The organism is Pelovirga sp., from assembly GCF_059864205.1.
The window spans coordinates 1-57,671 of record NZ_JCBCBS010000137.1 but is presented as its reverse complement, the minus strand read 5'-3'; the positions used below and the strand labels follow the sequence as shown (position 1 = coordinate 57,671).

General features: G+C 53.7%; 51 protein-coding genes and 2 tRNA genes (1 of these 53 running past the window's edge). 10 read left to right on the top strand and 43 right to left on the bottom strand.

All coding sequences use genetic code 11. The features are described 5' to 3' along the window. From AC6F7T_RS08720 to trpE, 28 genes are all read right to left on the bottom strand, one after another. Nucleotides 1–1,127: the 5' portion of an aspartate kinase gene (locus AC6F7T_RS08720; protein ID WP_500717909.1), read on the bottom strand. The gene continues 103 nt to the left of window position 1, outside the view; the window shows 1,127 of its 1,230 coding nt (coding positions 1–1,127); its start codon is at nucleotides 1,125–1,127; its stop codon lies off the left edge, out of view. A gap of 257 nt (nucleotides 1,128–1,384) precedes the next feature. Then, the gene (tsaE, locus tag AC6F7T_RS08715) at nucleotides 1,385–1,891 is read right to left on the bottom strand and encodes a tRNA (adenosine(37)-N6)-threonylcarbamoyltransferase complex ATPase subunit type 1 TsaE (RefSeq protein WP_500717908.1); all 507 of its coding nucleotides are present in this window, start codon (nucleotides 1,889–1,891) and stop codon (nucleotides 1,385–1,387) included. Then, the gene (locus AC6F7T_RS08710; protein WP_500717905.1) at nucleotides 1,891–2,340 is read right to left on the bottom strand and encodes a CBS domain-containing protein; all 450 of its coding nucleotides are present in this window, start codon (nucleotides 2,338–2,340) and stop codon (nucleotides 1,891–1,893) included. The genes tsaE and AC6F7T_RS08710 overlap by 1 nt, the downstream gene beginning before the upstream one ends. Nucleotides 2,341–2,355: 15 nt before the next feature. Then, nucleotides 2,356–3,909: an NAD(P)H-hydrate dehydratase gene (locus AC6F7T_RS08705; RefSeq protein ID WP_500717902.1), complete on the bottom strand. Its 1,554-nt coding sequence runs from the start codon at nucleotides 3,907–3,909 to the stop codon at nucleotides 2,356–2,358. Continuing rightward, nucleotides 3,909–4,286 (bottom strand): holo-ACP synthase, encoded by a 378-nt coding sequence (gene acpS / locus AC6F7T_RS08700; protein WP_500717901.1) that lies wholly within the window; start codon nucleotides 4,284–4,286, stop codon nucleotides 3,909–3,911. The genes AC6F7T_RS08705 and acpS overlap by 1 nt, the downstream gene beginning before the upstream one ends. Before the next feature lie 2 nt (nucleotides 4,287–4,288). After that, nucleotides 4,289–5,008, bottom strand: coding sequence for a pyridoxine 5'-phosphate synthase (locus AC6F7T_RS08695; RefSeq protein ID WP_500717898.1), 720 nt, complete (start codon nucleotides 5,006–5,008; stop codon nucleotides 4,289–4,291). A gap of 190 nt (nucleotides 5,009–5,198) precedes the next feature. Further along, nucleotides 5,199–6,557, bottom strand: coding sequence for a phosphoglucosamine mutase (gene glmM, locus AC6F7T_RS08690; protein WP_500717896.1), 1,359 nt, complete (start codon nucleotides 6,555–6,557; stop codon nucleotides 5,199–5,201). 35 nt (nucleotides 6,558–6,592) lie between these two features. Beyond that, entirely contained in the window at nucleotides 6,593–7,273 is a 681-nt protein-coding gene (locus tag AC6F7T_RS08685; RefSeq protein WP_500717893.1) for a CdaR family protein, read from the bottom strand. Nucleotides 7,274–7,277: 4 nt separating this feature from the next. After that, nucleotides 7,278–8,057: a diadenylate cyclase CdaA gene (gene cdaA / locus AC6F7T_RS08680; RefSeq protein ID WP_500717890.1), complete on the bottom strand. Its 780-nt coding sequence runs from the start codon at nucleotides 8,055–8,057 to the stop codon at nucleotides 7,278–7,280. A gap of 55 nt (nucleotides 8,058–8,112) precedes the next feature. After that, a complete protein-coding gene (folP, locus tag AC6F7T_RS08675; protein WP_500717887.1) occupies nucleotides 8,113–8,985 on the bottom strand; it encodes a dihydropteroate synthase in 873 nt (290 codons plus the stop codon). Further along, entirely contained in the window at nucleotides 8,985–11,021 is a 2,037-nt protein-coding gene (ftsH, locus tag AC6F7T_RS08670; RefSeq protein WP_500717886.1) for an ATP-dependent zinc metalloprotease FtsH, read from the bottom strand. The genes folP and ftsH overlap by 1 nt, the downstream gene beginning before the upstream one ends. 136 nt (nucleotides 11,022–11,157) lie before the next feature. Beyond that, nucleotides 11,158–12,510: a tRNA lysidine(34) synthetase TilS gene (tilS, locus tag AC6F7T_RS08665; RefSeq protein ID WP_500717885.1), complete on the bottom strand. Its 1,353-nt coding sequence runs from the start codon at nucleotides 12,508–12,510 to the stop codon at nucleotides 11,158–11,160. Nucleotides 12,511–12,572: 62 nt separating this feature from the next. Beyond that, a tRNA-Met gene (locus AC6F7T_RS08660) sits at nucleotides 12,573–12,649 on the bottom strand. 37 nt (nucleotides 12,650–12,686) lie between these two features. Next, nucleotides 12,687–12,763 (bottom strand) — tRNA-Met (locus AC6F7T_RS08655). 73 nt (nucleotides 12,764–12,836) lie between these two features. Continuing rightward, entirely contained in the window at nucleotides 12,837–13,628 is a 792-nt protein-coding gene (locus AC6F7T_RS08650; RefSeq protein ID WP_500717883.1) for an SPOR domain-containing protein, read from the bottom strand. Nucleotides 13,629–13,656: 28 nt separating this feature from the next. Further along, nucleotides 13,657–15,321 (bottom strand): arginine--tRNA ligase, encoded by a 1,665-nt coding sequence (argS, locus tag AC6F7T_RS08645; RefSeq protein ID WP_500717881.1) that lies wholly within the window; start codon nucleotides 15,319–15,321, stop codon nucleotides 13,657–13,659. Continuing rightward, entirely contained in the window at nucleotides 15,318–15,650 is a 333-nt protein-coding gene (locus AC6F7T_RS08640) for a septum formation initiator family protein (RefSeq protein WP_500717878.1), read from the bottom strand. Before AC6F7T_RS08640 ends, argS begins: the two co-directional genes overlap by 4 nt. 95 nt (nucleotides 15,651–15,745) lie before the next feature. Further along, complete coding sequence (locus tag AC6F7T_RS08635) at nucleotides 15,746–17,812, bottom strand: LPS assembly protein LptD (protein WP_500717877.1); 2,067 nt, start codon at nucleotides 17,810–17,812, stop codon at nucleotides 15,746–15,748. Nucleotides 17,813–17,836: 24 nt separating this feature from the next. After that, nucleotides 17,837–19,117: a glutamate ligase domain-containing protein gene (locus AC6F7T_RS08630; protein ID WP_500717876.1), complete on the bottom strand. Its 1,281-nt coding sequence runs from the start codon at nucleotides 19,115–19,117 to the stop codon at nucleotides 17,837–17,839. A gap of 8 nt (nucleotides 19,118–19,125) precedes the next feature. Further along, nucleotides 19,126–19,974 (bottom strand): acetyl-CoA carboxylase, carboxyltransferase subunit beta, encoded by an 849-nt coding sequence (accD, locus tag AC6F7T_RS08625; RefSeq protein WP_500717873.1) that lies wholly within the window; start codon nucleotides 19,972–19,974, stop codon nucleotides 19,126–19,128. Between the two features lie 104 nt (nucleotides 19,975–20,078). Then, a complete protein-coding gene (trpA, locus tag AC6F7T_RS08620; RefSeq protein WP_500717871.1) occupies nucleotides 20,079–20,876 on the bottom strand; it encodes a tryptophan synthase subunit alpha in 798 nt (265 codons plus the stop codon). Nucleotides 20,877–20,980: 104 nt separating this feature from the next. Beyond that, a complete protein-coding gene (locus AC6F7T_RS08615; RefSeq protein ID WP_500717869.1) occupies nucleotides 20,981–22,282 on the bottom strand; it encodes a DEAD/DEAH box helicase in 1,302 nt (433 codons plus the stop codon). Continuing rightward, nucleotides 22,282–23,478, bottom strand: coding sequence for a tryptophan synthase subunit beta (trpB, locus tag AC6F7T_RS08610; RefSeq protein ID WP_500717867.1), 1,197 nt, complete (start codon nucleotides 23,476–23,478; stop codon nucleotides 22,282–22,284). The genes AC6F7T_RS08615 and trpB overlap by 1 nt, the downstream gene beginning before the upstream one ends. Further along, the gene (locus AC6F7T_RS08605) at nucleotides 23,475–24,089 is read right to left on the bottom strand and encodes a phosphoribosylanthranilate isomerase (protein ID WP_500717989.1); all 615 of its coding nucleotides are present in this window, start codon (nucleotides 24,087–24,089) and stop codon (nucleotides 23,475–23,477) included. The genes trpB and AC6F7T_RS08605 overlap by 4 nt, the downstream gene beginning before the upstream one ends. Before the next feature lie 9 nt (nucleotides 24,090–24,098). Beyond that, nucleotides 24,099–24,890 (bottom strand): indole-3-glycerol phosphate synthase TrpC, encoded by a 792-nt coding sequence (trpC, locus tag AC6F7T_RS08600; protein ID WP_500717865.1) that lies wholly within the window; start codon nucleotides 24,888–24,890, stop codon nucleotides 24,099–24,101. Then, nucleotides 24,887–25,936 (bottom strand): anthranilate phosphoribosyltransferase, encoded by a 1,050-nt coding sequence (gene trpD, locus AC6F7T_RS08595; RefSeq protein WP_500717863.1) that lies wholly within the window; start codon nucleotides 25,934–25,936, stop codon nucleotides 24,887–24,889. Before trpD ends, trpC begins: the two co-directional genes overlap by 4 nt. Beyond that, a complete protein-coding gene (locus tag AC6F7T_RS08590) occupies nucleotides 25,933–26,517 on the bottom strand; it encodes a glutamine amidotransferase-related protein (protein ID WP_500717861.1) in 585 nt (194 codons plus the stop codon). The genes trpD and AC6F7T_RS08590 overlap by 4 nt, the downstream gene beginning before the upstream one ends. A gap of 28 nt (nucleotides 26,518–26,545) precedes the next feature. Continuing rightward, nucleotides 26,546–28,027 (bottom strand): anthranilate synthase component I, encoded by a 1,482-nt coding sequence (trpE, locus tag AC6F7T_RS08585; RefSeq protein ID WP_500717860.1) that lies wholly within the window; start codon nucleotides 28,025–28,027, stop codon nucleotides 26,546–26,548. 567 nt (nucleotides 28,028–28,594) lie between these two features. Between trpE and AC6F7T_RS08580 the strand changes: the two genes are divergently transcribed. The 7 genes from AC6F7T_RS08580 to AC6F7T_RS08550 all read left to right on the top strand — a co-directional run bounded on the left by AC6F7T_RS08580 (nucleotide 28,595) and on the right by AC6F7T_RS08550 (nucleotide 36,537). Further along, entirely contained in the window at nucleotides 28,595–29,350 is a 756-nt protein-coding gene (locus AC6F7T_RS08580) for an IclR family transcriptional regulator domain-containing protein (RefSeq protein ID WP_500717858.1), read from the top strand. 187 nt (nucleotides 29,351–29,537) lie between these two features. Next, nucleotides 29,538–29,792, top strand: coding sequence for a sodium/substrate symporter small subunit (locus AC6F7T_RS08575; RefSeq protein ID WP_500717855.1), 255 nt, complete (start codon nucleotides 29,538–29,540; stop codon nucleotides 29,790–29,792). Nucleotides 29,793–29,807: 15 nt separating this feature from the next. Continuing rightward, nucleotides 29,808–31,619 (top strand): VC_2705 family sodium/solute symporter, encoded by a 1,812-nt coding sequence (locus AC6F7T_RS08570; protein WP_500717853.1) that lies wholly within the window; start codon nucleotides 29,808–29,810, stop codon nucleotides 31,617–31,619. A 186-nt stretch (nucleotides 31,620–31,805) separates the two neighbouring features. Continuing rightward, nucleotides 31,806–32,198, top strand: coding sequence for a hypothetical protein (locus AC6F7T_RS08565; protein WP_500717851.1), 393 nt, complete (start codon nucleotides 31,806–31,808; stop codon nucleotides 32,196–32,198). A 125-nt stretch (nucleotides 32,199–32,323) separates the two neighbouring features. After that, complete coding sequence (locus AC6F7T_RS08560) at nucleotides 32,324–34,237, top strand: DUF294 nucleotidyltransferase-like domain-containing protein (protein WP_500717848.1); 1,914 nt, start codon at nucleotides 32,324–32,326, stop codon at nucleotides 34,235–34,237. 179 nt (nucleotides 34,238–34,416) lie between these two features. Next, nucleotides 34,417–34,677, top strand: coding sequence for a sodium/substrate symporter small subunit (locus AC6F7T_RS08555; RefSeq protein WP_500717847.1), 261 nt, complete (start codon nucleotides 34,417–34,419; stop codon nucleotides 34,675–34,677). Between the two features lie 30 nt (nucleotides 34,678–34,707). Beyond that, a complete protein-coding gene (locus tag AC6F7T_RS08550; protein WP_500717844.1) occupies nucleotides 34,708–36,537 on the top strand; it encodes a VC_2705 family sodium/solute symporter in 1,830 nt (609 codons plus the stop codon). 388 nt (nucleotides 36,538–36,925) lie between these two features. Here AC6F7T_RS08550 and tpx read toward each other — a convergent pair whose 3' ends face one another. The 5 genes from tpx to asnS form a co-directional block, all read right to left on the bottom strand. Next, nucleotides 36,926–37,450: a thiol peroxidase gene (tpx, locus tag AC6F7T_RS08545; protein ID WP_500717843.1), complete on the bottom strand. Its 525-nt coding sequence runs from the start codon at nucleotides 37,448–37,450 to the stop codon at nucleotides 36,926–36,928. A 98-nt stretch (nucleotides 37,451–37,548) separates the two neighbouring features. Beyond that, on the bottom strand, nucleotides 37,549–38,061 hold the full coding sequence (locus AC6F7T_RS08540; protein WP_500717842.1) for a universal stress protein: 513 nt from the start codon (nucleotides 38,059–38,061) through the stop codon (nucleotides 37,549–37,551). Between the two features lie 78 nt (nucleotides 38,062–38,139). Beyond that, nucleotides 38,140–40,722, bottom strand: a complete 2,583-nt coding sequence (locus AC6F7T_RS08535; RefSeq protein WP_500717840.1) for a TRAP transporter fused permease subunit — start codon at nucleotides 40,720–40,722, stop codon at nucleotides 38,140–38,142. A 168-nt stretch (nucleotides 40,723–40,890) separates the two neighbouring features. Then, nucleotides 40,891–41,859, bottom strand: a complete 969-nt coding sequence (locus tag AC6F7T_RS08530) for a TAXI family TRAP transporter solute-binding subunit (protein ID WP_500717839.1) — start codon at nucleotides 41,857–41,859, stop codon at nucleotides 40,891–40,893. A 287-nt stretch (nucleotides 41,860–42,146) separates the two neighbouring features. After that, complete coding sequence (gene asnS, locus AC6F7T_RS08525) at nucleotides 42,147–43,541, bottom strand: asparagine--tRNA ligase (protein ID WP_500717838.1); 1,395 nt, start codon at nucleotides 43,539–43,541, stop codon at nucleotides 42,147–42,149. 340 nt (nucleotides 43,542–43,881) lie between these two features. Between asnS and AC6F7T_RS08520 the strand changes: the two genes are divergently transcribed. Beyond that, nucleotides 43,882–44,007, top strand: a complete 126-nt coding sequence (locus AC6F7T_RS08520) for a hypothetical protein (protein ID WP_500717837.1) — start codon at nucleotides 43,882–43,884, stop codon at nucleotides 44,005–44,007. A gap of 186 nt (nucleotides 44,008–44,193) precedes the next feature. Here AC6F7T_RS08520 and AC6F7T_RS08515 read toward each other — a convergent pair whose 3' ends face one another. The 4 genes from AC6F7T_RS08515 to AC6F7T_RS08500 form a co-directional block, all read right to left on the bottom strand. Next, entirely contained in the window at nucleotides 44,194–46,878 is a 2,685-nt protein-coding gene (locus tag AC6F7T_RS08515; RefSeq protein WP_500717834.1) for an ATP-binding protein, read from the bottom strand. Continuing rightward, entirely contained in the window at nucleotides 46,832–47,053 is a 222-nt protein-coding gene (locus AC6F7T_RS08510) for a hypothetical protein (protein ID WP_500717833.1), read from the bottom strand. The genes AC6F7T_RS08515 and AC6F7T_RS08510 overlap by 47 nt, the downstream gene beginning before the upstream one ends. A gap of 159 nt (nucleotides 47,054–47,212) precedes the next feature. Next, the gene (locus tag AC6F7T_RS08505; protein ID WP_500717831.1) at nucleotides 47,213–48,793 is read right to left on the bottom strand and encodes a peptide chain release factor 3; all 1,581 of its coding nucleotides are present in this window, start codon (nucleotides 48,791–48,793) and stop codon (nucleotides 47,213–47,215) included. 216 nt (nucleotides 48,794–49,009) lie between these two features. Then, complete coding sequence (locus AC6F7T_RS08500; protein ID WP_500717829.1) at nucleotides 49,010–49,897, bottom strand: LpxL/LpxP family acyltransferase; 888 nt, start codon at nucleotides 49,895–49,897, stop codon at nucleotides 49,010–49,012. Between the two features lie 213 nt (nucleotides 49,898–50,110). On the opposite strand from AC6F7T_RS08500, the gene upp reads away from it, so the two are divergent. Beyond that, complete coding sequence (upp, locus tag AC6F7T_RS08495) at nucleotides 50,111–50,737, top strand: uracil phosphoribosyltransferase (protein WP_500717827.1); 627 nt, start codon at nucleotides 50,111–50,113, stop codon at nucleotides 50,735–50,737. 187 nt (nucleotides 50,738–50,924) lie between these two features. Next, nucleotides 50,925–52,244, top strand: a complete 1,320-nt coding sequence (locus tag AC6F7T_RS08490; protein WP_500717825.1) for a solute carrier family 23 protein — start codon at nucleotides 50,925–50,927, stop codon at nucleotides 52,242–52,244. A 90-nt stretch (nucleotides 52,245–52,334) separates the two neighbouring features. Here AC6F7T_RS08490 and AC6F7T_RS08485 read toward each other — a convergent pair whose 3' ends face one another. The 6 genes from AC6F7T_RS08485 to AC6F7T_RS08460 form a co-directional block, all read right to left on the bottom strand. Beyond that, the gene (locus AC6F7T_RS08485) at nucleotides 52,335–53,342 is read right to left on the bottom strand and encodes a lipid A-modifier LpxR family protein (protein WP_500717988.1); all 1,008 of its coding nucleotides are present in this window, start codon (nucleotides 53,340–53,342) and stop codon (nucleotides 52,335–52,337) included. 453 nt (nucleotides 53,343–53,795) lie between these two features. Then, nucleotides 53,796–54,089: a CRISPR-associated endonuclease Cas2 gene (gene cas2, locus AC6F7T_RS08480; RefSeq protein ID WP_500717824.1), complete on the bottom strand. Its 294-nt coding sequence runs from the start codon at nucleotides 54,087–54,089 to the stop codon at nucleotides 53,796–53,798. Nucleotides 54,090–54,093: 4 nt separating this feature from the next. Then, the gene (cas1c, locus tag AC6F7T_RS08475; protein WP_500717823.1) at nucleotides 54,094–55,125 is read right to left on the bottom strand and encodes a type I-C CRISPR-associated endonuclease Cas1c; all 1,032 of its coding nucleotides are present in this window, start codon (nucleotides 55,123–55,125) and stop codon (nucleotides 54,094–54,096) included. Next, a complete protein-coding gene (gene cas4, locus AC6F7T_RS08470; protein WP_500717821.1) occupies nucleotides 55,122–55,748 on the bottom strand; it encodes a CRISPR-associated protein Cas4 in 627 nt (208 codons plus the stop codon). Before cas4 ends, cas1c begins: the two co-directional genes overlap by 4 nt. A gap of 15 nt (nucleotides 55,749–55,763) precedes the next feature. Continuing rightward, nucleotides 55,764–56,786 carry a nucleotidyl transferase AbiEii/AbiGii toxin family protein gene (locus AC6F7T_RS08465; protein WP_500717820.1) on the bottom strand — a complete coding sequence of 341 codons (1,023 nt, stop codon included), beginning with the start codon at nucleotides 56,784–56,786 and terminating at the stop codon, nucleotides 55,764–55,766. Further along, the gene (locus AC6F7T_RS08460; protein WP_500717818.1) at nucleotides 56,779–57,375 is read right to left on the bottom strand and encodes a DUF6088 family protein; all 597 of its coding nucleotides are present in this window, start codon (nucleotides 57,373–57,375) and stop codon (nucleotides 56,779–56,781) included. The genes AC6F7T_RS08465 and AC6F7T_RS08460 overlap by 8 nt, the downstream gene beginning before the upstream one ends. Nucleotides 57,376–57,671: the final 296 nt, after the last annotated feature.

Below are 57,671 nucleotides of genomic sequence, written 5' to 3'. Positions count from 1 at the left end.
CTGGTGGAAATCATTTCAATATTGATCCCCTCACGCGCCAGGGTATCAAACATGGTTGTAGCGACCCCGGTGTGAGAACGCATTCCGACGCCCACAATGGACACCTTGGCAATATTGGTGTCATGACTGACACCGCGGGCATTGATCTGTTTAGCCACAACTTCAATAATCTGCAGCGCTTTTTTGCAGTCGGTCTTGGGTACGGTGAAGGTGATATCCGTGGCCCCCTGGTGGGAAATATTCTGGATGATCATATCCACGGTAATATTATTCTGACTTAATGGACTAAAAATCTGCGAAGCAACCCCAGGTTGATCAGGAACACCGAAAATGCTGATTTTTGCTTCGTCTTTGTTAAAAGTAACTCCTGAAACCAATACGGCTTCCATTTCTTGATCCTCCTTCATGACAAGTGTTCCCTGCGAATCATCAAAACTGGAACGCACATGTACGACAACGTTATATTTCTTAGCAAACTCAACACTACGAATCTGCAAAATTTTGGCTCCTAACGATGCCATTTCCAGCATCTCTTCATAGGAGATCTTATCGATTTTTTGCGCTTCCGGCACAATACGTGGGTCAGTGGTGTAAACACCGTCGACATCGGTGTAAATTTCACAGACGTCGGCTTTCAGGGCCGCAGCTACAGCAACGGCTGAGGTATCCGATCCACCACGTCCCAGGGTGGTTATATTGCCATCACAATCGATACCCTGAAAACCTGCGACGACAACAATGGTCCCCGCTTTCAAATCGGCGCGGATATTTTTGTCACCGATTTCCTCGATACGAGCCCGGGAATAAGCCTTGTCGGTCAACATCGGAATCTGCGAACCAAGGTAACTTTTGGCCTTGTAACCCATCGACTTCAAACACATGGACAACAAGGCGATGGTCACCTGCTCACCGGTTGACACCAGCACATCATATTCGCGCTCATCGGGGATCTCAGAGATTTCATTCGCCAGGGCCACCAGGCGGTTGGTTTCTCCAGCCATCGCCGAGACAATGACAATCACTTCATTACCTTCATCGAAGGTTCTGGCAACCCGGCGAGCGACATTCTGGATACGCTCGACGGTGCCTACTGAAGTTCCACCGTACTTCTGAACGATCAGAGCCATAACAGTTGTTTTCCTCCTTATCAGGAAAAACCGACAATGATTGTCGGTAGATAAATTTTGTAACTATTCACCCCTGTCCTTGCGCAGGGTCAGGGTTTTTGTGGCAAGGGTGTTTTTGTCGCCATGGACGGCGACATCAAGCGGTCAGGGATGACGAAAAGCGTCCCTTGACATAGGAACCGAAGATCCGGTGCTGAATAGATACTAAATTTTTTCACAAGCATCCTTCATAACAAGAAACCCATGCCCGGTCAAAGCTATTTTTCCATTTGGCACGGGTCATATCCAGCAGTTTGCAGCTGCTCCACCACCTGATCGAGCCACTTGCGCGACTGCGCATCCCGGGCCGAAAAAATCAGGCGCCGGTGGCCCGCTTCCAGGGCACCGATATTGATCCAGATTCCAGCAATATCGGGGTCTTCGAGCTTTTCCGGCCATTCCACCAGGGCAACACCGCTACCAAAGGCATACTCATCAAAACCGATATCAACCAGATCCTCAGGGCCGGACAAACGGTAGAGATCGAAATGATAGAGATCGAGCCGAGCCGGATAGTGGTTCATCAGGGTAAAAGTCGGACTGGTAATGGGTGCTTCTGCGCCAACCCCCAATCCCCACGCGATCCCCCGCGCTATAACGGTTTTACCGGCACCAAGGTTACCCTGCAGCAGAATCAGCAGGGGGGCATCAAGACAACGACCAATCAGCGTACCGATCTTAAGGGTCTGCTCTTCACTGGTTGAGACCAACGACCAGCAGGACATCAATCTTCCATGACCCGAATCAGGTCAAGACGCGCGACCACGCCGATCATCTGCTCGCCGTCGATGACCGGCAACAGATGGATCTTGTGCTTGCTCATCAGCCCCGCCAGTTCATTGATCGGCGTATCCGGAGCACAGGTCACGGGATTTTTCTGATAAAGATCACCGACCTTGGTAGCGGTCACCCGATCAACCTCTTCCTTGAACTTTTTTTCACTGCCCAGGGCAAAAACCCCGTCAAACAGGGTCATTACCGTGGGGATATGCAGGGGGCGCTGATATTCGATCAGATCCGTCTCACTGATGACTCCAACCAGTTTGCCGTTATCATCAAGGACCGGCATGTTACTGTAGCGGGTTTCAATAAATTTTTTCGCCAGATCTTTCAAGCTGGTATCAACGCTGACCGACACTACGTCAGAGGTCATAATGTCCCGTGCTGTTAACATAGGGTTACTCCTTGGTTAGGGATATGCGAGCTGGTGGCACACCTGGGGCAACTGATGAATCAAATCGCTGGCCGTCATGCCGACAGTACCGCGCTTCGCAGCTATCAGCTCCGCGGCACGACCATGCCACCAGGCTGCAAGACCGGCTGCCGCAAAAGCATCACACCCCTGCGCCAGTAACCCTCCGATCAGGCCGGTAAGAACATCACCGCTGCCACCGCTGGACAGGCCGCTGTTGCCACTGGTGTTGATATAAACCCGACCATCAGGTGCGGCAATAACCGTGCGCGCCCCTTTAAGCAACAAGACAACCTGGTAGCGACGGGCGAAGTCACGTGCCACACTGAAACGATCGGCTTCAATAGCGGCCACACTCACTCCGGCAAGGCGTGCCATTTCTCCAGGGTGAGGGGTCAAGATCAGCGGCTTGCCCTGACGCGCAACCAGACATTCAAGCTGACCGACGAGTAGATTCAAACCGTCGGCATCAATCACCATGGGCACATTCACCGTCATAACTATCTGCCGTACCAGCTGTCTCAATTCGTCGCTCTGACCAAGCCCCGGCCCCAGCGCCAGTGCCCGGCAGGAAGTGATCAGTTGAGCGATCTGGTCGCCGGCGGCAAGCGCCAACAAGCCATCCTGCTCAGTCAGAGCCACGGTCATGGCTTCAGTGAGCTTGACTTCCAGGATTGAATGGAGCGACGCCGGTACCGCTACCGTCACCAAACCACAACCGCTGCGCACGGCAGCGTCGCCTGCCAGAGCCGCCGCACCTGTCTTGCCGGGGGACCCGGCCACTACCAGCAGGTGACCAAAGGTTCCCTTGTGGGCGAATGATGGGCGACCCGGCAACAGAGAGCGTGCCGCTGCGGCATCGATCATCCACGTTTGCGGCAACAGATCGGCCGGGCGCTGGGTCACCGGGATACCGATCTCAACAACTTCCAGTTCGCCTACATACAAGGCACCGGGGGTACTGGCATGGCCGATTTTGGGATGATCAAAACTGACAGTGAGATCGGCGCGTACGGCACAACCACAGATGCGGCCAGTGGAGGCATCGACGCCGGAAGGCAGATCAACAGCGACCAGCGCTACCGCTGCCGCATTCATCAGGGCGATGGCCGCTGCCGCCACACCGCGGACGTCGGATTCCAGACCGGTACCGAACAGAGCATCGACGATCAACTGTGGTTGCAGTTCAGCAAAAGACTGGCGCAACAGCTCGTCATCGTTGACAAAAATAACCTTGCCGGAGCAATTGCGCAGAATCTCCAGCATGATGGCGGCATCACCGGAGATTCTCTGCGGCTCTGCCAATACCAGCGTGGTGACCTGCCAGCCATGATCGCCAAGAATTCGCGCAATAACATAGCCATCGCCACCATTATTGCCTTTGCCGGCGACAACCATCACCGGGCCGGGAAAACAGTGGGAGAATCGCTCTTCGAGCACCCGGGCGCAGGCGCGTCCGGCATTTTCCATCAACACGACCCCGGGAATTCCCAGGGTGTCGATGGCAAAACGATCTGCCGCAACCATTTCCGCTGCGCTGTAGAGCTGCATCAGTCCTCCAGAATAACCGTTGCTACCGCATAATCACCATCGTGGGAATAGCTCAGCAAGGCTCTTTGTGCGCCGCGCTCTGCCATCATCTCGACTGCGCGCCCGCTGAGCGCCAGAGAGGGGCAGCCCAACTTATCGCGGCAGACACACACCTGGTGCCACGACAGGCCATCACGCATACCCGTACCCAGCGCCTTGAAAAACGCCTCTTTGGCGGCAAAGCGCGCTGCCAGAGCCTGAGCCGGGTCCCGTCGGGCAAGCGCATATTCCCGTTCACCGTCGCAAAAAATGCGCCCCAGCACCGGCGAGTCATTCTCTACAAAAGTGCGAAAACGCGCAATGCGTGCCAGATCGACCCCCAGACCGACAATGGTCACAGCTATGGCCGCTTGATCAAAACAAGCATCTCGCGTACAGCTCGCTCCATCCCCACCAGAGAGGCGCGCGCAACGATACTGTGACCGATATTAAACTCCTCAAAACCAGGCAAGGCGGCCACGGCAGACACATTACGATAATTAAGACCGTGACCGGCACTAACGCGCATGCCGAGCTTGCGGGCGGCAGCCCCTGCCAACTCGATACGCCGCAACTGCTCCAGTCGTTCTTTCTCTGTACGCATTTCACAGTAAGTACCGGTATGAATCTCAACCATATCAGCACCAACACGATGACTGGCCTTGATCTGCTCCATCTCCGCTTCAATAAACAAACTGACGCTGATGCCGGCTTGCTGCAGCAGAGCAATCTTCTGCTTGAGGCCGGTTTTCAGCAGATTCACATCCAGACCGCCTTCAGTCGTCAGCTCATGGCGCCCCTCCGGCACCAGGGTAACGATATCCGGCTGGGTTTTAAGGGCAATAGCGACCATCTCCTCCGTCGCAGCCATTTCCAGATTAAGTCGCGTTTTAATCGTTTTGCGCAGCACTTCGACATCGCGATCCTGGATATGGCGGCGATCTTCGCGCAGATGAACGGTAATTCCGTGAGCTCCCGCCAGTTCCGCCAGAACCGCAGCTGCTACCGGATCAGGCTCATCTATCCCACGCGCTTGACGGATGGTCGCAATATGGTCGACATTGACACTTAACGTTGGCACATCTCGTCTCCTTGCTTTTGCTTGGTGTAAAAATTTTGTAACTATTGATAACTATCCTTGTGCAGGGCCTTTGGGTCCTGTGGCAGGGGTGTTTGTCGCCATGGATGGCGACAACAAGCGGTCATGGATGACGAAAAGCGCCCCTTGACATAGGATCCGAAGATCCGGTGCTGAACAGATACAAAATTTCTCAGGTTCCCAGATGCTCACGCACAACTGCTGCCAGTTGCTCGGCCAGTTGATTGATCCGGTTCTGATCTTCGCCTTCAACCATAATCCGCAATAACGGCTCGGTACCGGAATAACGCACGAGCAAACGCCCCTTGCCGGCAATTTCTTGTTCAATTGCATCCATCGCTTCCTTGATTGGCACAACCTTGCCCAGCACCGCTTTCTTTTTGACCTTGACGTTAACCAGAACCTGCGGCAGGGAGGTCATCACTGCGGCCAATTCGGAAAGGGGTTTACCGCTGCGCTGCATGATCGCCAGTACCTGCAGGGCCGAAAGAATGCCATCACCTGTGGTATTGTGGTCGAGGAAGATCATGTGTCCCGACTGTTCACCGCCAAGGTTATAGCCGCCACGGATCATCTCTTCGACAACATAGCGATCACCTACCGCAGTGCGCACCACCTTACCGCCAGCCTGCTTCATAGCAATTTCAAGTCCCATGTTGCTCATAACCGTTGCCACCACCGTCTTTTTCTTCAAGCTACCAGTCTTCATCAACTCGGTGCCGCACAGGGCGAGAATATGGTCGCCGTCGACCTCATCACCCTGTTCATCGACAAAAATCACCCGGTCTGCATCACCATCCAGGGCAATCCCCAGATCGGCACGATATTCCCTCACCTTGGCAGCCATCACCTCCGGATGCATCGAACCACAGCCTTCGTTGATATTGAGGCCATTGGGACTGACTCCAAGCGGAATGACCTCAGCGCCCAGTTCCGTCAGTACCGCCGGGCCCACCCGGTAACCTGCGCCATGGGCGCAATCGAGAACAATCCGCAACCCCTGCAGATCCAGATCACGGGGAAAGGTGTTTTTGAGGAAAACCACATAGCGACCGATGGCATCCTCTATGCGGTAGGCCTTACCAACGTCCTCGGCAATGGGCCGCAGGGCATCGATGCGATGATTGAGGATCAGATCCTCAATCTGGATCTCCATGTCATCCGGCAATTTGAACCCGTTGCCCGAAAAAAACTTGATGCCGTTATCCTGGTAGAGATTATGCGAGGCACTGATCACCACTCCGGCATCAGCACGCATGGAAGACGTGATAAAAGCGATTCCCGGCGTCGGTAACGGCCCGACGACCAGGACATCGACGCCCATCGAGCAGATACCTGCAACTATGGCATTTTCCAGCATATAACCGGAGAGCCGGGTGTCCTTGCCGATAATGATCCGGTGACGGCGGCCGGCATCCTGCTTGAACACATAGGCCACAGCGCGCCCCAACTGCATTGCCATTTCGGCGGTCATCGGATCGATATTGGCAACACCGCGAACACCATCAGTGCCAAAAAGTTTCTTTTCCATCGTTTTACTGCCTCCCCTGCCTGACGGCATCTTCCTTATTCTACCGGGTTCTGTTGGTCTTCAGGCGCAGCCTCAACAGCGCTAATCTCTACCTGAATTTCTGTCGTCCGTTCATCCTTGAACCAGCTGAAATTTCCCCGGTGCTGCAACGGGACAATCAGCGAAAAGCTGCTGTTCACACCGTCAAGATCGACCTCGTCAGTGCTGACATCGTTGACATTCTTAAGCTCAGTTTCTGCCCCTTCAATAGTAATCAGATCAGGTATTGCACGAATGCTGCCGACCACAAAGCCGCTCATCGGCTCCCCACTCAGGGCGATAGTAACGGGGACTGTTTTTTGTTGAATCCGCTCCAGACGCACATCGACAAACGACGGAGACAGCCTGGTCACCCGCAAACCACTGGGCAGATTGAGGCGCTCTTCGAGGCGGCGGAAGGAGGTCAGACCAGGGCGCAAGCCGGTCAAATCAACGGTAATGCTGATGTCATTGGGGCTGACCTTCATCAACAGGGTACGCGGACCACTGATGCGGACATCAACCATGCTGGGGATCTCGTTGGCGACCATCAGCTCTCTGGGCAGGTTCTGAAATTCCAGCGGCACCCGGTAGTTCACCTCCAGGCGCCGCTCACCCATGATGAAGAACCACAGCATCAGGGCAAAAACCAGTGACATCAGCTTCAGTGCCCAGTTTTCCGTGATCAATTTAAACATCGCCCTAGCCCTTTTTACTCGGTTTTGTTTTGCGTGGTTCAAGCAGGCGACCGAGAACCTTTTTCAAGCTGGTCGCATCCAGGTTGCGGGTCATGCCGCCATTAACCGCTACCGAAATCTTTCCCGTTTCTTCCGACACCACGATGGCGATGGCATCAGCCAGTTCAGTCAGACCGATCGCGGCACGGTGACGGGTACCCAACTCCGTCGACAGGTTGCTGCCTTGGGTCAGCGGCAGAAAACATCCTGCCATGCTTAAGCGCCCCTGCTGCACAATCAGGGCGCCGTCATGCAGCGGTGAACTGGGCATGAAGATCGAGCGAACCAAATCACAGGAGACCTCGGCATCAAGAATGGTTCCTGATTCGAGAATATCCTTAATCCCGGTTTCACGCTCGACAACGATCAGCGCCCCGATTTTACGATTCGCCAGCGCCACAGAGGCCTTGACCAGCTCTTCTATCAGATGGGATTCTTCGCGGTAGGTAGCCCCTCCTAAAAAGGGATTACGCCCGACATGCATCAAGGCACGGCGGATGTCATTCTGGAAAATAACGACGATGACCAGAATAATAGATGACAGGAAGTTGCTTAAAAACCAGTTGAGGGTATGCAGATCACCAACGCGAGACCCCACATAGACAGCGAGAATAACCGCCAGTCCGAGGAGCATCTGAACAGCCCGGGTGCCTTTAATCAGCAAAATGATCCGGTAGATGATAAAAGCCACGATGCAGATGTCGAGGATATCGAGCAATCGGATATTGTGCAAGACATCAAACATGTTGCCCCCGTTAGCGGAATCGAAAAATTAACAGCGCAGATATATAAAAGGCCAGCTATGACTCCAGGGGAAATTGCTGTTCCCTGATTGCCCAGGCAACCAGGGCCGTCTCGCGCGCCGGCAGCACATCATGAACACGAAACAGCTGCACCCCTTGCGCTACTCCCAGGGCAACGGTCGCCAGGGTACCATACAGACGCTGGCGTGGATCCTCCTGCTGAATAATCCTGCCGATAAAGCTTTTGCGCGATGTGCCGAGAAGGATCGGGCAACCCAATTGATGCAAGGCGCTCAGATGCTTCAGCAATGCCAGATTACCCGCAGCACTTTTAGCAAAACCGATACCCGGATCTACGGCCAGGCGCTCTGCACCAATTCCGGCCGCATTTGCCTTAGTGACTGCCGCCCGCAAAAAGTCGACAACCTCAGCCAGCAGATCCTCATAATCGGTATTTTTCTGCATCTGCTCCGGGCACCCCCGGGTATGCATGAGAAAAAGTCCGGCAGCGCCGCCGGAAACCACTGCAGCCATGGCATCATCAAAGCTCAAGCCGCTGATATCATTAACAAAGTTTGCGCCGGAGGCAAGAGCTGCACGAGCGACCGATGCTTTACTGGTATCAATTGACAAGGGGATACAGGTATGACGCCGCAACCCTTCAATAACCGGAATCACCCTCTCGAGCTCAACATCAAGAGACACCGCCGGCGCCCCCGGGCGGGTGCTCTCACCACCGATATCGAGGATGCCCGCCCCCTGCTCCACCATTTCCAGCCCTCGCTCAACTGCTGCGCCCGCATCAAAACAGTCACCACCATCGGAGAACGAATCCGGGGTCACATTGAGAACACCCATGATACAGGGCTGTGCCAGATCAAGGACACAGTTACGACCAACCAGAACAGTGGCACCAGGAAAATCACTCACTATTTTGTCGCTATGTCGTCATCCCCAGCGCTACTGGTATTTTCCTCTTGTGGCGCCTTGGGCGACTGCTCACTTTCTGGTTGCAGCTGAGGCTGTTCTGACGCTGATGTGACGTTCTCTGGTGGCAGCCCACCCTCTTCGGCATCATCGCCCACAGGTTGTCCCGGTGTCGTGGTCTCCTCGGATTTCTCGAACACAAAACTGTCAGCTGCCTGCTCCCGCACCTGCTTTTGCAGATAGTCGGGAAGCCCCTCTGGAAACACGGTAGCGTGAATCTCCTCGGTATCCAGGGTTTCTTTTTCCAACAGGAGCTCTGCCAGAGCCACCAACCGGTGTTTATGCTCGCTCAGCAGCTTACGGGCGATTTCATAGTTTTCATGGATAATACGACGGATCTCGTTATCGATATCTAGTGCAGTCGATTCGCTGTAGTTCTTTCCCGTGCCCATATCGCGGCCAAGAAAGACCTCGGCGTCTTTTTCACCGAAAACAACCGGACCGATCTTTTCACTCATCCCCCATTCACATACCATCTTGCGCGCGATCATGGTCACCCGCTCCAGATCGTTACTGGCACCGCTGGTCACTGAATCAAAGGTGATCTCTTCGGCAATACGTCCACCCAGCATCGAGCGGATACGGATATTAAGTCCCTTATTGGTCTCGTTGTATTTTTCTTCGGCCGGGAGGTACATGGTCACGCCCATCGCCCGCCCACGGGGAATAATCGACACCTTGTGAACCGGATCGGAGCCCGCTGTCAACAACGACACCAGGGCGTGACCAGCTTCATGGTAAGAGGTGACCTTTTTCTCCTCCTCAGTAATAACCATCGAGCGCCGCTCCGCTCCCATCATTACCTTGTCCTTGGCCGCCTCAAAATCGACCATATCAACCTCGGATTTGCCTGTGCGAGCGGCGAGCAGGGCCGCCTCATTGACCAGATTGGCCAGATCGGCGCCTGAAAATCCGGGGGTCCCCTTGGCCACCAAACCGAGATTGACGTCTTCCGACATGGGAACCTTGCGCGAGTGGACGTGGAGGATCTTCTGCCGCCCTTTGACATCGGGACGCGGCACCACGACCTGACGATCAAAGCGACCGGGACGCAGCAAAGCCGGGTCGAGGACATCGGGACGATTGGTCGCAGCAACCAGGATAACCCCCTCGTTAGACTCGAAGCCGTCCATTTCAACCAGGAGCTGATTCAAGGTTTGTTCACGCTCGTCATGGCCGCCCCCCAAACCGGCACCACGATGCCGCCCCACCGCATCAATTTCATCAATAAAAATGATACAGGGAGCATTCTTCTTCCCCTGCACAAACAGATCACGAACCCGGCTGGCACCAACCCCGACAAACATTTCCACAAAGTCAGAACCGGAAATGGTAAAGAACGGCACCCCCGCTTCACCGGCGACCGAACGTGCCAGCAGGGTTTTGCCGGTACCCGGCGAACCGACCAGCAACACCCCCTTGGGGATTTTACCGCCAAGCTTGGTGAACTTCTTGGGGTCGCGTAGAAATTCGACAATTTCTTCCAGTTCCTGTTTGGCTTCGTCAACACCGGCGACATCCTTGAAAGTCACTTTTCCGGCGGTATCAGTGAGGAGCTTGGCCTTGCTCTTACCGAAGCTCATGGCCTTGCCACCACCCGATTGCATCTGTCGCATGAAAAAGATCCACACCGCAATCAACAGCAGAATCGGCCCCCAGGAAATCAGCAGGGTAAACCAGAACCCCTGGTCATCAACCGGCTTGGCTTCGATAATAACCCCTCGCGCCTTCAACTGCGGCAGCAGCTCTTCGTCACGCGGGATATGGGTCTGAAATTTACTGCCATCATCCAGGGTACCGGTCAGCTGGCCGCCCTGAAAGAGCACACTGATCACCCGATTGGCTTCAACCGCACTCAGAAACTCCGTATAATTCATCGGTCTCTGGGTTTCCTGCTTTTGCGTCATCATATTAAACAGCATGATCATCAACAATGAAATGACCAGCCACAAAGCTAGATTCTTCTGAAATTGGCTCACGTATTGACCCCCTGTCGGGTAATTAAAAGCAACTTGGATGCTCAGCTGCAGCATCAACGAAATGGCTGAAACTAGCAGGAAAATCTACCATAAAGAGAAGGCACCCACAAGGCTTAATGTCCGCTTTTTCACCAGATCACAGCAACTCAATACGTACTGGCGTCGCCGTATCGGGTGTGACAGTGCCGAAGCCTGAGCGCTGCAGTCCGGCAACCCACAACAGGGTTTCACCGGCAACGAGAAGGGGCGTACGCAGGCGCTCTTCTTTATCAATCTGCAGATCAGAAAATAAGCGCTTCAAGCGCTTGTGCCCGAGCATTCCCAACGGTATAAAACGATCACCCGGACGCCAGGTACGCACCGACAATGAGGACTCAACCGCAGTTAGATCAAAATAAACCCGGTGGCGGGTTTCTACCTCTGCTCGCAGCACCGGTGTTATGACCAGCCTGCGGCCATCGGGCAGCAGGGTCTCTCCGGGAACCTTAACCGGCAGAACATACTGGGGTGGCGGCTCCGGCGCAGTACGACACAACCACAAGTGTTCGTAGCGGCGGGCCACCCAACAACCGGACAGATCGAGTTGAGCCTGACTGCGAGCACCGCGTAGCAAGGCATCCATAGCGCGCAGATGAACCGCCTCAATCCCCTGAAGATGGCCGCGAACCTGTCTCATCGCCTCACGCAACAAGCGCAGCCGCAGGGCGGGATGAAAGGAGAGCAACGGTGGTCGCAGCAGCCTTAAACCATCGCTAGCGGAGGCAACGATTGACGGAAAACAAGCCATCACCTGCTCGTGCCAATATCCCTCTTCCTCGGCGATCTGGCGGCTCAATACCACCAGCCGCTCTCCACATTGCGGATTGATTTCCTCCAGCAACGGGAGAATCCGGGTACGCAGCCGGTTGCGGACAAATGCCGGATCCTGATTGCTGGCATCTTCGCGCCAGGAAAGTCGGTTCCTGTGCGCGTAATCCAGCAACTGCCGACGACTGTAAAAAAGCAATGGCCGCCACCAGATCCCATCACGCACGGCCATGCCGGCCAGACCGCTGATCCCGGTACCACGGATCAGCCGCTGCAACAGGGTTTCAACCTGATCGTCACGATGATGACCAAGGGCGATCAACTGGGCGCCAGTATCTGCCGCAACCCGTTCCAGCAGTCGTCGCCGCGCCACACGGCCGGCCATCTCCAGACTGATTTTTTCTTGCGCCGCCAATTCAGGGACGTCGCAGCACTCACCCTGGTAGCGAATAGCGAGCCGGCAACACAATTCTTCAACAAAACGTGCATCGCCATCAGCTTCAGGGCGGATGCGATGGTTCAGGTGGGCAACATGCAGAACCAGGCTGCGACTGGAGGAAATCCGCTGCAGTAAATGCAACAAAGCCACCGAATCAACACCACCGGACACGGCGACAACCACGGAATTGACATCTTCCGGTAAGGATTCAAGAACCCTTTGTTCAAGACCGTCCACTAGCATCAGCAACCCCGGATCAGCATTTAATAAAAAAGCCCTTCCGGATGGGAAGGGCTTTTTTAATGTGGTGGCGGTGCAGAGATTCGAACTCCGGACACTGCGGATATGAGCCGCATGCTCTAACCAACTGAGCTACACCGCCAAACGTTTATGAATCCCCATCAGGAGATTAATTGATTTGGTTGCGGGAGAGGGATTTGAACCCCCGACCTTCGGGTTATGAGCCCGACGAGCTACCAGACTGCTCCATCCCGCGACACGAGCACTGGAAAATAATCTCCGGGCCGACAAATGTCAAGCGAAAAAACTCCGTTAAAACAGATGCCGGTTCAGGGGCTGTGCCGGGTTACCAGCCCTTCAATCTTCTCTTTTTCAAGAATGATCTGGCGCGCAATCCCGGCAGTATCAGCATCGGCGTAAGGCCCGATGCGCACCCGATACCAGATCCCACGATCACCCAGGTTAGCCTCAGCGAGAAAAGCTGGATATCCCTTGTCAAGCATGCGCTGACGCAGGGAAGCGGCATCTGCCGCCGAGCCGAAAGAACCAACCTGCACCACGTGGCTGCCCTGTAACCTGGTGGCGGGCAAGGTCTGGTCAGTAGATGGTGCCGACCCGACAGTGGGTGTTTGTTGTTGCGTCGACTGTGGGGCTGGAGCTGATGCCTGAGCCAACGTTTGCGGCCCGCCGCCACTGACAACAATCGGCTGATCGGTCAGCTCCAGTGGTGGCAAAGAAGCCGATGGACGCGATTCCGCTGGAGGCGGCTGGTTGATGCCGCTACCCAAGGGGGAGGTATCTCGAACCAGATCATCGTAAAAACTCAGACGTGCACTTTCAACAACCGCATCAATCAGCGCATCCTTCTCCCCTTTCTGCGCATCTGTCTGAAGCGGTGCAGGAGCCGGTATTGGTGCGGCTGCAGGAATTTGAACGATTCTGACGGCTTCCTGCTGTTCCTTGACTTGCCGGGCAACATCACGTTCGACTCCGCGCCGACCGGTGGTAACACCGAGTACAAAGCTGAGTAACGAGACCAGCAACAGCAACGCCAGAAGGATGATTGCCTGGCGTTTTTCCAGGCGTCTTTGGGTGCGGGTTTTTATTTCTGTCTGCATCATGTACCCCCTTAGTGCGGGACGACCTTCCTTACATTTGTTCCGGTGCCGAAACCCCGAGCAGCCCTAAAGCATTAGCCAGGACAATGCGTACGGCGTTGACCAGATACAAGCGGGCAGATGTGACCTGTGCATCCTCATCCAGCACCCGATGGCGATTATAGTAGCTGTGCAGCAGTGCTGCCAGATCCTGTAGATAAAAAACCAGGCGATGGGGTTCATAATGCAACGCCGCCCCTTCAATCGCTTCAGGAAAACGCGACAACTGCCTGATCAGAGCAATTTCTTCGGCGAGGGTCAAGTACGAAAAGTCAAACTGCGCAAGCGTTGGCTGCTCCATGCCGACCGCGGCAGCGTTACGATTGATGCTGCAGATGCGGGCATGAGCATACTGCACATAATACACCGGGTTATCGCTGCTGTTCTGCTTGGCCAACTCGAGATCGAAATCGAGCTGACTGTCACAACGACGCATCAAAAAGAAAAACCGGCAGGCATCCCGTCCGACCTCATCAATCACTTCGCGCAGGGTAATAAAATTGCCGGAACGCTTGCCCATAACAAAAGGCTGGCCGTCGCGCAACAGATTCACCATCTGGATCAGCAGCACTTCGAGCGCTGCGGCAGGCAGGCCAAAGCCCTTGAGCATTGCTTTCATCCGCGGGATATAGCCATGATGATCAGCGCCCCAGACATCAATGACGCGGTCAAAGCCACGATCAAATTTTTCCAGGTGATAAGCGACATCAGAAGCAAAATAAGTGTAGCTGCCATCCGACTTGATCAACACCCGGTTTTTGTCATCACCAAATTCGGTAGTGCGTAGCCACAGGGCATCATCCTCTTCATAAGTCAGCCCTTTTTCCTTAAGGCGACCAAGTTCCTGCTCGACCATATCACGATCGTAGAGACTCTGCTCGCTGTACCAGTTATCAAAGTGGATACCAAAGGCTTTCAGATCAGTATCAATCCATTTTAAAATCTGGTCGACACCAAAACGGGTACAACGGCTGATGGCTTCTTCTTCATTCAGGTCAGCGAGTTCACCCTGTTCCTGACGCAGGCCTTCGGCCAGTTCGGTAACATAGGCGGCCTGATAACCATCCTCAGGAAAATCAATCACCTTTCCCTGCAATTCGCGCAAGCGCAGCAGAATCGAACGACCGAGGGTCTGCACCTGATTACCGGCATCGTTGATGTAGTATTCGCGCTGCACGTCAAAACCGGCCGCGGCAAGAATTGCCGCCAGGGCATCACCAACCACGGCTCCACGACCATGACCAATATGCAGCGGTCCGGTTGGATTGGCACTGACGAACTCAACCTGCACCTTGACACCAGCACCGACCTGCGAACGTCCGAACTGCTCCTGCTCAGCATAGATGTGATGCAGGACTTTTGCCCAGTAACCGACAGCAAGGCGAAAGTTAATAAACCCCGGACCGGCAATCTCGACCGCATCAAACAATGCATCAGCGCGCAATGACTCTGCCAGAACCTCGGCAATCCGGCGTGGCGCCTTGCCTTCAGAGCGTGCCAGCATCATCGCCAGATTGGTCGCATAGTCACCATGTTCCGGATTTTTCGGTACCTCAAGTTGAATTTCAGCAGGAAATTCTCCAGAGGTGAGGGCCCCCTGCTGATAACAATTTTCCAGCGCCTGCTTGAGCGCTGAACGAATATCATTCTTAATCACTTACCGCCTCTTTCTTTGAGTGTTTCGGTCGGCACAAAATAGATCAGCTCTCCCTCGCGCACCATCCCCAGGCGCGCACGGGCAAGCTGCTCCCAGTAGTCCCGATCATTATTAAGCCGCTCAATCTCCTGCCGCAAATCTTGCTGCTGCGCCTGCATCTCCTCAAGGCGCTGCTGTAATTCCTGTTGTTGGCGCTGTGCCTGAACGATCCGCAGAACACCTCTATTACCAAACACCGCATAGGCTGCCATCAACAAGATGAGCACCAGCAAGACAAGTGTCAGTAGATTATTCCTGCCGGGTAACCCCGATTCACGTTCCGATCCCAAGCGTTTCCCCGTTCATATCATCCATGTTGCCGACCGACGCACAAGTTCTCAAATCAACCAGCCAAGGTCCATAGCAACAACCCCTTATTAACCGATTAACCGCCGCCCGGACCACCACTGAAGCCGCCAACCGAACCGAGGCCAAGCATGGTGAAGGTCAACATAAAGGATTGTTCACCATCAGTGCGGTCACGCAGGGTCAACAGTAGACTCCAGCATTGCCGACGGTATTCGATGCCGATTCGCTCTTCGAGGCGATCGTTGGTGAAAAAATCGTAACGTTGCTGATAGGTCAGATAAATCGGCTGCAAAAACCCCAAGCCAAGATTGATTTCACCATAGTCAAGGTCGGTGCGGCGGTCAATATTATAACTCAGGCGCAGATAGTTCTCGGAGCGATCGGCGACCTGACCCTCGACCAGCAACTCTTTAAGCTCGTTGGTGCGCGAATCAACGATCACATCTGCTCCCAGGCGCATGTGCTCCGAGGGCAACAGGGTTAGCTGGGCGCGAGCCTCACCGAAACCTTTTTCCGCCTGATCCTTGTTCAGATGTTGCAACACAGACAGGCGCAGGTAGACCCAGTCACGATACTGGCGCCGCCCATTCTCATCGTCCAGGCGTGCCCGCAACCGCTGCACCAGGGCATACTCAATGCGATTTTTGGCAGCAATCCGATCAAAGGAGTCAAATCGGGGGATATGCTGTTGATCTTTTTCCGGAATATAGTCGTAAACAATTTCCGGGTTAATCGCATGCCGCAGCCGACCGGAAAAACCGAAGGGCAGATCGTAAGTACGCTGCAACGGCGGTGTTACCACCCGGGTGGTAACCTCGACCATGCCATGCTGTTCACTGCTTGATTCCAGATTCAGATCCCAGTAGTAGCGCTGCCGATAGGCGACTGTGGGATTAATGCTGAGCAGATTAAACAGCCGGCTATTCAAGCTTACAGCCGGCCGCAGCATCAGGCGCTGCCCCGTAACCCCTTCACGCCGCCAGAAGTGAGTGTATTCAGAACCCCACTCATAAGCCAGCGGCGTGGTACCAATGATACTGCGGGCTATATTGAAATTGATGCGTGGCAACAGCTGCAGGGTGCGACGCTGATCGGTCTCCAGATTTTTGCTGTACTGCATCAGGCCGACCAGATTCGCGCGCCGCCAGTTGCGGCTCAGGGAAAAAGTTGACTGCGCCTGATCGCGGTTATAATCCCCGGCAACCTCGCCAAAATCCTTGAAATATTCGTCGTTGTCAACATAGAGAGCATCAACCACCATGCGCACCTGGCCGGGCAGGTTACCGGTATGGATCCATTCAAGGGCATAGCGCTCTTCATCGATCCGCTCATCATCAACCTCACGCACATCAATATGATAGGCGCGCATCTCACCGGCATTGTCACGACCAAAGATATAGCGGTATTCCACCCCCTTACCGATCCCCATTTTCGACAGGTAATCAAGATACAGGGTGGCATCCTGATTAACCCCGAGCACCTGGTAGTAGGCAGCGCCATAGCCGAATCCACGTTTCTTGGAATAACCGATAGAGGGGATCAGCAGCCCCGATTCACGCTCGGTTTTGGCCGGATAAATCATGTAGGGGAAATACAGAGTGGGGATGTCCTTCAGATAAAAAACCATATGGCGAGCGCGTGCATACCCGCCCAAGGTAACATCAATATTGCCGGCACCAAACTTCCAGTCCGGCACCTCACCATCACAGGTGGTAAAAGTGCCGGAGGTAATCCGATAATCGTCTTCCCCCAGCTGTTCGATGCTGCTGCCGCGAACATGGAGATTTTCATCAAGCAGATAAAAGTATCCCTGATCAACACGGCCGGTCCCAGCCTCCAGGTTATAACAGGCAGCAGATCCGGACAGGGATTCCGTCGGTGAAAGAAAGCGCACATTGCCGCTGGCTTCGACCTCACCGCTGCCTCGATGCCAGCGCAGCTGCTCACTTAGCACTTCCAGATCACCCTGGATCAGCCGGACATCACCGCTGGCCTGATAAAGCTCAGCCTCATGATCGTAACTCAGTTCATCTGCCTCAAGATAGACCGGTTCACCCATAACCATCACGCGACTGCGCGCCTCAACAGTTGTGGCGCAAGAAAGGGAGAGCAGCAGCAACAGAAGCAGATGGCGAATCAACATAAGATATTCCAATGAAGCTACGGATCAATGAATGATCGGTGTTATATCCGTCTGAACAACCAGCTTTTCACGAATAGCGGCCACCAGAAACAAGGAACCGGCTACCAGAATCAGCTCAGTGCCGGACCGTGACTGTTGGGCCGCCTGCAGGGCGGCAGTCGGCGTGGTAAAGCCCTGGACGGCAACACCCTGGTCAGCGGCGTGCCCACATAAAAGCTCAGTATCCGCCGCATCTTCAACCGGAGGCCGGGTAGCGTAGAGACATTGACAAAAGGGGAGCAACAGATCGAGCATTGGCAGTACCTGTTTGTCGGCTTTACAACCAAAAATCAGATGAAACCGACGCAGATTTTGTTGCTTGAGATAGTCAGCCAGAATGGCTGCACCTGCAAGATTATGGGCACCATCGAGCAGTACCCGCTGCGGCAGCCATTCCAGTCGCCCCGGCCAGCACACCCGTTCGAGGCCCGAGCGAACGGCTGTCGGCTCCAGTTCGACCCCGACATCAGACAGATAACCGGCCGCAGCGGCGGCGAGAGCAAGGTTCTGGTGCTGGTGCAGTCCAGGCAGGGTCGGTCGAACGGCCTTCAATTCAAAAGAGCCGGCACGCACATCAAAGTCTTCCGGCCGCGACTGCCAGCAGTAATCCCGATCGGGGAGCAACAGCGCACTGCCCAGCTGTTGCGTACGTTGTGCTAATACCGCCGCCGCCTCAGATGACTGACGGGCACTGATCAACGGCACCCCCGGCTTGATAATGCCGGCTTTTTCCCCTGTCACCTGCGCCAGCGTTGTCCCGAGATGGCGGATATGATCAAGGGCGATGGGGGTGATCAGGCATAATTCCGGGTCAACAATATTGGTAGCATCCAGGCGCCCGCCCATTCCACACTCCATAATCGCCCAGGCGACCCCCCGACGCTGGAAAGTGAGCAGTGCCATGACTGTGGTCACCTCAAAGAAGGTTGCCTGCAGCTGTTCAGCGTGGGGACGCAATTCTTCAATCAGTGCAACCGCCTGGTCAAGCTCAAGCTGCCGGGTATCAACCCGGATACGTTCGGTGAATTGATGCAGATGGGGCGAGGTATAGAGCCCGGCAGGAATACCGGCAGCGTGAAAAATGGCCGCCAGGGCGGCGGCGGTCGAGCCTTTACCATTGGTTCCGGCAATATGCAGGATACGCACATGCCGGTGCGGATTACCGACCCGTTCGAGCAGTTCGGCAATCGTTTCGAGCCCCAGCTTGATGCCGAAAAAACGCAGCGAATACAGATAGTCCAGGCTGTCGCGCTGACTTGCAAGCATCCTGTTGATCAGCTTCTGGTGAAAATACGCAGAATCTGTGACAGAACCTTCTTCATTTGCTGACGGGCAACGATCATATCGACCATGCCGTGCTCAAGCAGATACTCCGAACGCTGAAAACCCTCCGGCAGGGTTTGACGGATCGTTTGTTCGATGACCCGTGGTCCGGCAAAGCCAATCAGGGCCCGGGGTTCAGCAATATTCAAATCGCCAAGCATGGCAAAGCTGGCTGTCACGCCGCCGGTGGTAGGGTCGGTCAGCACCGAGATAAAGGGAATGCCTGCGGCTTTCAGGCGCGCCAGAGCCGCGCTGGTTTTGGCCATCTGCATCAGCGACAAAATGCTCTCCTGCATCCGTGCGCCACCCGACGAAGAGAAAATCAACACCGGAGCCTGGGTAGCCAAACCTTTTTCAATCGCACGGGTGATCTTTTCACCAACTACCGAGCCCATACTCCCCCCCATGAAGGAGAAATCGAACACGGCAACCACCACCGGCAAACCATCGAGTTGGCCTTCGCCGCAGATGACGGCATCACCGTCTCCAGCTTTTTTGACGGCGGCTTTGATCCGCTCTTTATATTTTTTGGAATCCTTGAAATCGAGAAAGTCAACCGAACGCATTTTGGCGTCCATTTCAACGAAGGTACCGGCATCGATAATCAAATCGATACGTTCCCTGGCGCCGATACGAAAATGGTAGTCGCACTTCGGACAGACGTTGAAATTGCGTTCAATTTCCTTGCAATAGATGATTTCCTGGCAGTTTTTACATTTGGTCCAGACCCCCTCGGGAACCTGAACGTTTTTCTTCTCGACTGAAGCCGTCAGCGACGTTTTCTTACGAAACCAGACCATGCTCAACCTCTTTAGTGGTTTGCAATCCTGCAGATATCCTGTTTTTCAAGCATTTAAAGCGCTTAAAAAGCGGCAGCCGGATATCACAAACTCTTTATTTGAATTTATTTCCTGCAGCTTTGCTTCAAGGCTTTGGTAAAACTTCCAACCTTTTCCAGCATTCCATTATCCGTACCATACTTGCCAATAATGTTGACCAGGGCACTGCCGACAACCACCGCATCGGCGAACTCAGCCACCTCCAGCGCAGCGGCTGCAGTGGTGATACCAAAACCGACAGCCACAGGAACCTGCGTCATGGTTTTAAGCTGGACGACAGTATCACGGATTGCCGCCGGAGTAACCGCCTGGGTTCCGGTAACGCCGGTCATCGACACATAATAGATGTAACCTTGCGCTGCTGCCGCCAGACGCCTCATCCGCTCCGGCGGTGTGGTCGGTGCCAGCAGGGTAATCAGCGGTATGCCAACAGCGTCAGTCACCGGCTTGATTTCAGCCATTTCTTCCGGCGGCAGATCAACCAGCAATAAACCATCGACGCCTGCAGTTGCGGCATCGGCGGCAAAACGCTTCACACCGTAACGAAAAACCGGATTGTAATAGCCCATCAGAACCAACGGGATCTGCAACTCAAGGCGCGCCTGGGTGACAATATCCAGCACCGTCGCCAGGGTTGTGCCGGCCGCCAGGGCACGCTCGGAAGCCGCCTGAATGGTTGGTCCATCAGCCATGGGGTCGGAAAAAGGCACTCCCAGTTCAATGACATCAGCACCGGCGGCAGCGAGGGTACGAATCAACGCAAGGGTCATCTGCGGGTTGGGGTCCCCCGCCGTAATAAACGGGATCAGAGCCGCTTCGCCTCGTTTTTTCAATTCATCAAAGGTGTGTTGCAGACGCGACATAAAATCCCATATTTATGAATAGGCTGGCTAGACCATTAACATTCTTGACAGTGACAGATCAGCTTAGACGATTCGCCGGGCAGGTTTCAATCATTTTCTCAAAGCTACTTATTATTAGTGCCCGGCCCTGCTGATCCCTGGGTGCTGCCCCCTTGCCCCGAGCTCCCTGGCTTCTTACGGCGGCGTGGAAGGCGACGTTTACGAGGTTCAACCGGCTTTTCCAGCACCGGACGCTTTTTCTTCGGGCGCGCCCGCTTGTAGGTAAAACAAAAATCTTCATCCACAGGGACTTCGCTGGGAATCTTGAAACCAAGGTAATCCTCAATCTCCGGCAGCACGTAAACGGTTTCTTCATCAGCAAAGCTGATCGCCCGACCTACGGCACCCGCGCGGGCCGTGCGACCGATACGATGAACATAGTCCTCACGATCCTGGGGCAGATCATAATTAATAACATGGGTCACCTGATCGACATGGATGCCGCGCGAAGCGACATCGGTGGCAACCAGATGGGTGATGCTGCCGAGCTTGAACTGATCCAGAATCCGCATCCGTTTTTTCTGCGGAATGTCCCCGGACAGCACCGCACTGGAAAGATCGTTGACCTGCAGCAAGGCATCCAGTTTTTCCGCTTCGACCTTGGTATTGACAAAAATCATCACCCGCTCGGCATTCTTTTCTTTTTTTAGTAATCCCAGCAACAGGGCGAATTTTTCCCGCCGGGTGACATGGTAGAGCACCTGGACAACCCCGTCAGCAGAAATCTGTTCGGGGGCAATCTCGACCCGCTCGGCCATGTTCATAAACTCATAGGCCAACTCCATGACCTGGGGTGACAGGGTCGCAGAAAAGAGCATGGTCTGACGTTTTTCAAAGGGGGGCAATTTACGCAACAGGTAACGCAAATCCTTGATAAAGCCCATATCAAACATGCGGTCAGCTTCATCGATCACCAACGCTTCAACCTGGTCAAACGAGAAAACCCGTTGTTTGAAGTAGTCGATCAGCCGTCCGGGGGTGGCAACGATAATATCGACGCCATCACGCAGCGCCTGGCGCTGTTTTTCGTAATCGACGCCACCGAAGATCGGCTGGATCTTGATCCCGGTGTGGCGGCCAAGGAGATCAGCGTCCTGACAGATCTGTACTACCAGTTCACGCGTCGGCGCCATCACCAGGGCGCGCGGGCTGGAACCGGAAGGACGTGGATTGGCCAGCAGCCGACAAAAAATCGAGATCAGAAAAGCCGCGGTTTTCCCCGTGCCGGTCTGGGCCTGGGCGGCAACATCCTTGCCCTGCAGGGCCAATGGTATCGATTGCTGCTGCACCGGGGTCAAATGTTCGAACTCGGCGTCAGCGATACCCTGGAGCACTGTTGCCGGTAAATCTAATTCGCTAAATCTCATTACAACTCTACTTTCATCGCTTGTGCGACCGTATTGATATCCTTGTCTCCGCGACCTGACAGACAAACAAGAATAATCTGATCTGGGCTCATGGAAGGTGCCATTTTGATCACCTGGGCAATCGCATGGGCACTTTCAAGAGCAGGGATAATCCCTTCAATCTCTGTTAACTTGCGAAATGCGGCCAGCGCTTCGTCATCCGTCACGGCAACGTAGCAGGCACGCTCGATATCTTGGAGGTGGGCATGCTCGGGGCCGACACCGGGATAATCCAGGCCGGCAGAAATGGAATGGGCGTGCTGAATCTGACCGTCAGCATCCTGCAGCAGACTGGTTTTGTTGCCATGCAGCACACCTGGCGTACCGGCACCAAGGGAAGCCGCATGTTTGCCGGTTTCGATGCCCAGCCCTGCCGCCTCAACCCCCAGCAAGCCGACCTCGGAATCGCCGATAAAGGGATAAAACAGGCCGATAGCATTGGAGCCACCGCCGATACAGGCGACCGCGACATCCGGCAAGCGTCCCTCGGCAGCCAGGATCTGCTCTTTGGCCTCAGTACCGATCACCGCCTGAAAATCACGCACCATCAGCGGATAGGGATGGGGTCCGGCAACGGTACCAATCACATAAAAGGTATCGCGCACGTGGGTCACCCAGTGGCGTAAGGCATCGTTCATGGCATCCTTCAAGGTCGCTGTGCCGCTGGTGACCCCGGTTACCTTGGCCCCGAGCAGCTTCATGCGAAAGACGTTCAGCGACTGCCGCCGGATATCTTCAGTGCCCATGAAGACTTCACACTCCATACCGAACAGGGCCGCAACGGTCGCGGTTGCAACGCCGTGCTGGCCGGCACCGGTCTCGGCAATGACCTTTTTCTTGCCCATGCGCCGCGCCAGCAGAATCTGGCCAACGGTGTTATTGACCTTATGGGCACCGGTATGATTGAGATCTTCACGCTTGAGGTAGACCTTTGCCCCCCCGAGCTCGGCGGTCAAGCGCTCAGCAAAATACAAGGGGCTGGGGCGACCGACATAGTTTTTCAGATAATAATCGATTTCTTTTTGGAACTCGGGGTCGTTGCGCGCCTCGGCATAAGCCTGTTCCAGTTCAAGTAGCGCCGGCATCAGGGTTTCAGCAACATACCGACCACCGTATTGGCCGAAATGTCCACGCTCGTCGGGATAGTCGTAACTCATGCCATTCTCACCTGTTCGATAAATTGGGCGACCAAAGCCAGATCTTTATGCCCGGGTTCCCGTTCAACACCACTGGAAACATCAACGGCATAGGGATTAACCACCTCAATCGCCGTACCCACATTGGCCGGGGTCAGTCCTCCGGCCAGAATAATCGGCTTTTTCAGTGTAGCACGACTCACCAGTTGCCAATCAAACTGACGCCCGGATCCACCGTAATGCTCATCGCTCCAGGCATCAAGGAGCAATGCCGCCACCGGATAATCTTCAAGGTGAGAGAGAGGCTCCTCATCACGCACCCGCAATGCCTTAATGACCGGATAGGGCGAATGGAGATGACACTGGGCCGGCGTTTCATCACCATGCAGCTGAATCAGCTGCAGCCCGGTTTGCACCATGATCTGATGAATTTTTACCGCCGGGGCATTTACAAACAGCCCGACAGTGGAGACAAACGGGGGAAGGGCCGCAACAATGTCGGCAACCCGTTCCGGCGCAACATAACGCGGACTAGGTGGATAAAAAACAAAACCAAGGGCATCGGCACCAGCTGCCACCGCCCCTTTGGCATCGGCTAAATTGGTAATTCCACAAATCTTAACACGAGTCACTGCCATTGACTAATCCGTCCCCAGCAGCTCGCGCAGCTTGCCGCCGATATTCGCCTCGCGCATCAAGGTTTCGCCAACCAGAAAAGCGCGGGCACCGGCCGTCTGCAACCGTTCAATGTCAGCACGCGAGGAGATACCGCTTTCGGCAATCGCCAACTGGTCTGCCGGGACCAGGGACGCCAGGGACTCGCTGATGCCCAGATCGGTGACAAAGGTGCGCAGGTCACGATTATTGATGCCGATCAGATCAACCGGCAGCTTGAGGGCCCGCTGCATTTCAGCGGCATCGTGAACCTCAAGCAGGGTATCAAGACGCAACGCCGTGGCCTGCTGCGCCAGCTCAAGCAATTGCTCGTCGTTTAGAGCCGCAACAATCAGCAATACCGCATCGGCACCCGCCAGGCGGGCCTGATACAGTTGATAGGTGTCGATAATAAAATCCTTGCACAACAGCGGCAGCGACACCTGCTCACGAATCAACCCCAGATAGCGCAGATGACCATAGAAATACTGCTGGTCCGTCAGCACCGACAAACAGGTGGCACCAGCGTTCTGATACTGCTCGGCGATAGTCACCGGATCAAAATCAGCGCGGATAATTCCTTTGGACGGCGATCCCTTTTTCACTTCAGCAATGATCGCTGTGCCGCCCGATGCTGCCATGGTCCGCAACGCCCGGGCGAAACCGCGCGGAATATCCTCCAGATCGCCGATGCGCGTGGCCAGGTCCGTGAGGGAACGCTGAACTTTAGCGGCGGCAACTTCCTCTTTTTTGGTCAACAGTATCCGCTCCAGAATCATGCGTTTGTCATCCTAACCAGGTCAGCCAACGCCTCTGCCGCGCGACCGTTGTCAATGGCCCGAGCAGCCATGGTGATGCCGTCGGGGACCGTTTCCACCAGCTCGGTTGCCAGCAACGCATAAGCGCTGTTTAACAGGACAATATCCCGTTGCGGCCCGGTCGCTCCGGACAGGATAGCGCGGACAATCTCGGCATTACGCGCCGCATCGCCCCCCTGCAGATCGGCAAGGGCACAAGATGCTAAACCAAACTGTTCCGGCGTGATGGTGGACAGGGTCACCCCGGTGCTGTCAATCGCGGCGATTGTCGTCGCACCGGTCAGGGTGATCTCATCCATGCCATCACTGCCGTGGACAACGAACCCCTTGCGACAGCCGAGGGAGAACAGCACTTCTGCGAGCTTTTCCACCAGATCAATGCGGTAAACCCCCAACACCTGACGATTGGCTTTGGCCGGATTGGTCAGGGGCCCGAGGATATTAAAGATGGTACGAATGCCGATCTCACGGCGCGGGCCAATGGCATGTTTCATGGCGCCATGCAGGGCGGGAGCGAAGAGAAAACCGACCCCGATCTGCTCAATGCACTGCGTCACCAGAGCCGCGGACACATCGAGATTGACACCCAGATGTTCCAGCACATCGGCACTGCCACAGGCCGATGACACGCTACGATTGCCGTGTTTGGCAACCTTCACCCCACAAGCGGCGACCACCAAAGCCACGGTGGTGGAAATATTGAAACTGCGGGTGCCGCTGCCTCCGGTACCACAGGTATCCAGAATGGTTTCACGGTCAAGGTTGATATCATCACGGTCAAGGTCAAGGGCAGCCTTCACCGCAATCGGCGTGGCATGGGCACGCATCACGCGCGCCGCACCGACAATTTCCGCGATAGTCTCCCCCTTCATCCGCAGTGCCGTGATAAAGGCTCCGATCTGTGCCGCTGTCGCCTCGCCGCCCATGATCATGGTCATTACCTCGATCATCGTTTCTTCCGCCAGGTCACGCCCTTCAACCAGCATAGCGATGGCTTGTCTGATCATGCCGCTTTCTCCTTGCTGCTGAGTGTGAGGAAGTTCCCGAGCAAGCGCTTACCTTCGACAGTGAGGATCGATTCAGGATGAAACTGCACCCCCCAGACCGGCAACTCTATGTGTTGCAGCGCCATAATTTCCCCTTCTGCCGTCCATGCCGTTACCTTGAGGGTTGACGGAAAGCTTTCCCGTTGCGCCAGCAGGGAGTGGTAGCGGGTGGCAATAAACGGGTTGGACAAACCACGAAACAAGTCGCTGCCGTCGTGCTCGATGGGGCTGGTTTTACCGTGCATCAGGCGTCCGGCTCGCACCACCTCGCCACCATAGGCTTCGGTAATCGCCTGATGACCAAGACAGATGCCGAATATGGGAATCCGGCCGGCAAAGCGCTTTATCGCAGGGATGGATATTCCGGCCTGGGCCGGCGTACAAGGGCCGGGTGAAATCACCAGTCGCTGTGGGCCAAGGACGGCAATTTGATCAAGACTGATCTTGTCATTGCGGTAAACCTCAACCTCTTCCCCCAGCTCCATAAAATACTGCACCAGATTATAGGTAAAGGAATCATAATTATCGATCATCAACAGCATTGTATCAGTCCCATTTCACCGGCTTATATTACAACAGACCACGATTTGCCATTTCGATAGCACGCTTGACCCCACGTGCCTTGTTAAGGGTTTCCTGGTATTCCATCTCCGCATCACTGTCGGCGACAACCCCGGCACCGGCCTGCAGATGCAACTGATCTTTTTCGATATGCAGGGTGCGAATGGCAATCGCCAGATCCATGTTGCCACTGAAAGAGAAGTAACCGACGGCACCACCATAGACTTCGCGCCGCACCGGCTCCAGCTCATCAATAATTTCCATCGCCCGGATCTTCGGCGAGCCGGTCAGGGTCCCGGCGGGAAAAGCGGCACGAAAGACGGCAAAACTGTCGAGTTCCGGGCGCAGTCGTCCGCGCACATTGGAAACGATATGCATGACATGGGAATAGCGCTCGATCACCATCAGCTCGCTGACCGCAACACTGCCGGCCACCGCGACCCGCCCGACGTCATTGCGGCCGAGATCAACCAGCATGATATGCTCCGCCAGTTCTTTTGGATCCGCCAGCAGCTCCTTTTCCAGCTGCTGATCCTCCACCATCGTCCGACCCCGTGGGCGGGTACCGGCAATGGGACGCACCTCGACCTGATCACCCTCCTTGCGGACCAGCACTTCCGGTGAAGCACCAACCACAAGGGACTCTCCAAAGCGCAAAAAATACATGTAGGGAGATGGATTGATGGTGCGCAAGGCACGGTAGATATCAAAAGGATCGGCTTGTACAGGGCCACTGAAACGTTGCGACAACACCACCTGGAAGATGTCACCGGCACGGATATACTCCTTGCACTGTTCCACTGCCGCTTTGAAATCTGCGCGCGTAAAGTTCGGCACCAGCTCAACCGCCTCTGGTGCCACCGTCAGCGGCTGAGGATAGACCAGTGGGCGACGCAGCTGCTCAATCAGCAGATCAATCTGCTGTTGTGCTTTTTCGTAGGCGCGCTGCGGTTCATCGCCGTCACGCAGATGAACATTGTAAACAATCTTCACCTTTTGGCGCATATTATCGAAAATAATGACCCGGTCGGTAATCATGAAACAGGCATCCCAGCCGCCGATGCTGCGTGGATTGGAATCGGGCAGATCCTCGATAAAGCGCACCATATCGTAACCGAGATAGCCCACGGCGCCGCCGCAAAACAGGGGCAGACCGTCAACTTCCACCGGCCGGTAGACCGCCATCAGATTGCGCAGATAATCCAGCGGGTCATCTACCTCACCGGATTCCTCCAGTTGTCCGTCAAAAAGAATTTCATAGTGATTGGCACGACAGCGAAAAACCCGCGCCGGGCCACTGCCCAAAAATGAATAACGTGCCCACTTTTCACCACCCTCAATCGATTCCAGCAGAAAGGCGTTCTGCCCATCGTCAATCTTGCGAAAAGCCGACACCGGGGTTTCCATGTCAGCAAGAATCTCGCGATAAACGGGAATCAGGTTGCCATGCCGGGCCAGGCAGCAAAAGTCATCTTGACTGGGGAAATACATAAAAATCGATATCCGGAGCGAGCAGATAGTTATCACAGGTATAGGGTTTGAAAGTCACGGTTTTTACCACCCATAGGCAAAACAAGTCAAGACCGGCTGCCGGTCGCAATCCGCCTCAACCTGCCGAAAAGCCGTAGAGATTCCGTAACTGCCGCGGCTATTGTCAACATCAAAACAGGATTTACCCGTTGCGCCATCAGCTATATAAAAAAAAATATCATTTCATTTTCAACGATCGAACCTTGATAATAAACTGAAACATGGTTATAAACAGCTACAGAACCCCCCTGATTTACGGCAAAACAGAGCCCCTAGTAAACATTGTTGTCACAAGAAAATAAAACCTTAAAAAAATGAAATTTTATATATTATTCAAATACTTAACATCTTATAAAAATCGCTGTACCAGGTGATCAAAACGATAAATTCAAAATAAATAAAAAACCGTGTTGACAAAAATATAACAGCGTATTAGTCTTCGCCCCATCAGTTTCCAAAGCGAGGCAATAAGTTGCCAATGAGATTATTTCGCGTATTATTTCATAACCGCTCAGTTTTTTTTCGAGGATGTCCATGTCAGGCAGGGACAAAGATTCATACAACATCCGCTCCGTTGAAAACGCTCTGCACTTGCTCGAAACACTGGCAAGCAACGGTGACCGATGCAGCCTGGCACAGCTCAGCGACAGGCTTGACATGACCAAAGCCAGCCTCTTCCGCCTGATGGCGACTTTTGAAAACATGGGCTACGTCGAACGCGGCGAGCGCTCCGGCGAATACCAGATCGGTATGGCCGCTTTCGAGACCAGCCAGAAACTTCTTGCCCGCATGCCGCTCTTACGCCATGCCCGTCCGGTAATGTCCCACCTGGCGCGCCAGTGTGACGAATCTGTCTATCTGGTGGTGCGCCGTGGAGAAGACGCCCTGTTTCTGGAGATGGCTGACAACGATCAGAAGGTCAATGTTGTCCCTTTAACCAGTCACCGTTTTGCGCTGAACAGCTGCGCCCCCGGCAAACTGCTGCTGGCCTTTGCCCAGGGTTCTGCGGCGGCAGCTGTCGCCGGCACCTCAGCGGGCTCCCATTACCTGCAACAACGTTACTGCGTTGATCACGATGGCCTCGGCGAAGGCAGCAGCGCTCTGGCCGTTCCCCTGTTTCAACAGGGGCAAAAACTTGCCGGTTGTCTAACCATCGTTGCCCCGACCTTCCGGATGAATGATCAGCGCATCAACAGCGAATTACTGCCGGCCCTCAAGGCTGCCGGCGACATGATTTCAGCACGCCTGGGCTACAATCTTTACAGCCCCAGGGGGCTGGCATGAACGCCAAAAAGCATCCGCTCAGCCACGACAGGCTGTCAATTCTGTTTTTACCGGGTTTCATGTTTGGTATTCACAAAGAAAGGAGGCCGCGAATTCGAGAGTAAATTTTGAGCGAACACCATGATTTTGCTCACGCTTTAACGGTTTCAGGTTGTCACTATCACAATGAATAAAGAGGAGGAAAGTAATGGAAGACCAAGGAAAAGCTTACTGGTTTACAACGCTGAAGTTGATTGGATCTATTCTCGCTGTCTGGGCTCTCGTCTCCTACGGGTTCGGGATTGTTTTTGCCTCGGCACTTGACAACATTTCCCTTGGGGGCTATCCCATGGGTTTCTGGTGGGCTCATCAAGGCGCCATGTATGTCTTCATTGCACTGATTTTCATCTACGCAAAACTCCAGGACAATGTTGACAAAAAATTCAACGTTCACGAAGAATAAAGAGGAGGAACCCTAATGAGTCTGCAATTTCTAACCTATCTTGTTGTTGGCGCGACCTTTGCGCTCTACATTGGTATCGCCATCTGGTCCCGCGCCGGCAGCACCGGTGATTTCTACGTTGCCGGTGGCGGCGTTCACCCGGTCATCAACGGTATGGCGACAGCAGCTGACTGGATGTCGGCGGCTTCCTTTATCTCCATGGCCGGCCTGATCGCCTACATGGGCTACGGTGGCGGCCTGTTCCTGATGGGCTGGACCGGTGGCTACGTTCTGATGGCAACCGTTCTTGCTCCTTATCTGCGTAAGTTCGGGCGCTTTACCGTACCGTCCTTCTTTGCCGACCGCTATTACTCAAGATCTGCGCCGGCCGTGGCTGTCATCTGCCTGTTGGTAGCCTCGGTTACCTACATTATCGGTCAGATGACCGGCGTCGGTGTTACCTTCGCCCGCTTCCTCGGCGTTACCAACGACATGGGGATCTACATCGGTATGGGTATCGTCTTCTGCTACGCGGTGTTCGGTGGCATGAAGGGTATTACTTACACCCAGGTCGCCCAGTACTGTGTTCTGATCACCGCCTACACCATTCCAGCCATTTTTATCTCCTTCCAGCTGACCGGCGTACCGATTCCCCAGCTCGGACTGGGTGCCTCCCTGGTCGGTGAAGACATCACCCTGCTGGCCAAACTGAATCAGGTTGTCACCGAGCTCGGCTTCGGCGAATACACCACCGCACTGCCCGGCAGCAAACTGAACATGTTCGTTTACACCTTCTCGCTGATGATCGGTACTGCCGGTCTGCCCCACGTTATCATCCGCTTCTTTACTGTTCCAACGGTTAAGGATGCGCGTTTGTCCGCCGGCTGGGCCCTGGTCTTCATCGCCATTCTTTACACCACCGCCCCGGCCGTTGCCGCCATGGCCCGTTTGAACCTGCACGCAACCGTCAGCCCTGAAATTGCGACCGGTGCTCCTCTGATTGCTCAAGGTGCCGGCCTTATTCATGAAGAACGCCCTGACTGGATGAAGCGTTGGGAGGTCACCGGACTGCTGCGTTGGGAGGATAAAAACAACGATGGTCGCATCCAGTATTACAATGATGCCAATAAGAACCCGGAATTCCAGGCCAAGGTAGCTGCTTCCGGCTGGCAAGGTAACGAGCTCTTTGTTAACCGCGACATCATTGTTCTGGCCAACCCGGAAATCGCCCTGCTGCCCAACTGGGTTATCGCCCTGGTGGCCGCTGGTGGTGTTGCAGCCGCCCTGTCAACTGCCGCCGGTCTGCTGCTGGCCATTTCATCAGCCATTTCCCACGACCTGTTGAAGAAGATCTTCATTCCTGACATGAGTGAAAAGGCCGAACTGCGCGCCGGTCAGATCTCCATGGCGGGGGCCATTGTTGTTGCCGGCTACCTCGGCCTCAACCCGCCCGGATTTGCTGCCGGTACCGTGGCTCTGGCCTTCGGCATCGCTGCCTGTTCCATCTTCCCGGCGCTGATGATGGGTATCTTCAACAAGAACATGTGTAAATATGGCGCGATCTGGGGCATGGCAGTCGGCCTCTCCGTGACCCTGTTCTACGTTTTTGCCCACAAAGGGCTCTTCTTTGTCCGCGGAACCGAGTACCTGGGACTGATCGGTGGTGCCAATTCCTTCTTCGGCATCACCCCGGAAGCCTTCGGTGGTATCGGAGCGCTCCTGAACTTCCTGGTTGCCTACATCGTCACCAAGATTACCCCGCCGCCACCTGAGCACATCCAGGCGATGGTTGAGAACGTCCGTACGCCGCGCGGTTCCAGTGTGGTTACCGGCGGTGGCGGTCACTAACATTGACATTCTGATATAGCCTTAGCGCATATCAGCTTCCATGCCCCGTCGGTGCTTGCATCGGCGGGGCTTTTTTTAAGTCATACTGACCATACCGGGTTGTCAATTCTTCCCGAATCAGGTAAAAAAAGCAGCCTAACGCGGCAAACAAGCCGCCCTTTCTTTTTAGTAACGGAGCAGATATCCATGAAGTTGCTTTTCGATGCTTCTACCGTCATCACCTGGCTGTTGTTTATTGTGATGTTCCCCCTGTCTTTTTTCTGGTTGCGGCGCGCCAAGCGCATCCTTATCGACAAAAACTATTCCGAAGTCGCCCTCAAAGGCGGTTTGCCGCCGGAGAATCCGGCCAAATTCGCCCTGATCGCCGGCCTGATCAATCTGCTCGCCGGAGCAACCGCCGTCTGGGTTATTATCGGTGTTCCCCTCTACATCGCTACCGGCATTACAATCGGTCCCTTCATCGCCTATCAGGACTGGAGTGCTGTTGGCGGGGTGACTATCTGGGCTAAACTGATGGCTGATTTTATCTTAAGCCGCTATGCCCACCCTTTCCAGTTCGGCAAAAAAAAAGACAACTGATACGGGAACACCTCCCCTTCCGTTTTCGCTATCATCTGTGATAATGTCCCAAATCGATACTGGCAGCTTGTTACACAAGCAGCCTGTCTGTACGTCTTTATCTCTTGACCGACGAGTTGATTTTCATGGGACTTATTCAATCCTTGCGCGACACCAAACCCTTTGACCAGTTACCCGATGCCGTATTTCAGCGCATCAGTGATTCGGCAAAAACGCAAAAATTTCCGCCACAAATTCACATTTTCAATCAACACGACGAACCAACCGGCTATCTCTATGTGATCAAGTCGGGACTGGTGGAAATTGTCGTGCTGGCACCTGGCGGGGTGGAGATGACTGTCGACTTTCGCAAGGAGGGATCGTTTTTTGGCGGCACACCGATCTTCACCGATGGCGGTTATACCGCTGGAGCACGTCCGGTAACGGAAACGCAGTGCTATCTGATCCCGGCCTCTCTGCTGGTCGAGATCGCCGCTAACTATCCTCACATCACTGACTACTTCAACAAAATCGTCTATTCCCGGGTACGTGACCTGTATTCGGATATGGTCAATGAGCATGCGCGCAACACCCTGACCCAGGTTGAAGCCTATCCCTTCAAAAAACGCCTGTCAGAAATCATGTCCACGCCTGCAGAAACCTGCCTGATTGACACGCCGATACCGGAAATTGCCCGCCAGATGACGGTTCGCGGAATTGGTGCGGTATTGGTCTGCGACGCCAACAAGCGCCTGAACGGTATCATTACCGAACGTGATCTGGTGTCCAAGGTCCTTGCCCGCCAACTGGTTAACAGCAAAACCGCCACCGCCGGCGAAGTCATGACCCCCAACCCGCACACCATGAGCCCAGAGACCTTCATGTATGAGGCAACCACCTTCATGATGGCTCACAAAACCAAGCATATTCCGATCCTCGAGCGCGACACCATTGTCGGCATCGTCACCTTGCAGGATCTGATGAAGTATCGCTGTCAAAAATCGATGCTGCTGATCGGCAACATCAACAAAGCGCGTACCATTGAGGATCTGATCATCGCACGTTCGGAAATCGTCAAGGTGGCACGGGCGCTGATGGGGGAGTCGCGTTCTCACGTCGAAACCATGGAGATCATTTCCTATATTCATCACCGCATTATCCGACGCTGTTATGAGATTGTTCTTGATGACGCCAGGCGCCATGGATTGACACCCCCTGATATTCGCTTCTGTTTTTTTATTATGGGCAGTGGTGGTCGCAAGGAAATGTTGCTGGGCCCGGATCAGGACAACGGTTTGATCTATGAAAACTTTCCCGACAGTCGAGGGGAGGAAGTCGAAGCCTTTTTTGCCCCTTTTTCAGAAAAACTGGTATCTGCCCTGGCACGCATCGGCTATCCGCGCTGTAAAGGCAAGGTCATGGCCGACAACCCGATCTGGCGCGGCCGTCTGAACGAATGGAAAAAACGCATCGCCGACTGGATCAAGGTTCCCGAGCCACAAAAGGTGCGCTACTCATCCATTTTTTTCGACTTCATGCCGATTGCCGGTGAAGCAACCTTATGCCAGGATCTGCGCGATATTGTCCACCGCCATATTAAGGAGCATCCGATTTTCCTCTATCACATGATGGAACTCGATTTCAAACATAAGGTTCCTTTGAGCCTGCTGGGCCGCTTTACCACCAGCCGCGAAAAAGAACATAAGGGCACATTGTCGGTAAAAGAAGCCGGCAGTATTTTTATCGTCGACTGTGTACGCATGTTCCTGCTTGAGCAACAGATCGATGCCACAACCACCAGCGAACGCATTGATGAACTGGTCAGACTGAAAATCTTCACTGCGGAAACCGCCGAGCACATCAAGGCCGCCTTTGAAGCCTTTACCTTTTTGCGCTTACGCAACGAAATCACGATGATCGATCATGGCAAGTTCCCCTCCCATTTTCTCAATCCCTATGAACTGTCGAAAAATGAGCAGGATCTGCTCAAGGAAGCCTTCCGTGTTGCGGCAAAACTGCAGGACTCCACCAAACGGCATTTTTCCAAGCAGATCAGCTGATGTGGGTTGAATAGAGGAGATGTCGGTAGAAAATGCGTCCATACCTCCTGCATGAACCCGATAATGTGCCGCGATAAGACAAATCATCCTTTACAACAGCTCCTCGTCCCACTATCATTAGCGCATCTTTATTGACCTGTGAGACGCCATTATCTATTGCCCCAACGCTATGAGGCCCCATGGACAGAGAGCAGCAACTACGTCGTTACTGGAAAGAGACGTTAAGGTACATTTTTATTTTATTATCTGTCTGGTTTACAGCGTCCTGTCTGTTTGGCGTTATTCTGATCGACCAACTTGATCGCTTCAACCTTTTCGGCTTCCCTCTGGGCTTCTGGTTCGCCAACCAGGGCTCCCTGATCATTTTCTGTATTCTGATTCTCATCTATGTTCGCCTGATGAATCGCCTCGATCAAAAATACGATGTTTATGAAGATTAGATTCGGCATTAGGCGAAAGGACCCTTCGTCATGAGCATACTGGCCTGGACCTGGATTCTGGTTTCCGTCACCCTGGTTCTTTATATCGCTATTGCTCTTCATGCCCGGAGTAGATCGACCAGCGATTTCTACACAGCGGACAGGTCCCTGCACCCGGTTCTTAACGGCATGGCAACCGGCGCCGACTGGATGTCGGCAGCTTCTTTCCTTTCCATGGCCGGGCTGATCTCCTTTATGGGGCGCGATGGGTCCATGTATCTGATGGGTTGGACCGGCGGCTATGTGCTGCTGGCCATGCTGATCGCACCCTATTTGCGCAAATATGGTCGCTACACTGTTCCCGAGTTTATTGGTGATCGCTACTATTCCCAATTCGCCAAAATACTCGCTGTTCTCTGTGCTATTCTGATCTCATTTACCTATATCGCCGGACAAATGCGTGGTGTGGGTATTGTCTTCTCACGTTTTTTGGAAGTGCCGATCAATACCGGCGTTGTCATCGGTATGTTCGTGGTTTTTTTCTACGCGGTCATCGGCGGCATGAAAGGCATTACCTACACCCAGGTTGCCCAGTATTGCATCCTGATCATCGCTTACATGATTCCCGCCATCTTTATCTCCATCATGCTGACCGGCAACCCGATCCCCTTCTTCGGCATCGGCAGCAGCATCAGTGCCGATGGCGCCGCGATGCTGGGGGATGCCGGTACCCAGGGGCGCCATCTGCTGGCGGTATTGAATGACCTGCACCATGACCTGGGATTTGCTGAATACACCTCCGGTATCCGCCCCAAAATTGATGTGCTCTGTGTGGTGATTGCCCTCATGCTCGGCACGGCGGGATTACCCCATGTCATTATCCGCTTTTTTACCGTTCCGCGAATTCGCGATGCCCGATCTTCTGCAGGGTGGGCGCTGATCTTTATCGTTTTATTGTACGCCAGTGCGCCTGCAGTAGCGGTTTTTGCCCGCACCAACTTTATCGGCAGTATTCACAATGTCCTCTATGAAGAAGCTCCGGACTGGTTTAAAAATGCCGAACTCAGTGGTCTGGTCGCCTGGGTGGACAAAAATGGCGATGGCCGCATTCAATACGGCCCCGGCGACGCCATCTTCGGCAAGCCTAAACAAATCGGCCATCTGGGCGCTTTCGGCCAGCAGACCGTCAAAAACTCTCGAACCAACAACAGCAACGAGGTTTATATCGATCGCGACATCATTGTGCTCGCTAACCCGGAAATTGCTCAGCTACCCAACTGGGTGGTTGCCCTGGTTGCCGCCGGTGCCCTGGCTGCCGCCATGTCAACAGCGGCCGGGTTGTTGCTGGTGATTGCCTCGGCCATTTCCCACGACCTGATCAAAGGCGTCTTGATGCCGAGCATTTCGGAAAAAGGTGAACTGTTGTGGGCGCGCTGTGGCGCTGCCGGAGCGGTGGTCGTCGCTGGACTCTTCGGCATCTTTCCTCTGGGATATGTCGCCCAGGTCGTTGCCTTTGCCTTTGGCCTTGCCGCCTCGACATTTTTTCCGGTTATTCTGCTGGGAATCTTCAGCAGACGGATCAATGTCTACGGCGCTGTCAGCGGCATGATCGGTGGCGTTTTATTTACCACTGCCTATATCGGCTTTTTTACCTTGTTTTATCCAGAGTTGAACTCAGCGGATTATTGGTTGTTCGGCATCTCGCCGGAAGGGATTGGCGCAATCGGTATGCTCATCAACTTTACCCTGTTGATTATTGTCTCACGTTTCACCGCGCCGCCGCCTCCGGAAGTGCAACAACAGGTCGAGGATCTGCGCTATCCGGTTGACCGCGATCGCGGTGAAACGAAAATCGCCAGCAAGACCCGACGCGCCTACTAATTTAATGGATGGCAATAAATCATTTTGGTTATCCACTTCGCTCCAGCTATAACAGTTAGAAGATCGCGATCGATGCGACTTGCTAATAATCTGGATCCTGCGACTTCGCGCAGGATGACACAGAAGGACGTTGTTGGAAAAAACGGGTGTCATTCTACGCGGAGCGAGGCGTAGTCGCAGAATCCATATCCTGTTTTCTGATTTACTGGAGTCAAATAGATAACCAGATAAATCATTTCACCACCCGTTCGCTACGCTCACTAGAGACACAGGGACACAGAGATAAACTGGTTTTTATGAATTTCTGAGTGCCTCTGCCATATAAAATACCCCTGAGAACCATTGTCCATCAGGGGTATTTTACGAACAACAATGCATTTCTACAAAACTACAGTAGGTTCTTCACCGAATTCAAAGCAGCAATATAATCAGGCTCGGCTGTCACTTCAGGCACCAACTCAACGTAAGCAACCTGGTCATTGGCATCGATAACGAAAACGGCGCGTGCCAGCAACTTGAGATCTTTGAGCAGAACGCCGTAATTCAACCCGAATGAACGCTCCTGATAATCGGAAAGGGTCTTGACCTTGTCGATACCGGCATTGCCGCACCAACGCTTCTGGGCGAAAGGCAGATCAACGCTGATGGTATAAACGACGACAGAGTCAGGAAGAGCCGCGGCATCCTGGTTGAATTTGCGCGTCATGGCATCACAGACCGGGGTGTCAAGGGAGGGCACAACGGTGATCAAGCGCACCTTGCCGGCATCAGTGGCCAGGGTGACAGGCTGCAGTCCATTGTCAACAACGCAAAAATCGGGAGCGTCGTCCCCAACCTTGACTTCTGCTCCCAGCAGGGTGGCGGGATTGCCTTTGAAGAGCACTGCCTCAGCACGTTCCGTTACTGTATCCATTTCTTGTCTCCTTGTTATGTTGTAGCTTCTGAGTAACTTAAAAAAAGTTACTTTATGGCAAGACGCCGCAGCGCGGCGTGCGTTGCTGTCCAGCTACGTTATTTTTTCTTCTTTTTGTTTTTCGGGGTCGTCGGCGGCACGATCAACACCGGGCGATGGGATTTACGCAGAATTTTTTCTGCGACACTGCCGAGAAACGCATATTCAAGCGCCCCCTTACTGTGGCTTCCGATAACAATCATGTCAGCGTCGAGCTGGTCGGCGATCGTCAAAATCATCGGTACCGGCTCGCCGTGGTGCACCTCGACTTTGACCGGATGAGCGACATCTTCTTTCATTAATTCTTTTTCTTCTTCAATAATTTTATGGAGTTGCTGGCTGGTCTGGGCAGCCAGTTCGGCTTCGTTATCCTTATTGTACTTTTCCAGTTTATCGGCACCCATGGCCAGAGCCACCATGTTCATCACCGAGGCGTCCACCGTCGGCATGACATGCAACACATGGATCTGGGCATGAAACTTGACTCCCAGCTCCAGGGCATAACGGATGACCCGGGCCGAATCTTTGCCCAGATCGCGGGCCACGAGGATGTTCTTCATTTTAACTTCCATCGATATATCCTCCTTGGAAGGCTGTAGGGTAAAACTGTAATGTACAAACCATATCAACAATAGCGCAAAAGAACCGTCTCAACCAGAAGCCAGTTGCTGTTTATTGCGGCGGCGGAATTGAAGCAGCCAGATCCCGACCAATGCTCCAAGGATAGGAACATACAACAACTCCTTGGGGGGGCGGTCGGTCGGTACCTGAAAATTCAGAATCTCCTGGTCAAAATCAATTCCGGCGCGGGCCGCAGGACTGGCAAAAGCCACCATATCGACAAAAATTCGTCCATCAATTTCGATGGTTTCGATCCCCAGAGCGGCCAGACGCTCGGCACCTGTTGATTCATTCCCAACGGTGAGCATAATGGCCTTGGTGTATTCGCGGCCACTAAGACGTTCCCCGCGTAAGGTGATCCGCATCGCTTCACCCGGTTCCATATCACCAATCCAGGCTGCCAGTTCTGACGGTGGTTCTTCCATCAACGGCGGATAAATGCGATCCCAGACGATCCCGGGACGCAACAAGCCGATAGCGATGATCAGCAATACCGCTGATTCCCACTTGCGGTTGCGCGTCAACATGTAGCCTTGGGTACCTGAAGCAAACGCAAGCATCCCGACCAGTGCGGTGATAATCACGATCAGCAGATGGAACCAGCCGGTCAGACCGATCAGCAACAACTGATTGTTGAAAATAAACATGAAGGGGAGAATGGCCGTGCGCATATCGTAGGTAAAACCCTGAATACCGGTGCGGATAGGGTCACCTCCGGAGATACCAGCAGCGGCGAAGGCAGCCAACCCCACCGGCGGCGTATCGTCAGCAAGAATACCGAAATAAAAGACGAACAGGTGCACGGCGATCAGGGGGACAATCAAGCCGTTAGCCGCCCCGAGTTCAACCACAACCGGCGCCATCAGGGTCGAGACAACAATATAGTTAGCCGTGGTCGGCAAACCCATCCCCAACAGCAGACTGATGATCGCCGTAAACAACAGCACCAGCGTGAGACTGCCACCGGAGATAAATTCAACAAACTCGGTCATGACCAGACCGATACCGGTCAGGGTCACGGTACCGACGACGATCCCCGCTGCCGCCGTTGCCACACCGATACCGATCATATTGCGGGCACCAGCGACCAGGCCGTTTATCAATTCAGTGACGCCGGTCAGCGGCGCATAATGTTTTCCTTTGGCTTTCCGGAACAACCCTTTGAGTGGCCGCTGGGTCAGCAGAATAAAGATCATCAAGACAGTGGCCCAGTATGCCGACAGCGCCGGTGACAAACGCTCCACCACCAGACACCACATCAGCACGACCACCGGCAGTAAAAAATAATAACCGGCCTGGGCTGTCTCCTTTAAGAGCGGGAGTTCCTTGATTTCTGTCGTTACCTCCAATTCCGGGACCTTGCAGGCGAACCATAGCAGTCCCAGATAGGCCACCAGCAGAATAGGAATAACGACGTAGAAAGCCGCCTCCCCGGCGACCAACTTGATCCAGCCAAGACCATAATAGGTAACCACAGCAATCACCAGCGACAACACGACTGCCGATGAGAAGATAAATATTTTACGCAAAAACGAGGTTATTACCGGACGCTTCATGCCCTCGAGTCCCATCTTGCAGGCCTCAAGATGAACAATGTAGAACAGGGCGAGATAAGAGATAATCGCCGGCAAAAACGCGTGTTTGATGACCTCGATATAGCTGATGCCGACGTACTCAACCATCAGAAAGGCGGCCGCCCCCATGACCGGCGGCATCAACTGGCCATTGGTTGAGCAGGCGACCTCGATAGCACCGGCTTTTTCCGCCTTGAAACCGACTTTTTTCATCAATGGAATGGTGAAGGTTCCGGTAGTTACAACATTGGCGATGGACGACCCGGAGCACATGCCGGTCAAACCGGAAGCGACAACCGCCGCCTTGGCCGGACCGCCACGAAAATGTCCAAGGGCAGCAAACGAGGTCCGGATAAAGTAGTTTCCGGCACCGGCTTTTTCGAGCAGTGCGCCGAACAGCACGAACATGAACACCATACCGGCAGATACGCCGAGGGCCACCCCGAACACTCCTTCGGTTCCCAACCAGTAGTGGGACATTCCCTTGGCGAAACTGGCCCCTTTGTGCGCGATCACATCAGGCATGTACTGGCCGCCAAAGGTATAGATGACAAAGATCGTACCAACAACCATCAACGGTGGCCCTAAAGCCCGCCGGGTCGCTTCGAGCATCAAGACCATACCAATGATCGCCACAATCAGGTCGACTGTCGTCGGACTCCCCGGCCGCAACGCTAATTCGGTATTGAACAGATACAGATAGGCGGCACAAAAGGCAGCAATCAGGGCAATGATCCAGTCCTGAAAAGGAATGTACTTCGACGGCGAGCTTTTAAGGGTTGGAAACGCTGTAAAAGCCAGAAACATCGCAAAAGCCAGGTGTATCGAACGAGCCTGGGTGTCGTTGAGAACAAAGATATTGAGCAGGTAGGGCAGTGGAGAGGCATACCAGAGTTGAAACAGGGACCAGATCAAAGGGACGAAAAAAAGAACCTTTTTCGGCACCGCACCGGTCGGGTTGCGAGCACCGCCTTCGGTTTCGGCCATCACCTTTTTCAGTTTGTCATCCAGGATATTGGTCGTTTTAGTGTCACTCATGATCTTGCCCCTTCATTCCACTAAAAAGCAATGTTCTCACAAATCAACCGTCTGGTTAAAAAGGGATCAGGAGAACAGGAATAACTGTTGATGAGTCGTGCTCCGGATAATCGAACCAGGTGAAAAAAATGCACCGCCGAAGCGGTGCATTTTTTTCGAAATGTCCTATCAGAGCAAGCCTGCTTCCTTGTAATACTTGATGGCGCCAGGATGCAACGGCGCTGAGAGACCATCTTTGACCATCTCTTCCTTCTTCAAATTTTCAAAGGCGGGATGCAGGCGCTTGAAATCTTCGAAATTATCGAACACCGCTTTGACAACGTGATAGATCACATCTTCAGGAACCTTGGCGGAAGAAACAAAAGTTGCGCCGACACCAAAGGTTTTGGTGTCCTGATTGTTGCCACGATACATACCAGCCGGGATGATTGCAGAACGATAGTAGTCGCGCTCGGCAATCAGCTTGTCGATTTCCGGACCGGTGACGTTGACCAGAATGGCATCACAGGTGGTTGTAGCTTCCTGGATGGAACCGTTGGGGTGACCGACAGTGTAAATGATGGCATCGACACGGTTATCGCACATGGCGGCAGACTGCTCAGCCGGACGCAGCTCGGAGGCCAGACGGAAATCGCTCATAGTCCAGCCCAGGGCCTCGAGTACAACCTCGGTGGTACCACGCTGACCGGAACCGGGGTTACCCACATTAACCCGCTTGCCTTTAAGATCCAGGAAGTTCTTGATGCCGGCATCGGCACGGGCAACAACGGTATAGGGCTCGGGATGGATGGAGAACAGGGCGCGCAAGTCCTTGTTGGGACCGGCGGCTTCAAAACTGCTGGTACCATAGTAGGCGTGGTGCTGCCAGTCGGATTGGACAACGCCCATGTCCAGATCGCCGGAAGCAATGGTGTTCAGGTTGTAAACGGAACCCCCGGTAGATTCGACGGAACAACGGATGCCATGTTCCTTACGATCCTTGTTGACCAAACGGCAGATAGCACCACCGGTGGGGTAATAGACACCGGTGACGCCCCCGGTACCGATGGTGACGAACTGGTTGGCGGCCGCTTCCGGGACGGGAGTAATGCCGATGGCAACGGTCAGTGCGAGGGCATACATAAACAGCTTTTTCATGGTTTTCAGCCTCCTTGATCAATGAGTGATAAAAAAGCCCACCCGATGTGAGCGATAATAGATCGGAAACGCGATTATAACACAACACCCAGCGCTGACAGGGCATTTGTTACATAAAAAAGCCTGGTGAGGTTCGGACGGGGCGCATCAGGCAGACACAAAAACCCTCAAGCAGCAAACACCGTTAGAATTATAACCACTAGAAGGACAATACTCAAGGCGTTCAACAATTTAATGATGCGTGACGCAATGGCCGGGAGTCGCCCTGGCAGAAGCCTGGTAGAGAGCTAAAAACGCGCACTGCCTGGAGTGCGGGGGAAGGGAATAACGTCACGAATATTTTCCATACCGGTCAGATACATGAGCAGACGTTCAAAGCCGAGGCCGAAACCGGCATGGGGACAACTTCCCCAGCGCCGGGTATCCAGATACCAGTCCAGGCTGGCGGGGTCGATTCCGTGCGCGATCATGCGCTGCTCCAGCACCTCCAGGCGCTCTTCGCGCTGGCTGCCACCGATAATTTCACCGACCCGCGGCACCAGCAGATCCATGGCGGCAACGGTTTTGTTATCATCATTGCGGCGCATGTAAAACGCCTTGATCTGTTGCGGATAGTCGATGACAAAAACCGGCCCGGCGAACACATCTTCGGTCAGATAGCGCTCGTGCTCCGACTGCAGATCCAGCCCCCAGGCGACGGGGAACTCAAACGCTCGTCCTGACTGTTGCAGCAGTTTGATCGCCTCGCTGTAAGTCACCCGGTGAAACTGTGCGCGGGCGAGCTGTTCGAGGCGATCAATCAGCCCCGGTGCAATGCGCTGGTTAAAAAATGCCAGGTCATCACCACAACGCTCCAGACTCCAGGTTACCAGATAGCGGAAAAATTCTTCCGCCACCTCACAGTTCCGCGCCAGATCAGCAAAAGCCATCTCCGGTTCGATCATCCAGAATTCACTGGCATGACGGCTGGTATGGGAATTTTCCGCCCGGAAGGTCGGGCCGAAGGTGTAGATATCGGCAAAAGCCATGGCGAACAACTCACCCTGCAGCTGACCACTGACGGTCAAACCCGCCTTATCACCGAAGAAATCCTGCGCCCAATCAACCTGACCACTATTCATGGGGGGCTGTATAGCGTCAAGGGTGGTCACCCGAAACATCTCGCCCGCACCCTCACAGTCATTGGTGGTGATGATCGGGGTATGGACATACAAAAAACCGCGCTCCTGAAAAAACTGGTGCACAGCAAATGCCAGGGCACTACGCATACGGAACACAGCACCAAAAGTGTTGGCCCGCGGGCGCAGATGGGCGATGCTGCGCAGATATTCGAAGCTATGGCGTTTTTTTTGTAGCGGATAGTCGCCATCGACGCCGCCTAACAGCTCAAGCTGATCGGCCTGCATTTCCCATGACTGGCCGGCTGCGGGAGAGGCCACCAGATCGCCCTGCGCCACGATGCAGGCGCCGGTTCCCAGAGCAGCCATTGCCGGCGCCTGCAGCAAGCTTGCAGCAACGACAACCTGCAACGAGCCCTGACAACTGCCATCATTCAGGGCAATAAAAGCGACATCCTTACCTCGGCGTACCGACCTGACCCAGCCACAGACACGGATCCGCTGTTGCGCCGCAGAGCTGTTGAGTAAGTCCTTAACTACGGATCGTGATGTCGAAATATACATACCAGTCCTTTGGGTCAGTACCGCCAGCAAACGACTCGATCGAGCAGAAGTCATTACTCCACAAAACGCCCGCCGCGCGATTCAATAAAAGATCCATATTTTTTGTCCACCTTGTCACTAAGCTCGAGTAGCCAGGTGCGCAAAAAATTCAGCAATTCGCCGACGGCGCTTGCATCCCTATCAGCATAATCAGTTTTTAGTTATTGTACAGCAGTAACAAGGTCTTGATACTCCAGCTGATGCTCAGCATAATCAGGAAACTGTCATGCCTGCATCAGCCTTTCTTCGTAGTCAAAATGTTCCAACAGATGTATCTGTTCAGCACCGGGTCGGGAGTCCTATGTCAAGGGACGCGATTGTTTCCCGTTGGGTCATCCATGACCGCTTTTTGTCGCCGTCCATGGCGACAAAAACCCTAGTCAAAGATCCAAAGGCCCTGCGCGAAGGACAGCAGCTGAATAATTAGCAACAGATAAGCATCCGGCATCGCAACAACGGCGGCTTACAATTCACTTCCCCGTTTGTCGCACAGCGCCTCAAACAGGCCATTGATCTACGGAACCAGCCCTTGATGCTCTTTGTCCAGAGCGACGATACCGAATTCATATACCTGTTGCCACCTGATTATAGCCTTATTCCCCCTCTGCTAATATCAGTTGATATGATTCAGGGTCGGCAGGTAAACCTTGAAACTGCTGCCGGCACCGGCTTCCGAAATCACCGACATATAACCGCGATGATTCTGGGAAACAACATGATACGCAATCGATAGCCCCAGTCCAACCCCCTGACCCACTTCCTGGGTTGTATAAAAAGGATCGAACACGCGGCGACAGATATCAGGGGACATTCCTGTCCCGTTATCCCTGACTTCAAGGCACACATACTCCCCCTTACCTTCAATGCGCAGGGTAATCTGCGGATCATCCTGCACCTCCACCAGCGCTTGTGCCGCATTTTTCAACAGAATAAGGATGATCTGCTGAATCTGCGCGGAGTCACAGACCACCTCCGGCACCGGCTGATAGTCCCGCACAATTCTGATGCGTTGAAATTTCAGATGACGGCGCATATCATAGTCACTGACCGCCAGATCAAGAGTTCGCTCAACCAGATCATTAACACGATGACCCGTGAAACTACTCCCCGAAGAGCGACAGAAGATCTGAATATTTTCAACGATTTTGGCCGCACGAATACCAGCCTCAGCAATGGAAGTGATCATGGTGTCACATTTTTTCTGCTGTAGATACGCTGCAATCACCGTCATCGTCGTCCCCAGTTCCTCAGCCGTTTCACAGTTTTTCCTGAACTCCGGCGACAGTCGCCGTTCAAGCACCTGAACGCTTTGCAGAATAACCGCCAGTGGATTGTTCAGCTCATGGGCAAAACCGGCGGCCAAACCGGCAACCGACTCCATCTTTTCTTTCTGGACCAGAACCTGTTCCAATGCCACCTGCTCCGTCACGTCATCGATATGAATTACCGCCCCACCTTCATCGGCCCCGGGCAGAGGATAGATCAAAATATCATAATGGCGCTTCGCTCCGCCCTGAAGCGTATCACGCCCTTCGACCTTCTGCAGGCGCATGGTTTTTTGGCTGGCCAACGCTGACTGCAGTTTTTCCAGAACAACTTCATACTTGACCAGACACAGGGCATCTTTCAACGCTACGCCCCTGGCCTGAAATGACTGCAACTGACATTCCTGCTCCGCCCGGTGATTCCAGAGAATCACCTTCAGTTCAGCATCCACGGCAATCAGGACAGAGGGCATGGAATCGATAATACGCTGGAGAAAGCTCTTTAATTCTTGCAAAGCGCTCTGAGCGGCACGTCGAACTGTGATATCCTGAACCGTACCCTCAATATAATGTACGTTGCCGTCCGTATTATAGACCAGATGATTATTGATCGCGGCCCAGAACAAACTTCCATCTGCTCGAACTATCTGCGCTTCAAAATTGATATTTCTGCCGGTAGCTTGAAGGCCTTCCAGCAAACGTGAGCGCGTTAGCGGATCCGCATAAAGCTGCGTCGACAAATCAGAATAATAATCCATTGCTTCGGCCTCGGATGCATGCCCCAGCATCGCCACCACGGCCGGATTCAAAGCCAGAAAACGCCCATCGAGGGACGATCGAAAAATGCCTTCGGTGGCATTGGTGAAAATTTCCCGGTAACGGCGTTCCGAATCACGCAGAGATCCAAGGCTTTGCTCAAGATTGCCCAGCATGTCATTGAACACCAGCTCGATCCGCTGCCATTCGTCGAAACAGCCGAGCTGCACGGGTGTTGAATGATCCCCCTGTTGAAACGCCTGTAACCGCCGGCCAACCAGCTCCATCGGCTTCTGGACATGCCTGGCAAATAACCAGCGATGACTAAAAAGAACAGCGGCGATCAGGGCAAAGAAGACCGCCAGAGAACCGGCAAAAACAACATAAAGTGTGTCGCCGATATCTTTTCTGGCCGCCCCAACCGCTGTGCTGGTCTGTTGATCGAGAACCTGCATGGCCGCCATAATCCGCTCGGTCAACGCATCAAGCTTATCGCCCTGACCACTCAACAGCATCATTTCCCGTTGCTGTTGCTGTAACAGGTAAGTCATATGGTCAATCCTGGAGAGCAGTTCACGACCGGTCAGATGATGGGGGAAGGGTGCAGTAGTAAATTGCCTGGCGGCGGCCTTGATGGGTTCCAGTGCAGCAATAATCGCCTGATTGTCCAGTGGCTGAATCAACGCCTCATGGTTACGATCGAGCGTAAAAAACATGTTGGATAAGCGCTGGAAACTCACCCGCAACTGCCGCAAGGGGACAAAGGTTTCCATGAAATCGTCACTGATTCGCCCTTTGCCGCTACTTTGCGTCAACATTTCGCTACTGAACAGCAAAAGTTCATCAATTTCTTCTTCCTGCCAGCGTCGCTGCAAAATCGTAAAATTGATCCAGAAAGCGCGGACAAGAAAGGTGTGGTACTCCTCCTGCAAATGATATAACAGTTGCCGCTGGTCAGGGTCAGTTACACGACCCGCCAATTGACCAATGAGCTTGCCAAGTGCCTGCCCCTCGCTACCCAGCAGATCCTGATTGCCGTAAAACGTATTGCGCAAAACCGCCAATCGGGCTGCCAGCAAACCAAAATCGGAGCGATTATGAGAGTTGATCAGAGCCTGCTCAAAGCTGGTGCCAACGCGTTGATCGATGTCTTGATGTATATGTAGCAAAAAGCTGACAACAATCACCGCTGTCAGCAGAAAAATCAGCAGGGAGAAAATGGAGATAAGTTTAAGACATGACTTGATGGAAGTGATTTTTGAACGACCTGACATCATGATAAACCTGTCGCACACAAATGTGGATCGCGGCTAAAAAATAAAAAACCAGAGTAACTTCAATGCTGTCCTTGCGCAGGGTCGGGGTTCCTGTGGCAAGGGTGTTTGTCGCCATGGACGGCGACAACAAGCGGTCATGGATGACCCAACGGGAAACAATCGCGTCCCTTGACATAGGATCCGAAGATCCGGTGCTGAACAGAGACAAACCAGCCATTCCAGCTGAATGTTTTAAGCAGCCCTTAGCAGAAGGGAGCCGACACCAGCCCGGCGTACAGGTCATCCGGCAGATGGACACCACCACGAATAAAATAGCGCCGTTTTGGGAGAAAAATTATTTGTACTCACGTGATTTAAGGAATTCAATCCCTTCCCATTGCTCGGTGGTATGCTGCAACCGCCACTCGCTGGCTGCCAGATAGGTAAGTTCGCCTTCCGCATCAATCGCCAGATTGTTCTGGTTTTTTCTCTGAAACTCCTCCAAACGTTTACGATCAGTCGCGCGGATCCAGCGGGCGGTGGTAAAGTCAACTCCTTCATAAACAGCGTTAACATTATATTCTGCTTTCAACCGCTCCATGGTCACATCAAACTGGAGAACCCCCACTGCACCCAGGATAAACTCGGCGCCATTGACCGGTTTGAACACCTGTACCGCCCCCTCTTCTGCCAGCTGAATCAACCCCTTTTGCAACTGCTTTGATTTAAGTGGATCCTTCAAACGCACACGGCGAAAATGTTCCGGCGCAAAACTGGGGATCCCGGTGAACTTAAGGGGCTCTTTTTCGCTGAAAGTGTCACCGATTTTGATGGTGCCATGATTATGCAGACCGATAATGTCGCCGGGGAAAGCCTCTTCCACATGGGCGCGATCCTGGGCCATAAAAATGGTCGCATTGGCCAGGGAAATATCCTTGCCGATCCGATGATGACGCACCTTCATGCCACGGGTAAATTTCCCCGAACAGATGCGCAAAAAGGCGATACGGTCGCGGTGAGCCGGGTCCATATTCGCCTGGATTTTAAAGACAAAGCCGGAGAATTGAGGTTCTTCCGGAGCAACCAGGCGCTCAGCGGCTTCTCTGACCCCGGGTGGTGGTGCCAGTTCAACAAAGGCATCGAGCATCTCCTGCACGCCGAAATTATTGATGGCACTGCCAAAGAACACCGGCGTCTGATTGGCGCGCAGATATTCCTCGCGATCAAAAGGATTGGCCGCGCCCTTGAGGAGCTCAATATCGTCGCGCAATTCCTGTGCCTGGGTGCCGAGCAATTCATCGAGCTCGGGACTGTTGATGTCGTCAATACTGATGATGTCGGTTTTGCGCCGGTCTTCACCGGAGCGGAACAGGTGCAGCTCATTGCGGTAGAGATTATAGACCCCCTTAAAGCGCTTGCCCATACCGATCGGCCAGGACAAAGGGGCACATTCGATCTGCAGCTTCTCTTCAATATCAGCGAGGAGATCGAGGGGAGATTGCCCTTCACGGTCGAGCTTGTTAATAAAGGTCAACACCGGGGTGTTGCGCATCCGGCACACCTCCATCAGTTTTTCGGTCTGTGGTTCGACCCCCTTGGCACTGTCAATGACCATCAGGGCACTGTCAACTGCGGTGAGTACCCGATAGGTGTCCTCGGAAAAATCCTGGTGACCGGGGGTATCAAGGAGGTTAATCTCGAAATCCCGGTAGTCGAACTTCATCACCGAGGAGGAGACGGAGATGCCCCGTTCCTTTTCGATATTCATCCAGTCACTGGTGGCATGGCGATCCGACTTGCGCGCCTTGACGGTTCCGGCCATCTGAATAGCTCCACCGAACAATAACAGCTTTTCGGTCAGGGTGGTTTTACCGGCATCCGGGTGACTGATAATACCGAAGGTGCGGCGTTTAGCTATTTCGTGCTGCAAACTCATTTGTAGTTTCTCCGTTTAAACAATTAATTACCTTGGTTATTCAGTTCACTCAAGCTATTGATTCGGACTTATAAAGCATTCACCACCAAGGCACTGAGTTCATAAAAAAAACCTGATGCTCTCTGTGCTCTCTGTGACTCTAGCGAGCGTAGCGAACGGGTGGTGAATAGATTTTTCCTTTACTGGAGCTAAGTACCTAAGCAGATTTTTAACCTGTTACTTCTTGGTTTTGCGCCAGCGTTTGTGCATCCAGAACCATTGGCCGGGATCACGGCGGATTGCCTGTTCGATGATGTTCGTCAGAAACTGGGTATTTTCCGCCAGTGCCGTCTCCCCCTCCCCCTTAAGCAGTACCAGCGGCTCAATCCAGATATCATAACGATTATCCGGCTGACGCAGACAAAAGGTCGGCACAATCGGAATCTGGTATTTCATCGCCAGGTTGGTGATGGCCGTCGTGACGTAGGCTTTGCGACCAAAAAAATCAACCGGGATGGAGCCCGGCGGCGAAATATGCTGATCGAGCAACAGCCCGATGGCGCGCCCGGCCTGCAATGACTTGAGAATCCGCCGCGCTCCTTTGCGGCTATTGAGGATATCAGCGCCAAAATGGGTGCGAATCCGATAAAAATAAGCATCGGTGAGGCGGTTTTTCAACGGCTTGGCAATGGTGTCGAGGGGGACGCCAAGGGCTGGAAACACGTAGTGCCCGGCCTCCCAAAAGCCCAGGTGACCGGTCAGCAGAATAATCCCGCGATTCAGCGCCAACGCCGCGTGCAAATGTTCAGCACCACGAATATCGAAAAGATCCGCGGGCCGGTGCGGATCAAGCAAATCCAGGCGCAATGTCTCAACCGCGCTCATTCCCAACTGCTCAAAGTTGCGTTTCACCAGGGCACTCACCTGCTCTGTTGGCCAGTCAGGAAAAGCTTGTCGTACATTTTCGCACGCCAGTTGGCAACGCTGGCGCAACAACCAGCGACTCAAACTACCAATGCCACATCCCAGACGCAAGGCCACAGAGCGAGGCAACGCGCGGAGAAGTGGCGCGACACAAAGCAGAGCCACGTATTCAAGACGATGTCTCAACAGAACAGGTTTCATATTACGTAATTTCTTTCAATTTCAAAAAATACCGACCGGTGACTATAGCCCATCTTTGTCTGTGGAAGAAAGCATCTTGTCAGCAAAAAATGCCGTCATTGTTCCACTCCTGTCAGCCGACCCCGATCGCTTGAAGCTAAATTCTTGACCGACCAGGTCGATCCTTCTATGCTGTGCGGCGATAATTCCAGCCCCCTTCCAAGGAGCAATCCCATGGCCGTCCATGCAATCAACCATCCCCTGGTGAAACACAAACTGGGGCTGATGCGCCAGCACGACATCAGCACCAAGGATTTTCGCGAACTCGCCTCCGAGGTCGCCCGCCTGCTAACCTACGAGGCAACCAAAGATCTGGAGACCGAAGATGAAACCATCACCGGCTGGAATGGCCCAGTCGTTGTACAACGGATTAAAGGAAAAAAAATAACGGTGGTACCGATTCTACGTGCCGGTTTGGGCATGATGAACGGGGTTCTTGATCTGATTCCCAGTGCCCGGGTCAGTGTTATTGGCCTTTATCGTGACGAAGAAACCCTGGAGCCGGTCAGCTACTTTAAAAAATTGACCAGCTCGATGGAGGATCGCACCGCGCTGATTCTCGACCCGATGCTGGCCACCGGCGGCTCCCTGGTCGCTTGCATCGATATGCTTAAACAGGCCGGCTGCACCAGTATTCGCGGGCTGTTTCTGGTCGCGGTCCCGGAAGGCTTAGAACGGATCAGCAAAGCTCACCCCGATGTCGACATTTATGTCGCTTCTATCGATGAGCGCCTCAATGAAAACGGCTACATCCTCCCCGGCCTTGGCGATGCCGGCGACAAAATTTTCGGCACCAAGTAAGCTGCTATCGCAAAAAAACATCAGGTTGGATGGCTAAGCTAAAAGCGCCATATGCAAGGCGCGCCATTGTTGAACAATGAGGCGCACTAACCAACGTCGAAGCAGTGAGACGATGGCGGCAACGCAACAGTTAGTGAGATTTTGCGACGCCGTCGAGTAAATTCTCTTACCCATTCAGGAGCCCATAATGAAAAAAACCCACGCCCCCACTGACTACCATTTTCGCCTGCAAGATGGTCTGCTCGGCGCCCAGATGCTGTTTGTCGCCTTCGGTGCCCTGGTTCTGGTTCCCCTGCTGACTGGACTTGATGCCAATGTTGCCCTGTTTACCGCCGGGGTCGGCACCCTGATTTTTCAGATTATCACCCGCGGCAAGGTGCCGGTCTTTCTCGCCTCCAGCTTCGCCTTCATCGCACCGATCATCTATGGCGTCGGACAATGGGGAATTGCCGGTACCATGTGTGGTTTAATGGCAGCCGGGGCGCTCTATATTGTCTTGAGTATTATCGTGCGCATCTTCGGCAGCGGCATCCTCCATCGGGTTTTGCCTCCCGTGGTCGTCGGCCCGGTCATTATGGTCATCGGCCTGGTCCTGGCCCCGGTTGCCATCCACATGGCTTCAGGGCGCACCGGTGACGGCAGCGCCTGGCTGGTCCCGGAAACCACCGCCTACATCATTGCCGGTGTTGCCTTAACGGTGACGGTGCTGGTGTCATTGCTGGGACGCGGCATGTTCCGCCTGATTCCCATTCTCAGTGGAATTATCGCCGGCTATATTGCATCGCTGTTTCTCGACCTGACCGGGCTGACGGCTTCGCTGCAGGCGTCCTTTCATCCGGGTGATCTCCCCAACTGGACGGCCCCGGCCCTGATCTCCATGCAGAAGGCCATCGAGGCTCCCTGGCTGGCAATCCCCAATTTCACCATGCCGGTGTGGAATCTGGAAGCCATCATCTTTATTGTGCCCATTGCCCTGGCGCCGGCCATTGAACATTTCGGCGATGTCATGGCCATCGGTGGTATCACCGGCAAGGACTACGTGCGCGACCCCGGCATCCAGAACACCCTGCTCGGTGACGGCGTTGCTACCAGTGTTGCCGCCCTTCTCGGTGGCCCGCCCAACACCACCTACTCCGAAGTGTCCGGCGCTGTCGCCCTGACCCGCTCATTTAACCCGGCCATCATGACCTGGGCCGCTCTTGCGGCTATCATTCTGGCTTTTGTCGGCAAGCTCGGTGGCCTGTTAAGCACCATCCCGGTACCGGTCATGGGCGGCATCATGGTTCTATTGTTTGGTGCCATCGCCGTTATCGGTATCGGCACCCTGGTGCGTGCCGGTACCGATCTGATGCAACCCCGCAACATGGCCATTGTCGCCATTATCCTGGTGTTCGGCATCGGCGGCATGACCTTCGATCTGGCCATCGTCAAACTCGGCGGCATCGGCCTGGCCGGTATCATCGGCGTCGTGCTCAACCTGATCCTGCCCTATGGGGCTCATGAGTGATGTTTTTCCTGGCGGGGTGTTGAAAAGCGACATCTTTCAACATCCCGCTGTTTGCAGCAATGATGCTCTTCCAGCGAAAAAATCAGCAGATTAAAACTGTATCGAGATATTGATTGAGCCAAAATTATCTCTTGTCTCCTGGGTCTTGAACTCGCGGGAGCGCAAGACGTGGGTATAGCTCAACCTGATACGATTCCAGAGAATCACCCCGCCAAACTGCAGATCACTTACCAGCGGCTCTTTATCAACACTGCGGCTGTTGCGAAAGCTGTTACCATCCAGAAAAATATTGCGCACCACCACCCGCCCCTCAACCCCGGCGAACAAATACCAACCGACATTAACTGCCGGCACTAAATGACTGGTACCCGGCAACCCGGGCTGAATCCTGGGAGGGCCATAATCAACAGGCAGATTACTCCCGTAACGCAGGGTAAGCCCACCATTCCCATAGGTCAGCACATTGCCCAGGGTCATCCCGACATGAGGCGTCAGATCAAGCTGCCTGCCTGCAACGGGCCGAGTGGCCAACGCGCGCCAGCTACGCTGCCAGCTGAGCATCAACCCCGGCTCATTATGCAACTGATGATCCCACCCCTGGGGAAGTTGCGACCCGACCAGTTGATGAATCACCTTCTGGGTTTGCTCACCCAGGGCCGCCGGGCCCACAACCCCGCCGGTCAGAACCAGCTGATCAAGTTGGCGCCCGGCCTCAACGCTGAGGCTGATGCTACAATAAAGCCATCCCGCATAAGGGTGCGAATCCGGCGAAGGAACTTCCTGAGAAATGTCGTTGGAGGTGAACATGCTCTGGCCGATGGAATACCCGTGCAGCACCTCGCCATGACGAGGGAACCAGGGGACGGCCCGGGCAACTTTAATCGCCCAGTCAGGGGTTTGGCTGGAAGCCGGAATCCAACTGACGCGAATTCCGTTGGTATAGTGCACGTCACTATTATTAAAAACATCATTCTCGTATACAAAACTCAAGGTGCTGTGCTGTGCTGCTGACCCTTCAGCCGCCAGAGAAGTGTCCGTCCACGCTAAAAGCATCAGGATCATTAACGGGAAAATTATCGCATGGAAGATTCGCAACATCACTCTCAGACACCTGACCCAGAGAAAAACACGCCGCATCTTAACAGGTGAACAAGCTAATGCAACAAAAGATGTGGAAGGCGGGAGGGTCGTTTCCGGTGGGGGGACGATTTAAGAGCCACCAAGACACAAAAGGCACGAAGTTTCAATCTTCTGCCGGGTGTTACCCCGGCCGCGACCCAACAGCCCTAGCACGTCGGTGCCGTGGACAAATGTTTCAATCCACGCCCCCGCGCGGGGGGGCGACAGCAATTCAAATACCCATTAATAATGAGGTTGTTTCCGGCAAATATCAAGATCCCGAGAACCAGACTGCGAACATGAAAGTACTCCCATTGCCAAATTTGTCTCCCGAACTGCCACGCTGTTCAAGTACAATCATAATGTTAAATATCAACCGCGCGAACCTTCCACAGAAATCATGTCAGGAGGGGGTTCGCAAACCCTTCCGGACTACACCACCAGGACATCCTCCTCAATATTCTTGATCTCCTTTGCGCCGAAATGCTCCACTCTTCTGCTCCAATTGGCCCCCAAATAATAATACCGGAGACTGTCGGACTTGGGATCGACCTCCTTCTCCAGATCATTTTTGAGAATAGTCCATTGTCCGGGATCGACAACGCATTCAAATACGGAAAATTGGACACGCTGACCGAAATCCTCGCATCGTTTGGCCACCCTCCGCAGACGCTTGGCGCCTCCTTCCTCCGATGTTTTGACATCATAACTGACAACAACCATCATCGCGTTACCTCCAGAAAAAAGCCGGATAGCCGTCTATGTCTCCCCTGATATGACGGGCCAACAAAAGAGCCTGGGTATAGAAAAGGAGTCCTATCTTGACTTCCTCTCCGAAGAAAGGATGAACAACCTCCTCCTGTTTTCTCTGCTGATACGCGGTAACGACTTCCTTTCTCGTCTTTTCGTCCATCATCACCGCACCGGATTCAGACAGATCGAATCCCCTGCTGTTCACCTGCTCCCGGTTTATCAGACTGAGGACCAACCGATCGCCTATGACTGAGCGGAATTCCTCCATCAAATCGAGGGCCAGTCCGGGCCTTCCGGGCCTGTCCTTATGAAGGAATCCCACGCAGGGATCGAGACCTACAGTCTCCAGTGCCGAACGCGCGTCATGCGCCATAAGGGTATAGACAAAGGAAAGCAGGCAATTCACCTTATCCCGGGGAGGCCTTCTGTTCCTTCCGTCGAACCGGAACTCTTCTTTCTGACTGATAATCAGATGATCGAAAACATCGAAATACGCGACTGCCGCCTCTCCTTCGATACCCCGCATTGTGTCCACAGAGTCCGCCTTGAGTACGGCCTCTAAAGAAGCATCCAGACGCGCAGAACAGTTTTTCAGTGCTTCTCCGTCCAACTTGTCCGGGTGATCCCGTAAGGCTCTCCGGACTATCGTCCGTCCGTTGGCAAACTTGCCCGAAAGAAAACATTTCGTGATATGAGCACAAGCGGCTTCATCGTCCGCCTTCCGGTATTGTTCCCTTCTGAGAAGGACATTGCCGGAAACCTTCCCCTGTATCCGGGCCAGAAAGCGGCCTGTCTCCGTCAGATAGGATATTCCGATGTTGCTTTCTGCGCACGCGGCCATCAGGTACGGGCTCATGGAAATTTGTCCAAAACAGACGATTCCTCCGAGATTATGAAGCGGGAGCCGGATCTTCACTTCGTCACCCTTTTTAACGACAACAGTTTCGCCCTCTTTATGGAGATATGACTCGGGCGTCATGACAAAAAGAGTGTTCAGCAGTTTTTTCATTCCCTAACCTGTCCTTCCAGATAGGCGTCGATTGAAAACTTCTTCTCAAGCCGTACCGGCAGACAAAGGTCCGCGAGAGAACAAAACTTGCACTTTCTTTCAAAGACCGGCGAAGGTGTGATCCCCTCCCTGATAAACCCGTGCAATTCAGCGATCTGTTTTTCCGTAGCTTGCCGGAGTTCCGGGCCGATATCGACATCATGTCTGTGCCAGGTCTTTCCGTAGAAGACCGCGCCTTTCGGAACAGAGACGCCGGTCATTTCTTCCAGGCAGAGAGCCTGGGCGGTCAGTTGTATCAGATCACAATCATCGATTTTAGGTTTACCTCTTTTATACTCGACAGGGAATACGGTCAATCCCCCCTGTTCATCCCTGCCGAATTCCACAACATCAGCTTTCCCGGTCAGACAGAGACGATCTGAAGCAAGCGCGAGCCCCCTCTCGATCCGCTTCCCGAATCTTTTCTCATCTCCCTGCTCATGGACATGTTCGTGCATCACTCGTCCAGCAGCGGTAAAATAGTTCTCCTGCCATGCCTGCTCAATATGGATGAGAGCGCACTGCCTCCGGCAGAAAGAAAAATGCTGAAGTGCAGAGATGGCGATGTATTCGGTGTCGTCCATAGAGCAGTTCCAGCCTCACCCTGTATAATTGATCTTTCTTTCGAGTGCCCTTAAACCTTCCGTGATTTCCTCCCATGACGGCGGCTCACGGGTGAACATCGACCGCATCAGAAAATAATCCCGCTTCAACGCTCCGAGCTTGCCCGAATCCGGAAGAAGACTAAAAGTGCCCGGCTTCGCGGACTCGTACTGCGCCCATCCGGAACGGAATAGTACACTCTTATGCGCGACCACCTGTCTGAGCAAATCCGGGCGGAGCAGAGCTCTTTTACCGGCGGGATGTTCGGACAACATATATAAATCGTAATAATGACGCGCCAGTCTTTCCCGGATCACCCCGCTTCCGGGACGATGATGCTCCGCGTGAAGAATCGTGGCTTTCTCCCAGAAGGTCCGTTCAGCGTCGAGCGTTCTGACATTGAAAGATGCGTACTCACCACACAATTCAGGGAAATGTTCGGCGGTAATAGGAGAGACCATCCTGTTGCCGGAAGGCCAAGTCTCTCCCCGAACCCCGAATTCCAGTCTGATGACAGGACGGAGATACCCGCCCAAAGGTCTTGTCACACCTTCCGGATAAGCGAACAGAACAGTCATGCTATCTTTGTCGTCCGAAGCGATGGTCCATCCCTTCTTTCCAATCTGTTCTCCTGCACACGAGCGTAAATTTCCAAGGAAAATATCCTTGACAATGACTTCACCCTCTGCTACCAGGGAACCGATGCGTCGATCAGCCTCGCTTCGGCTGATTCCCTCCTCCAGTGGTGAAAGGAACGGAGATTCCCCCGTCAATTCGAGCGTTAGATCCACATCCTCAGAAAACCGGTCTATGATCTGAAACGCTTTGGAGAGCGATGTCCCTCCCTTGAAAACCAAAGGGTATCGCAGAGTCATTTCATGGAACAGCCCATAGAGAACCCGACAGACCCAGAAATCTTTTTCAATGACATCGGGCGACAACTCTGATTTTCCTGCTTCAGAAACCTTCCTGAATATTTCCGCTCTCTCTTCCGGATCGGCTGAAATTATCCTATCCATTCCGTCCTCCGAATTCAACCTGTTGCAGGAAAGCCCTGACCCAACGGGGCCGGATATCCTTTCCCTTCATGATAAAAGCCTTTTCTTTGGCTGGCAAGCGCCGGAGAATTGTTTTCAGCCGCTCCGCGTCGATATATTCTTTTCCCATGAAACGGACTGCCTGAACGATCCAGGGGAGAGTCTTTCCGGGAGTATCGAATACGATTCCGGACCGGGGAAGCAACAGCGTCTTGATTCCGTCAATCGTCACGGTTCGCCTTCGTCCACTGGTAAAATACAGTCTTCTCATAGGCACCTGGTTCGAAAGACCAAGCCGGTTGGCAGTTACGGCTCCGGAAGGGAAGATTCTCACTCCGTTCTTTCTCGCCCATTCCTGCAACGCATCGTCGAATCGGGGATGTATGGGTTCACCGGACAGCCCTATATTGCCCGGTAAAGCGTATACTCCAGAATGAATGCGTATGAGCCGCTTTTGCCTTACCAGACGGGACAACGCTTGTCTGACGCTGTCGGAACGGCCCAAGTCGGTAAAGTCGGCTATACCTGCCATTCCATTCTTTGAGGCGGCTATCCGGTTCAGAATTTTCATCTTGACAGGGTCTTTAACTTTCATGATACAATGTCACATATTGGTATACATTTTTGTGACATTAACTCCTTTTATTGATTACTATAATAGCAATTAAGTCCAAAAGTACAGTCTTGTCAAATTGCGATAACTTCTACTCCTGCTGGTCCTGCCTGGGAGCTTGTCCATCGGTTAGTTGAAAATCGGTTTTCCGATTTTCATTCCGATATTACGCAACCTCCTCCGATCCGGCAACTTTTCCGAATCTTTGTCTCTGATCCTTCCGCATAGCCTCCTTCAGGTCCGGTAGATACTTG

What these genes read in the sequence shown, in the direction of transcription:
- tsaE (WP_500717908.1), bottom strand. Translation starts at nt 1,891, where the DNA reads ATGTCCTGCTGGTCGTTGGTCTCAACCAGTGAAGAGCAGACCCTTAAG.
- AC6F7T_RS08710 (WP_500717905.1), bottom strand. Translation starts at nt 2,340, where the DNA reads ATGTTAACAGCACGGGACATTATGACCTCTGACGTAGTGTCGGTCAGC.
- AC6F7T_RS08705 (WP_500717902.1), bottom strand. Translation starts at nt 3,909, where the DNA reads ATGCAGCTCTACAGCGCAGCGGAAATGGTTGCGGCAGATCGTTTTGCC.
- glmM (WP_500717896.1), bottom strand. Translation starts at nt 6,557, where the DNA reads ATGGAAAAGAAACTTTTTGGCACTGATGGTGTTCGCGGTGTTGCCAAT.
- AC6F7T_RS08685 (WP_500717893.1), bottom strand. Translation starts at nt 7,273, where the DNA reads ATGTTTAAATTGATCACGGAAAACTGGGCACTGAAGCTGATGTCACTG.
- cdaA (WP_500717890.1), bottom strand. Translation starts at nt 8,057, where the DNA reads ATGTTTGATGTCTTGCACAATATCCGATTGCTCGATATCCTCGACATC.
- tilS (WP_500717885.1), bottom strand. Translation starts at nt 12,510, where the DNA reads ATGCTAGTGGACGGTCTTGAACAAAGGGTTCTTGAATCCTTACCGGAA.
- AC6F7T_RS08650 (WP_500717883.1), bottom strand. Translation starts at nt 13,628, where the DNA reads ATGATGCAGACAGAAATAAAAACCCGCACCCAAAGACGCCTGGAAAAA.
- AC6F7T_RS08635 (WP_500717877.1), bottom strand. Translation starts at nt 17,812, where the DNA reads ATGTTGATTCGCCATCTGCTTCTGTTGCTGCTGCTCTCCCTTTCTTGC.
- AC6F7T_RS08630 (WP_500717876.1), bottom strand. Translation starts at nt 19,117, where the DNA reads ATGCTTGCAAGTCAGCGCGACAGCCTGGACTATCTGTATTCGCTGCGT.
- accD (WP_500717873.1), bottom strand. Translation starts at nt 19,974, where the DNA reads ATGGTCTGGTTTCGTAAGAAAACGTCGCTGACGGCTTCAGTCGAGAAG.
- trpA (WP_500717871.1), bottom strand. Translation starts at nt 20,876, where the DNA reads ATGTCGCGTCTGCAACACACCTTTGATGAATTGAAAAAACGAGGCGAA.
- AC6F7T_RS08615 (WP_500717869.1), bottom strand. Translation starts at nt 22,282, where the DNA reads ATGAGATTTAGCGAATTAGATTTACCGGCAACAGTGCTCCAGGGTATC.
- trpB (WP_500717867.1), bottom strand. Translation starts at nt 23,478, where the DNA reads ATGAGTTACGACTATCCCGACGAGCGTGGACATTTCGGCCAATACGGT.
- trpC (WP_500717865.1), bottom strand. Translation starts at nt 24,890, where the DNA reads ATGATTCTGGAGCGGATACTGTTGACCAAAAAAGAGGAAGTTGCCGCC.
- trpD (WP_500717863.1), bottom strand. Translation starts at nt 25,936, where the DNA reads ATGATCAGACAAGCCATCGCTATGCTGGTTGAAGGGCGTGACCTGGCG.
- AC6F7T_RS08590 (WP_500717861.1), bottom strand. Translation starts at nt 26,517, where the DNA reads ATGCTGTTGATGATCGATAATTATGATTCCTTTACCTATAATCTGGTG.
- trpE (WP_500717860.1), bottom strand. Translation starts at nt 28,027, where the DNA reads ATGTATTTCCCCAGTCAAGATGACTTTTGCTGCCTGGCCCGGCATGGC.
- AC6F7T_RS08580 (WP_500717858.1), top strand. Translation starts at nt 28,595, where the DNA reads ATGTCCATGTCAGGCAGGGACAAAGATTCATACAACATCCGCTCCGTT.
- AC6F7T_RS08575 (WP_500717855.1), top strand. Translation starts at nt 29,538, where the DNA reads ATGGAAGACCAAGGAAAAGCTTACTGGTTTACAACGCTGAAGTTGATT.
- AC6F7T_RS08570 (WP_500717853.1), top strand. Translation starts at nt 29,808, where the DNA reads ATGAGTCTGCAATTTCTAACCTATCTTGTTGTTGGCGCGACCTTTGCG.
- AC6F7T_RS08565 (WP_500717851.1), top strand. Translation starts at nt 31,806, where the DNA reads ATGAAGTTGCTTTTCGATGCTTCTACCGTCATCACCTGGCTGTTGTTT.
- AC6F7T_RS08560 (WP_500717848.1), top strand. Translation starts at nt 32,324, where the DNA reads ATGGGACTTATTCAATCCTTGCGCGACACCAAACCCTTTGACCAGTTA.
- AC6F7T_RS08555 (WP_500717847.1), top strand. Translation starts at nt 34,417, where the DNA reads ATGGACAGAGAGCAGCAACTACGTCGTTACTGGAAAGAGACGTTAAGG.
- AC6F7T_RS08550 (WP_500717844.1), top strand. Translation starts at nt 34,708, where the DNA reads ATGAGCATACTGGCCTGGACCTGGATTCTGGTTTCCGTCACCCTGGTT.
- tpx (WP_500717843.1), bottom strand. Translation starts at nt 37,450, where the DNA reads ATGGATACAGTAACGGAACGTGCTGAGGCAGTGCTCTTCAAAGGCAAT.
- AC6F7T_RS08540 (WP_500717842.1), bottom strand. Translation starts at nt 38,061, where the DNA reads ATGGAAGTTAAAATGAAGAACATCCTCGTGGCCCGCGATCTGGGCAAA.
- AC6F7T_RS08535 (WP_500717840.1), bottom strand. Translation starts at nt 40,722, where the DNA reads ATGAGTGACACTAAAACGACCAATATCCTGGATGACAAACTGAAAAAG.
- AC6F7T_RS08530 (WP_500717839.1), bottom strand. Translation starts at nt 41,859, where the DNA reads ATGAAAAAGCTGTTTATGTATGCCCTCGCACTGACCGTTGCCATCGGC.
- asnS (WP_500717838.1), bottom strand. Translation starts at nt 43,541, where the DNA reads ATGTATATTTCGACATCACGATCCGTAGTTAAGGACTTACTCAACAGC.
- AC6F7T_RS08520 (WP_500717837.1), top strand. Translation starts at nt 43,882, where the DNA reads ATGTCAAGGGACGCGATTGTTTCCCGTTGGGTCATCCATGACCGCTTT.
- AC6F7T_RS08515 (WP_500717834.1), bottom strand. Translation starts at nt 46,878, where the DNA reads ATGATGTCAGGTCGTTCAAAAATCACTTCCATCAAGTCATGTCTTAAA.
- AC6F7T_RS08510 (WP_500717833.1), bottom strand. Translation starts at nt 47,053, where the DNA reads ATGTCAAGGGACGCGATTGTTTCCCGTTGGGTCATCCATGACCGCTTG.
- AC6F7T_RS08505 (WP_500717831.1), bottom strand. Translation starts at nt 48,793, where the DNA reads ATGAGTTTGCAGCACGAAATAGCTAAACGCCGCACCTTCGGTATTATC.
- AC6F7T_RS08500 (WP_500717829.1), bottom strand. Translation starts at nt 49,897, where the DNA reads ATGAAACCTGTTCTGTTGAGACATCGTCTTGAATACGTGGCTCTGCTT.
- upp (WP_500717827.1), top strand. Translation starts at nt 50,111, where the DNA reads ATGGCCGTCCATGCAATCAACCATCCCCTGGTGAAACACAAACTGGGG.
- AC6F7T_RS08490 (WP_500717825.1), top strand. Translation starts at nt 50,925, where the DNA reads ATGAAAAAAACCCACGCCCCCACTGACTACCATTTTCGCCTGCAAGAT.
- AC6F7T_RS08485 (WP_500717988.1), bottom strand. Translation starts at nt 53,342, where the DNA reads ATGTTGCGAATCTTCCATGCGATAATTTTCCCGTTAATGATCCTGATG.
- cas2 (WP_500717824.1), bottom strand. Translation starts at nt 54,089, where the DNA reads ATGATGGTTGTTGTCAGTTATGATGTCAAAACATCGGAGGAAGGAGGC.
- cas1c (WP_500717823.1), bottom strand. Translation starts at nt 55,125, where the DNA reads ATGAAAAAACTGCTGAACACTCTTTTTGTCATGACGCCCGAGTCATAT.
- cas4 (WP_500717821.1), bottom strand. Translation starts at nt 55,748, where the DNA reads ATGGACGACACCGAATACATCGCCATCTCTGCACTTCAGCATTTTTCT.
- AC6F7T_RS08465 (WP_500717820.1), bottom strand. Translation starts at nt 56,786, where the DNA reads ATGGATAGGATAATTTCAGCCGATCCGGAAGAGAGAGCGGAAATATTC.
- AC6F7T_RS08460 (WP_500717818.1), bottom strand. Translation starts at nt 57,375, where the DNA reads ATGAAAATTCTGAACCGGATAGCCGCCTCAAAGAATGGAATGGCAGGT.